Consider the following 57,671-nt stretch of genomic DNA (forward strand, 5'->3'; position numbering starts at 1 on the left):
CGGCCTTTCCCTACGACGGCTATTCGCGGCCCTGGTTCGACGGCGCGCACTTCGTCGCCCGCGGCGCGAGCGTGCACACCGAAATCGATGTACGCCGCCCGGGCTTTCGCAATTTCTATCCGCCCGCGCATCGTCATGTCTTCGCCGGCCTGCGCCTGGCACGCGCCTGAACCGAGACAGCGACCGTGGGAAGTAATGACCTATACTGCGTTGCGTTTCACACAGGCAGGATGAGCGAATGCCGCCAATAGATCTCACGCTCCCCGCGGACATCGGGCCGATGGTCGATCAGGCGCTGGCCGAGGATGTCGGCGACGGCGATCGCAATGCCGCGCTGATTGATCCCGGAGTGCGGGCCTCGGCGAGCGTGGTCGTGCGCGAGAACGCGATTCTCGCCGGTTCGCCCTGGTTCGAGCGCGTGTTTTCGGCGCTGGACAAGGGTGTATCCATCGACTGGGCCTATAGCGACGGCCAGCGTATCCGCTCCAACACGGCCGTGTGCCGAATCGAAGGCCCGGTGCGCGCGCTGCTCACCGGCGAACGCACAGCACTGAATTTTCTGCAGTTGCTGTCCGGCGTGGCCAGCGCGACGTCCGACTTCGTCGAACGTGTGAAGGGCACGAACACGCAGATCATCGATACCCGCAAGACCCTGCCCGGCTTACGCAGTGCCCAGCGCTATGCGGTGCGCTGCGGGGGCGGAATCAATCACCGCTTCGGCCTGTTCGACGCCATTCTGATCAAGGAAAACCACATCACGGCGGCGGGCTCGATCGAAACCGCCGTGCAGCGCGCCCGCGAAACGGCCGAGGGCCTGTTCGTGCAGGTTGAAATAGAAACCCTCGAAGAACTGGAACAGGCCCTGGAGGCCGGTATCGATGGCGTGCTGCTCGACAATCTGCCGAGCCATGTGCTTACTCGCGCGGTGAACATGGCCGATGCGCATCGACGCCGCTTTCGCCGCGATATCGTCATCGAGGCATCCGGCGACATCAATCTGCGCAACGTGCGCGAGATCGCCGACACGGGCGTGGATCGCATCTCCATCGGCGGCCTGACCAAGCACATTAAGGCCACCGATTTCTCGATGCGCATGCAGACGCAGTAGACAAGAGACCCGCCTACTGCGTCTGCCGATGCGAAGGCTCAGAATCGCCAGGTTGCGCCGACCATCACTACCGGATAAAGCGGCAGCGCGTCGACGTCGTCCTCGATGGCGCGTTCTTCTTCGCGTACCGCGTCTTGTGCGATCGGGTTGAGGGTCGACGGCCCGCTCAGATCGACGTTCACGTCCGGGTTGCCCAGATAGAACACGCCGAGATCGGCCGTCAGGGCGAATCCGCCTTCGGCGCCCGGCGCCTTGCCCCAGCCGATCCCGAGATAGGGCGACAGTGGGTCATAGCTGATACGGGCGTCGAGCCGGTCGCCGCGCACGAGAATCCCTTCGCTATCGCCGAGATCGCAGGCGATCTGCGTGCACGTGGCATCGCCGCGCAGTTCGTCGTCGTTGATCATCACGCCCGCGGTGACCCGAAAGGCGCCGGCAAAGGGGTGATAATCCACCAGCAACGCGCCGTGCAGCAGATCGATATTGCCGCTGTATTCGAGATCACTGCCGCCGTCGGCCTCGAAATCGAGGTCAGCGCTCGCGCCGGCCACCATGGCGCGCAGCTGCACGCGTTCGGTCCAGGCATAGGACACCTGCCCGCCCACGCCCAGCGTGCCGGCGACGACGCCCGCGCCAATGCTCGCGGCCTGCGCCACACCCGTTGCACACACGAGGCCCGCTGCGGCCCACCCCTTCCACTTGTTCATCGACAACCCCGCTTGGTGACGGCCACGCGAATCGCGGCCTCGGGGCTATATCGTCAGCCGCGCAATCTTCTTAATCCGGCATCGAGATCCGCGACCAGGTCGTCGACATCCTCCAGGCCGGCGTGGATACGCAGGGTCGGCCCCGCGGCCTGCCACGCGGTGGCACTGCGCATGGTTTCCGGGTTCACGGCCAGCACGAGGCTTTCGTAGCCGCCCCAGGAAAAGCCCATGCCAAACAGTTCGAGATGATCGAGCATGGCCGCGAGCCGCGAGCGATCGACGGGCTCGAGCACGACCGAGAACAGCCCGCTCGATCCGGTGAAATCGCGTGCGAACAGCGCGTGCTGAGGATGATCCGCGCGGGCCGGGTGAAGCACCCGTGCCACACCGGCCTGATCGGCCAGCCAGTCCGCCAGTGCGCGCGCGTTCGCCTCGTGCACGGGCAGCCGCTGACCGAGCGTGCGCAGACCGCGCAGGCCGAGATAGATATCGTCCGGCCCGGCGCAGTAGCCCATGCCGGCAGCCGTCTTGCGCACCCGCAGGTACTGGGCCTCGACGCAATTGATCACGCCGAGCATGGCGTCCGCGTGGCCGACGAGATACTTGGTCGCGGCATGAATGGATATGTCTACGCCGTGGGCGAGCGCGTCGAAATACAGCGGTGTCGCCCAGGTGTTGTCGGCCATGACGACGACATCGTGGCGATGCGCAACTTCGGCCAGCGCAGGCACATCGCTGATTTCGAACGTCAGCGAACCCGGCGCCTCGAGAAACAGCACCCGTGTGTCGGCGGTGATGCGCTGCTCCAGCGCGTCGGCGGAAATCGTCGGGTCGAAATATTCCGTCGTCACCCCGAGCCGGCGCAGCAGACCGTCGCAGAGCTTGCGCGTCGGGCCGTAGACGTTGTCGGTGACCAGAAAATGCGCCCCCTGCTCTGCGCCGCTCATGAGCGCGGCAGTGATCGCGGCCAGCCCCGAACACGTGGTGACCGCGCCGAACGCGCCTTCCATTTCCGCGACCGCCTGTTCGAAGGCGAACTGTACCGGCGTGCCGTTGCGGCCGTAGTACATGCCTTCGAACGGGTTTTTCGAGGCCTGCTCGAGCGCGTCGAGGGATTCGAACAGTACGGTGGACGCGTGATAGACGGGCGGATTGACCATGCCCTGCTGGGCCGCCGAATCGCGGCCGGCGTGCACGAGGCGGGTTGCTCTTTTCATGTCGGGACGATGCGCTCCTAAAAGCTGGCCTGCACGCCGGGCGAGACGTCTATACTGCCCGGGCCAAAACCAGCCGATAAGCCAGTGAATTCTTGCGTCGAAGATCTATTGTCCCACACCGCCGAGCGGCTTCTGTCCTGCCTGCCTCGGCGTACACCCGATGCCGCGCGCCTGGAGCGCGCGCGAATCGTCGCGCATCGCGGTGAGCGCGACGACGTGAGCGTGCAGGAAAACACCTTCGCCGCCTTCGACCCGACGATCGAGGCCGGCGTGGCCGCCATCGAGTTCGACGTGCGCTATACCCGCGACGACGAACCCGTGGTCGTTCACGATGCCGATCTCAAGCGCGTATTCGGCCTGCCGGACGTGGTTGCGCAAACGCCCTGGAAACGCCTTCGCCGGCAGGCGCCGAACCTGCCGCATCTGGATGAATTGATCGAACGCTACAGCGGACGCACCCACTTCATGGCCGAGCTCAAGACGCGCGGCAGCGCGCGCGCCGAGCAGCGATTCACCGATCGCCTCGCCGCGCTCGTGCCGGTACGCGATTTCCACGTGCTGTCGCTGGAGATGCCGCTGTTCGAGGCCGTGGCCGCCCTGCCTGCGGCCTGCCACCTGCCGGTGGCCAAGCTCAATCTCGGCGAGATCCAGCGCTGGACGCTGAGCCACGATTGCGCCGGACTCGCCGGCCCGCATCTGCTCATGCGCCAGCGTCAGATCCGGGCGCTACAGACAGCCCGCCCGTTCGTGGGCGCGGGCTTCGTCAGCCGGCCCGGCGTGCTGATGCGCGAGATTGCCCGCGGTGTGGAATGGATCTTTACCAATCATCCGCTGCGCCTGCAGCGCGCGCTCGATGCCGCGCGCGCCCGAGCGCCTGCCTGAACCGCGCTAGAGACCGACCGCTTCGCGCCCGTGCGGCGCGTAGAGATCGAGCGCCGGGCCGACCGGCACGATACCGGTCGGATTGATCGTGCCGTGGCTGCGGTAGTAATGCTGCTTGATATGGTCGAAGTCGGTGGTCTCGGCGATGCCCGGCGTCTGGTAGAGCTCGCGCAGATAGCCCGACAGATGGGGATAGTCGGCGATACGCCGCAGATTGCACTTGAAGTGGCCCACATAGACGGCATCGAAGCGCACCAGCGTCACGAACAGCCGCCAGTCGGCTTCGGTCACGCGATCGCCAACGAGATAGCGTTGCTCGGCCAGGCGCGAATCGAGCCAGTCGAGCGTCGCGAACAGCGCCTCGAAGGCTTCTTCATAGGCCGCCTGCGTGGTCGCGAACCCAGCCTTGTACACGCCGTTGTTGACGTCGTGATAGACGCGCTCGTTGACGGCATCGATATCCGCACGCAGCGGCTCGGGATAGACATCCAGCTCCGGATGCCGAGCGAAAGCGTCGAACGCGCTGTTGAACATGCGCAGGATGTCCGCGGATTCGTTCGACACGATGGTCTCGTGGCGCCGGTCCCACAGCGTGGGCGTGGTCACGCGCCCGGTATAGCCGCTGGCGGCCTTCTGATAAAGCTCGAACAGATGATCGAGTCCGTACAGCGTATCGGGGATCGCGCCGGGGGCATCGGAAAAACTCCAGCCCCATTCGCCCATGTACGGGTCCACGATCGACACGCCGATGACGTCTTCCAGCCCCTTCAACCGACGCATGATCAGCGTGCGGTGCGCCCAGGGACAGGCCAGCGACACGTACAGATGATAGCGGCCGGGCTCGGCGGCAAAGCGTGCGTCCGGATCCGGACTCACCCAGTCACGGAAGCCGGCCGACTCGCGCACGAACTGGCCGCCGGTCGACTCGGTGTCGTACCATTGGTCTTTCCATTGCCCTTCGACGAGAAGTCCCATCGCTTACTCCACGGGTTGACGGGGCGCCGCGACGCTGCGTGTCGCTGGCGCGCGCGTATCCAGCGCGCAGAAACAGTGCGCATAGAGATGGCGCGGATCGCTGAGACCACTGCGTAGCCAGTCGAACGCGGACAGATCGGTGGCCTGGGAGATCCAGTCCGGCACCAGTGCCGACTCGACGTGCGAGGAAAGAAACTCACGTACCGCGGTACGCCAGTCGGCCGGCGGCTGCATGGCCTGCAGCGCATAGTCGCCCTCGCCCAAACCGGCGAGCGAGGCCGTGGCCTTCTCGGCGTCCACATAGCCGCCCAGTTTGTCGACCAGGCCGATCCGCTCGGCGTCCGAGCCGCTCCACACGCGCCCTTCGGCAATCCGCCGGACAGCGTCTTCCTGCATGTCGCGCGCCTGCGCGACCCGGCCGACGAACTGGTCGTAGCCGTGTTCGACACCCGCCTGCAGCATCATCTTGACCGGCTCCGACAGCGGCTGATCGAGACGCAGCGCGCCCGACAGCGGCGTCGTGCCCACGCCGTCGGTATGGATGCCCAGATCCTCCAGCGGCTTGGCAAAGGTGGGCACGATGCCGAAGATACCGATGGAGCCGGTGATCGTCGCCGGCTCGGCCCAGATCTCGTTGGCGTTCATCGATATCCAGTAGCCGCCCGAGGCCGCGACCCCGGCCATCGACACCACCACCGGCTTGCCGGCCTCGCGGGTCAGCGCGACCTGCTCGCGAATGCGCTCGGAAGCGGTGACCGATCCGCCGGGCGAATTCACCCGCAACAGCAGCGCAGCCACGTGATCGTCGCGACGCGCGTCGGCGATCATGCGCGCAATCGTGTCGCCGCCCGCCTGGCCGGGTACGCTTTCGCCATCCACAATCGCCCCTTCCACGACCACGGTCGCGATACGGCTGTCGGTTCGCGGCGCGGGCTGCTCGGCATCCGTCGCGTTGAGATAGTCCACGTGGTGAATCTGGCGAAAACTGCCGTGCGACTCGTCGGTGCCGACCTGTTCGCGCATGGCATCGCGGACATCGGCCAGCGAGGCGACCTCGTCGACCAGATTCGCGTCGCGCGCCACCTGCGCGGCATCGCCGTCGGCCCGCTCGAGGGCCTGCGCGAAACCGTCGACATAGTCGCTGACGTGTTCGGCCTCAAAGTCGCGCTGCGCACTGACCTTCTCGCGATACGTCTGCCAGAGGGAATTCATCCAGGTCTTGTTCGCCGCCCGCGCCTGGGGCGACATGTCGTTACGGGTGAACGGCTCGACATAGGATTTGTATTCGCCCACGCGAAACACGTTGATCTCTACACCGAGCTTGTCGATCGCGTCCTTGTAGTAATTGCGATAGACGCCGTAACCGGGGATGAAGACATAGCCGAAGGGGTCCATGTAGACCGTATCGGCATGACTGGCCAGCGCGTACTGCGCCTGACCGTAGGACGGCGACCAGGCGAACACGGGCTTGCCGGACTGCTTAAAGCGGTCGATGGCGGCAACCAGATCCTGCACTTGCCCCGGCTGGGCGCTGCCGAGTTCGTCGAGTTTGAGAAAAGCGAGCTTGATGCGGTCGTCCTCCGCGCCGCGATCGAGCGACTCGATCAGGTCGCGCACCACCGACTGACGCTGCGGCTCGGACACCAGCGACCCGACCAGATTGCCCACGCCGCGACTGCGCTGTTCGACCAGATCGCCGGTCGGCGCCCACACCAGTGCACTGTCCTGCTCCACGACCACCCCGGGCCCGTCGAAGAAGGCGAAATAGATGCCCACCGGCACGATCAGCAGCAGCACGATCAGCACGAGGGCATAGATCAGCGCGATCGTGCGCCAGATGCCCCGGAAAAAACGACGAATCAGCGAAGGTTTCTTGGCCACAAAAACTCCGTGGGCGTCGATCAAGACCGCGAGAACGGGCCGGATCGCACAGGAACTGACGATGGATGCAAACGCGTGCGACGCGTGGCAGTGTAGCCGCTCGCGTAACGCCTCGCGACTTGAATTCGGCGGTTGGACACCGCATCAAAGGCCATCTATCCCGCCCATTTTGCGCCAGGATCGATCATGAGCAAAGACGCCGAGCAAAACCCCGTTCATCACCGCCTAATCATTCTCGGGTCGGGCCCGGCCGGCTACACCGCTGCGGTATACGCCGCACGCGCCAATCTGGATCCCGTGTTGATCACGGGCATGGAACAGGGCGGTCAGCTGATGACCACCACCGATGTCGACAACTGGCCGGGCGACGTGGAAGGCCTGCAAGGCCCTGGCCTCATGCAGCGCATGGAAGAACATGCCAAGCGTTTCGACACCGAGATCCTGTTCGACCACATCCACACCACGGATCTGTCCAAGCCGCCCTACCGGCTGGAAGGCGATCGTGGTGTCTATACCTGCGATGCGCTGATCATCGCCACGGGTGCGACCGCACGTTATCTGGGCCTCGAGTCCGAGACCGCCTTCATGGGCAAGGGCATTTCCGCGTGCGCGACCTGCGATGGCTTCTTCTACAAGGGCAAGAACGTGGCCGTGATCGGCGGCGGCAATACCGCGCTCGAAGAAGCGCTGTATCTGTCCAATCTGGCTGCCCATGTGACCGTCGTGCATCGGCGCGACAAGTTCCGTGGCGAGAAGATTCTGGCCGACAAGCTCTTCGACAAGGCCGCGAACGGCAACGTCTCCATCGTCTGGGAACACGAACTCGACGAAGTGCTCGGCGACGAAATGGGCGTGACCGGCGGTCGCATCAAGAATCGCAATACCGGCGAGACGCAGGAACTGGACGTCGACGGCATCTTCATCGCGATCGGCCACAAGCCGAACACCGATATCTTCGAAGGCCAGCTCGACATGGCCGGCGGTTATATCAAGGTGCAGAGCGGCAGCCAGGGCAACGCCACGGCCACCAGCAAGCCCGGCGTGTTCGCTGCCGGCGATGTGATGGACCATGTCTATCGCCAGGCGATCACCTCGGCCGGCACCGGCTGCATGGCCGCGCTCGACGCCGAGAAGTATCTGGACGCGCTCACCGAGGATGACAGCCCCCGCGAAGCGCATGTCGAAAGCCAGGTCGCCCATCGCGAAGTCTGAAAGGTCGCGCCTCGGGCACGGCCGGCGCTGGCCGGCCGTGCCGCGCTTGAGGCATGATGAGGCGATGACAGTTCGAACCCGTATCGCGCGGCACGGCCGCGCTCTTTGTCTGGTGGCCGCGACCGCGTTCGCTGTGGCGGCCTGTAGTAGTGCGCCGGATATGGACCGGCTCATCGCCCCCACGACCGACAGCCGCAGCGCGATCGCCGCCAAGGCCCTGGAACGCCTCGGCGCGCCCTACAAACGCGGCGCTTCGGGCCCCAAAGCATTCGACGACAGTGGCCTGGCCTACTACGCCTACCGCGGCGCCGGCGCATCGTTGCCGCGCGCGACGCAGGCGCAACTGGATTCCGGCAAGCCGATCGAGCTGGCCGCCGCGCAACCGGCCGATCTGCTGTTCTTTCGCGTCGAAGACGGCCGCGGTGACGACACGCTCGTGGTGGGTCTTTACATGCAGGCCGGCGAAATGCTCATGGCCAGCCCCGGCTTTGGCGCCAAGAGCGGCGTGGCCCTGTTCGATACCGACGACGAGTTCTGGCAGCAGCGCATGGTCGGCGCCGTGCGCCAGTTACCGCAATAACCGCGCGAACTTGAAAGCCGAACACAAAAACGGCGCCTCGAGGGCGCCGTTTTCATATACGTGCCGGTCAGGGCGCGCTGTGAAAAAGCGTTTAGAGCTTTTCCTTGATTCGAGCCGACTTGCCGCTGCGCTCACGCAGGAAGTAGAGCTTGGCGCGACGCACGTCACCGCGACGCAGCATCTTGATCTCGGCCACGTTCGGGGAGAAGGTCTGGAACACGCGCTCCACGCCTTCGCCGTGCGAAATCTTGCGAACCGTGAAGGCCGAGTTGAGGCCGCGATTGCGCTTGGCGATCACGATGCCTTCGAAGGCCTGCAGGCGCTCACGCTCGCCTTCCTTCACGCGCACCTGCACGACCACCATATCGCCGGCCGAGAAATCCGGAATGTTCTTGCCGCTCTGCTGCTCGGCTTCCAGTTCGTCGATGATGTTGCTCATGGTCAGTCTCTGTAGCGTTCTTGAAGGCCACGGGGGCGTTGAAAGACGCGGCAGTATACCGGAACTGATCGCGTTTTTCGCCACCCGCCGTCGGGTTTTCTGCATTTTTTACGCTTCGGGCGGCCTATCGGCATCGCCAGAGGCGGCCTGTTCGGCGATATATTCGTCCAGCAGCGCTTTCTGATGCGCCGTCAGTGCCCGACGGTCGAGCAGGTCCGGGCGTCGTTGCCAGGTCACGCCGAGCGCCTGCTTTTCGCGCCAGCGTTCAATGCGCGCGTGGTCGCCGCTGAGCAGCACTTCCGGCACATCGGCACCGGCCAGCGACGGCGGACGCGTGTAGTGCGGGTGATCGAGCAGACCGTCGACAAAAGAATCCTGCTGCGCGGAGCGGCTGTCGCCGAGCACGCCCGACAACAGGCGCGCCACGGCGTCGATGATCATCATCGCCGGCAGCTCCCCGCCCGAGAGCACCACATCACCCATGGACAGTTCGATATCGACATGGGCGTCGACAAACCGTTGATCGATGCCCTCGTACCGCCCGCACACGAGCACAAACCCGTCGCCGGCGGCCAGTCGCTCGGCCCAGCGCTGATCGAAGCGTTCCCCCTGCGGAGACGGCATGATCACCGGTGCACGCGCCTTACGCGCCGCACGCACCCGATCCAGCGTCGCTGCCAATGGCGCGGCCTGCATGACCATGCCGGGGCCGCCGCCGTAGGGGCGATCGTCGATGCGCCCGCTGGCGTTGTCGGCATCATCACGCGGATTCCAGCAGGCCAGTTCCAGCCGCGATTCGCGCAGGCCGCGCCCGACCACGCCAAACTCCTGGAGCTGGCCGATCCATTCCGGAAACAGCGTGACGACATCGATACGCATGGCAGATCGCGCGGCTAGCGCCCTGTCACCTTTGTTGACGACATGAATTTCGCGTGATTATTCGCGCCACATCACGCCCGGGCAACGCATTATGGCGGCGCCCATTGCCAGACGTCGCAACGTCCGTGGCGCAAAGCGTCGAACTGCTACGACGAGTCTGAGTGACGGGGTTCTAGAAGTCCGCATCCCAGTCGGCCACGATGCGGCCCGCATCCAGATCGACTTCGTCGATGACTTCGCCGACCACGAACGGCACCAGCCGCTCGCGCTCGCCCTGGAGCACCAGCACATCGTTGGCACCCGTTTCCATCATCGCCTTGACGCGACCGAGTGCCGCGCCCTCGCGATTGAAAACGTCCAGGCCGATGAGATCGAACCAGTAATACTCGCCGGGTGCAGGCGTCGGCAGCTGATCGCGCGCCACGGCGATCTGTAGATCAACGAGGGCCGCGGCCGCGTCGCGATCGGCCAGCGGCGTGTCGTCATCGCCGGCAATCCGTGCCACCAGCGTCTTGCCCTGCTCGCGCGCGTCCAGAACGCGAAAAGGCCGCCAGGCATCCTGGCGGCCTATCAGCCAATCTTCGTACTCGAGCAGATTGACGGCCGGGCGGGTGTAGGAATAGACCTTGATCCATCCCTTGACACCAAACAGCCCGCTTACATGGCCGAGAACGACAGGTCGATCCGCCATGCGTGCAGGCCGGGCGGCTTATTCCGCGGCGCCGGCCTGGTTTTCGTCGGACTGCGCCTCGGCTTGCGGGGCGGCTTCGGCGGACTGATCGCCCGTCTCGCCGGCCGGAACCGTCTGCTTCGGCGCTTCCTTGGCCTTGCTCACGGGCGGCGCGGCACGGGCCGGCGCCTGGCCTTCGCCGTGACGGTTGAAGCTCTTGACCAGGTTGATCACGCGCTCGGAGAGCTGTGCACCATGGCCCTTCCAGTACTCGATACGCTCGATATCGAGACGCAGCGGCACTTCGCCACCGATCGCGACCGGGTTGAAGAAACCCAGGCGTTCGATATAGCGGCCGTCGCGCGCATTGCGCATGTCGGTCACCACGATGTGATAGAAGGGACGCTTCTTAGCGCCGCCGCGCTGCAGCCGAATTTTGACCATAGCCGTTTATTTATGCCGTTGATATGAATGAACGCCGCGCGCCTTTTACAGGTTCACGCTCGTACAAAGATCGCGCATTGTACGCCAATGGCTGAAAAAGGAAAGCCATCGGCGCCCTGATCGCCGCATTGTCGCAGCGGGACCGAAATTAGCGCTAGCGGCCCATGCCCGGGGGCAGACCGCCACCGCCGCCCATGCCGGGCGGCATGCCGCCGCCGGCACCGCCCATGCCCTGCATGGCGCGCATCATCTTCTTCATGCCGCCCTTGGAGAATTTCTTCATCATCTTGCGCATCTGCATGTGCTGCTTGAGCAGGCGGTTGACGTCCTGCACCTGGGTGCCGGAGCCGCCGGCGATGCGCCGCTTGCGGGATGCCTTGATCACGTCCGGGAACGCGCGTTCCTGCGCCGTCATCGAACTCACGATGGCGAGCATGCGCTTGACCTGCGTGTCGTCCGCGGCGCCCGCCATGCCCTTGGGCATCTGCGCGCCGCCGGGCATTTTCTCCATCAGCGCGCCAAGACCGCCCATCTCCTGCATCTGGCGCAGCTGATCGGCCATGTCGTTGAGGTCGAAACCCTTGCCCTTCTTGAGTTTCTTGGCAAGTTTTTCGGCCTTGTCGCGATCGACCTTCTGCTCGGCCTCCTCGACCAGCGACAGCACGTCGCCCATGCCGAGAATGCGCGAGGCCACGCGATCCGGGTGAAACGGCTCGAGCGCTTCGAGTTTTTCGCCCACGCCCAGGAACTTGATTGGCTTGCCGGTGATCTGTCGCACCGACAGCGCCGCGCCGCCACGGGCGTCGCCGTCGACCTTGGTGAGCACCACGCCGGTCAGCGGCAGCGCATCGCCGAAGGCCTTGGCGGTGTTGGCGGCGTCCTGGCCGGTCATGGCATCGACCACGAACAGCGTCTCGGCCGGGTTCAGCGCGTCGTTGAGACCGCTGATCTCGGCCATCATCTTGTCGTCGATACCCAGCCGGCCGGCGGTGTCGACGATCAGCACGTCGTAGAAGCCCTTGCGTGCGGCATCCATCGCCGACTTGGCGATCGCCAGCGGCTTGTCGCTGGACTGGCTCGGGTGAAAATCCACGCCCACGTCGGAAGCCACCCGCGCGAGCTGGTCGATGGCCGCCGGGCGATAGACGTCGGTAGACACCACCAGCACGGATTTCTTTTCGCGCTGCTTGAGATAGCGCGCGAGCTTGCCGGTGGACGTGGTCTTACCCGCGCCCTGCAGGCCGGCCATGAGCACCACGGCCGGCGGCTTGGCACGCAGATCGAGGCTTTCATTGGCCTCGCCGAGCAGCGCGGTGAGTTCGTCCTTGACGATCTTGATCAGCGCCTGGCCGGGCGTGAGGCTGGTCATCACCTCATTGCCGACCGCCCGTGCGCGGATATCGTCCACGAACTGCTTGACCACGGGCAGCGCCACATCGGCCTCGAGCAGGGCCATGCGCACTTCGCGCAGGGTGGACTTGATGTTGTCTTCAGTCAGCCGGCCGCGGCCGCGGATGGTCTGAAAACTGCGATTGAGCCGATCACTCAGACTGTCGAACATGCGTGGCGCTCGATCGATAAGGGCTTTGAGGCCGCCCAGTATAACGGTGCTGACGCGCCCTGCATGCAAGCCGGCGCAGCTGTCTTATTACCGGCTTCGCAAATACGGCACAATGGCGGTCTATGACATTCGAGCCCCAGCCGTTCTAGATGGCCCTTGTCATCATCGAAGTTCTAATCGCTGCGCTGGCCTACGCCGGGGCCGCCGCGGCCGTGTGGCGGCATCTGGCCAGCGGCACGGCCTATTGGCATGTCACCGCGCTGGCCGCGCTCGGGCTCGTCGCCCAGATCGGCTCACTGGCCCACCTGAGTCTGCAGTCGGGCATGCTCGTGATCGGCCTGGGTACGGCGTTGTCGCTGTTTGCCTGGCAGGCCGCGCTGCTGCTGTGGCTGTTCTCGCTGCGCGAATCGGTCGGCGCGCTGGGGCTGGTAATCTATCCGCTGGCCGGGCTCTGCGCGATCACCGCCCTGCTGGTGCCGGATGCGCATAGCGCCACTGAATCGCTGGCCTGGCCCCTGCAGCTGCATATCCTGTTGTCGGTACTCGCCTACGGCCTGCTGACCCTCGGTGCTGTACAGGCGATCGTGCTGGCCATGCAGCATCGTCAGTTGCGCCGGCGCCCGCCGTCCGGTCTGTTCACGCGGCTGCCTGCGCTGCAGACCATGGAAATGCTGCTGTTCCGTCTTATTGGCAGCGGCTTTTTCCTGCTCAGTCTGGCGATCGCGACCGGCGCCCTGTTCATCGACGACCTGTTCGCACAGCATTTGGTGCACAAGACGGTGCTGTCGCTGTTCGCCTGGCTGTTCTTCGCCGTGCTGCTCTACGGACGCTGGCGCTACGGCTGGCGCGGGCGCGTTGCCGTGCGCGGCGCGGTCGCCGGCTATAGCCTTCTTGTCCTGGCTTATTTCGGCAGCAAGTTGGTGCTTGAGCTGATTCTGGGCGAACATTGGTAGCGCGCCTGCCGAATGCGCCCGCCGCAGCCGGCCTTAACGAACAACAAACGCGCGCCTCCATTTGATTACGGGCTGACTTCTTGGACGCCATTTCACTGCCGATACTGTTCGGCGTACTGATACTGATGCTCGTGTTATCGGCCTTCTTCTCGGGCTCCGAGACCGGGCTGATGACGCTCAACCGCTATCGCATGAAACACCTGGCCAAGACGGGCCATGGCGGCGCGTCGCGGGCAGCAAAACTGCTCGATCGCCCGGACCGGCTGATCGGCCTGATCCTGCTGGGCAACAACCTCGTCAACATCGCGGCCTCGGCGGTCGCCACGGTGATCGGCATCCGTCTGTTCGGCAATGTCGGGGTGCTGGTGGCGACGGTGTCGCTCACGGTGCTGGTACTGATCTTTTCCGAGGTCACGCCGAAGACGCTGGCTGCCCTGCACCCGGAACGGGTCGCGTTTCCGGCGTCTTACGTCTACGCACCGCTACTGCGTATCGCCTGGCCGGTGGTCGTGGTCATCAACCTCGCCGGCAACGGCATCCTGCGCCTGTTCGGCGTATCGGCCGACGATGCCGCCGCGCATTCGCTGTCGTCGGAGGAACTGCGCACCGTGGTCACCGAGGCGGGGGCGATGATTCCGCGCCGACATCAGCAGATGCTGCTGTCGATTCTCGACATGGAGAATGCCACCGTCGAGGACATCATGATCCCGCGCAACGAGATCGTGGGTATCGACATCAGCAAGTCCTGGCCCGAGATTCTCGAACAGCTGGTGCACAACCAGCACACGCGTCTGCCGATCTTCGACGGCTCGATCGACGAGCTGGAAGGCATCGTGCACATGCGCCGCGTGCTCGCGCTGGTGTCCGAGGACAATCTCGACAAGGACGCCCTGCTCGGCCTGGCGCGCGAGCCCTATTTCGTGCCCGAGGGCACGCCGCTCAACCAGCAGCTGCTCAATTTCCAGAACCAGCAGCGCCGGATCGGCTTCGTGGTCGACGAATACGGCGATATCCAGGGCCTGGTCACGCTCGAGGACATCCTGGAGGAGATCGTCGGCGAGTTCACCACCGACCCCGCCACCCGCGTCAAGAACGTCTACATGGACGCCGACGACAGCTACCTGGTCGACGGCACGGTCACGCTGCGCTCGATCAATCGCGCGATGGGCTGGAAGCTGCCGGTGGACGGCCCCAAGACCATGAACGGTCTGATCACCGAACACCTGGAAACGATCCCGCAGCCCGGCACCAAACTGAAGGTGGGCAAATACGTGCTCGAGATCGCGCAGACGCGCGCCAATCTGGTCCAGACCGTGCGCGTGCGCCCGCCCAAGCGCCGGGCGCGTCGGGCTGCCAGCGGCGATTCCGAGGCGTCGGAACACACCCCCGGCACGGACAATCCGAAAAAGAACGACAAGCGCGAGCCCGCCGACCGCTGAGCCCGCGCCACTTCAGGCGACGGCGTCGATCGCCTCGCCCAGGCGCGCCACGCCCACGATCTCCATATCGCCGATGCGTTTGCTGCGCGGCGCATTGGCGCGCGGCACGATCGCGCGGGTGAAACCATGCTTGGCGGCCTCCGCCAGACGCTCCTCGCCGCCCGGCACGGGGCGGATCTCGCCGGCCAGCCCGATCTCGCCGAACACCACCAGCCGCTCGCCCAGCGGCCGGTCGCGGAAGCTCGACAGCGCGGCCAGAATCACGGCCAGGTCGGCGGCCGTCTCCGACACGCGCATGCCGCCCACCACGTTGACGAACACGTCCTGATCGCCCAATGGCACGCCGCCGTGACGATGCAACACCGCCAGCAGCATGGCCAGACGCTGACTGTCCGGACCCAGCGCCACCCGACGCGGATTGTGCAGTTGGGACCCGTCCACCAGCGCCTGTACCTCGACCAGCATCGGCCGCGAGCCTTCCCGCGTGACCATCACCGCGCTGCCCGGCACGGGTTGTTCATGGCGCGACAAAAAGATCGCCGACGGATTGGTGACCTGTTTCAGACCGGCATCCGACATCGCGAACACGCCCAGTTCGTTGACCGCGCCGAAACGGTTCTTCACCGCGCGTATCACCCGGAATCGGCTCGAGGCCTCGGCTTCGAAATACAGCACGGTGTCGACCATATGCTCGAGCACCCGCGGGCCGGCGATCGTGCCCTCCTTGGTCACATGACCGACCAGAATGAGCGCGGTGCCGGTCGCCTTGGCAAAGCGAACGAGCATGGACGCCGATTCGCGCACCTGCGACACGCTGCCCGGCGCCGACGTGACCGCCTGCGAAAACACCGTCTGCACGGAATCGATCACTACCAGACGCGGCGCCTGCGGCTTGGCCAGCGCCAGTACCCGTTCGACACAGGTTTCTGCCAGGACGGCCAGCTCGGCCTGATCCACACTCAGGCGCTGGGCGCGCAGATGCACCTGCTCGAGCGATTCCTCGCCGGTGACATACAGCGCCGGGATCGCCGCGGACAGCTGTGCGAGAACCTGCAGCAGCAGCGTGGACTTGCCGATGCCCGGGTCGCCGCCGATCAGAATCACCGATCCGGGGACCAGCCCGCCGCCGAGCACGCGGTCGAGCTCGGAAAGCCCGGTGGGCGTGCGCGCCGTTTCGGCCGGGCGAATGGCATTGAGGCGCTCGACCTGCGGTGCGGCCGTGCCAAAGCTCGCCGGCGCACTCGCGCCCGGCTTGGCCGGCGCCGCGGCCACGCTTTCTACCAACGTGTTCCAGGCGCCGCAATCGCTGCACTGGCCGGCCCATTTGGCATGGCTCGCGCCGCAGGATTCACACACGAAAACGGTCTTGTTACGGGCCATGCGATTACGTCGGGTCGGAACAAACCGGCATACTAGGGCCTGTATTTCGACGATGCACGCGCCCGTGCGGCCACGCGTACGCCAACGCCAGATGTCTGCGTCTCGGCGTGCGCCGTACCGCCCGCCATACCCGACAGATCTACGAGGATTCGATGCACGAACGCCTGGATATCGATTTCGTCAGTGCCGGCACCACCTGCCGGGCCTGGTTCTATCCCGCGCGTACCGATGCCTTTCGCACGACCGAGGGCGTGCCCTGCGTGGTCATGGCCCACGGGCTCGGCGGCACGCGTGACGCCGGCCTCGAACCCTATGCCGAGCGCTTCGCCAGCGCGGGACTCGCCGTGTTCCTGTTCGACTATCGCCATTTCGGCGCCAGCGACGGCGAGCCGCGTCAGCTGTTGTCGGTACGCCGACAGCTGCACGACTGGCGGGTCGCGATCAGCGTCGCCCGGCGCCAGCTCGACGTCGATGCCGAACGCGTCGCCCTCTGGGGCAGCTCGTTTTCCGGCGGCCACGTGATCGCCGCCGCCGCGCGCGACGGCCAGGTTGCCGCCGTAACCGCCCAAGGGCCGATGATGGACGGCCTCGCCGCGGTCACGAACCTCGCATCCTATGCCGGCATCGTTCATCTTCTGAAGCTCACCTGGGCCGGTATCCGCGATGCCATCAACAATCTCGCCGGCGCCGATCCGTATCTGATCCCGATCGTCGGCCGCCCGGGCACACTCGCCGCGATGAGCAGTGACGATGCCTACGACGGCTATCACGCCATCACGCCGCCCGGCTGGCGCAACGAGATCGCTGCACGCTTTGCCCTTACGCTCGCGCTCTATCGTCCCGGCAAACGCGCCAACCGCCTGCCCTGTCCTGCGTTGATTCAGATCTGCGACGAAGACAGTGTCGCCCCGCCCTGGGCCGCCGAGGCCACTGCGCTTCATGCGGGCGAGCGCGGCCGCGAACGGCATTACAAGATCGGCCATTTCGACATCTATCGCGACGCGGGTTTTCGCCAGTCCAGCGCCGATCAGGTCGCATTCTTCAGCGAACATCTCACACCGGAGGCGATGGAAACGCGCCGCCGTGAACGCAGCCGGGCGAAGCGTGCGGATCGTGGCAAGAGTCCGATCAGCTTGCGCTGACTGAGGGGATTCGAGCGCTTTTATATAGCGAGGCCCGTGGCACGACGACGCTGGGCCCTGCGGCATCGGCCGGTGACGTATAGGTAGTCGATTGTTTGGTGGCTTCTGTTTGGTCAAGCCGATGCAAGTCGGTGGGCCCGCGCCCAGTAAGGCTTACGCTCATTTGAGAGTGCGCTGAGAATCGCCGCCTTACGCTGACGATTCTCGAATCAACTGCGCGAGTAAATTTTGGCTTGAGGTTTCGCACTGCCGTGCGAGCCCCTTTTATTTGCTCGCCCAAATAAAAGTAGCCAAAACAAAAGGCACCCTGTCTTGCGTCGGCGCTTCGCGCCGATGCCCTGCGCGGCTCCGGCCGAAAGAGGACAGCCGGAAACTCGCCGCGCTACGCGCGACTCAGACATCCGGCTGTCTTTTTCTCTTTCGGCCTCCACTGCTCGGCGCTGCGCCCAAGGGGACCCAATACAGGCAAGCTCACTATCGCTCGCTCAAGGTCGTGCGCTTTTATGTCGGCTTAGGCTGATGCCTAACCCGACAAGAACGAAGTCGGGGGCAGGATTTCGGCTAACACGGCAAAGGCGACTCTTGCTGCGGGCTTGGCGTCTGTATTCAGGCCCGTTGCACGGCGACGGAGACGCGCAGCGGCGAAGGGTGTCCGGCGCACTGCGCCGGTGCGGCAAGGTGTTTGAGCATCGCCAAAGCGATGCGAGTTTTTGCCGCATCCCTTCGCCGCGAGCATCGGAGTGCACCGGCGCGAAGCGTCGGCGCTGTGTCCGGGTGTCCTTTTCCTTTGCTTACTTTCTTTTGGACAAGCAAAAGAAAGTGAGTCGCACAGCAGTGCGAAACAAAAGGTGCGACGAACTCGTGAGTGCGGAAAACGTGCGGCTAGAACTCGCCGAGCGTGGACCAGCGACACACTTTCATCGCGCCGGATTTCGCGATGTGGTGCGGTAAAAGCCCGCTCTTACGGACGCCGGGAACACTAACCCCTAGACCACCTCGAACCGCACCCGAGGCGTCAACCGACAAAACAACTCATAAGCGATCGTGCCCGCGTGACGCGCGACCTCATCGACATCCAGACCACCGCCCCAAAGCGTGGCCCGATCACCCACCCGCGCATCGGGCGCGTCCCGCAGATCCACCGTGATCATGTCCATCGATACACGTCCCACGAGCGGCACACGCACCCCGTTGAGCAGGACCGGCGTGCCGGATGGCGCATGGCGGGGATAGCCGTCGCCGTAGCCGATGCCGATTACGCCGAGGTCCATGTCTTGTGGCGTGCGCCAGGTCGCGCCGTAGCCAATGGTCTCGCCGGCGGCAATCCGGTTGCGCGCGATCAGCGGCGCGGTGAGATGCATCGCCGGTTCGAGCCCGCATCGGGCCGCATCCCGGTCGAGCATGGGCGAACTCCCGTAGAGCATGATGCCGGGCCGTACGACATCCGCATGGGCCTCGGGCCAGGCCAGCACGCCCGCGGAATTGGCAATCGAGCGTAAACCGGCGCGACCGGACGTGGCCCCCGCGAAATCGTCGAGCTGGGCCCGGGTGTCGGGCCGACTCGGCTCGTCCGCGCACGCGAGGTGCGTAAGCCAGCCCGCGACTTCAACCCGCTCCAGCGCCGCCACCCGACGCTCGATTTCGCCGGCCCGCTCGCTGGCAAAGCCGAGCCGGTGCATACCGCTATCCAGCGTGATCCAGACCGTGAGCGGCGGCCCGATATAGCTCGCCAGAACCTCGAGCTGACTGTCGTGAAATACCACGATCTCAAGCCGGTTTTCGGCCGCCTGATCGCAAACCGTCACATCGAGCTGCTGCGAGAGCATGGCGACCGGCTTGTCGATGCCGGCCCAGCGCAGCTGCAACGCCTCATCGAGACTGGAAACGGCGAAGCCATCCGCCTCACGCAGCGCCTGGGCGACGGTGACCGCGCCATGACCATAGCCGTCCGCCTTGACGGCGGCATAGACGCGACTGTCGGGCGCCAGATCTCGCACACGGCGCAGGTTGTGGGCGAGCGCGGCGCGGTCGATGACGGCCTGGGCGCGGATCACGGGGCGGGCCGGTTGGCGATCGGCGACATACTCATTCCATGAAATCTTCGTCGTCGTACTGTTCCTGCAGATTCTCGAAGCGCGTGAAGTGCGACAGGAACGCCGTGCGCGCCACGCCCAGCGGGCCGTTACGCTGCTTGCCGATGATGATCTCGGCCACGCCCTTGTCTGGCGTGTCTTCGTTGTACACCTCGTCGCGATAGACGAACATGATCACGTCCGCGTCCTGCTCGATGCCGCCCGACTCACGCAGGTCCGACATGCGCGGGCGCTTGTTGTCGCGCTGCTCGACCTGGCGGTTGAGCTGGGAGAGCGCAATCACCGGTACGTCCAGCTCCTTGGCGAGCGCCTTGAGCGAGCGCGAGATCTCGGAGATTTCGTTGGTGCGGTTCTCCTTGGTGCCCGGCACCTGCATGAGCTGCAGATAGTCGACCATCACCAGGCCGATATCGTGTTCACGCTTGAGCCGGCGTGCGCGCGCACGCAACTCGGAGGGCGACAGCGCGGGCGTATCGTCGATGAACAGCCGCGCGTTCTCGTTCATGATGCCGATCGCCGAGGTGATCTTGGGCCAGTCGTCCTCGGTGAGCTGGCCGGAGCGCAGCCGCGACTGATCGATGCGCCCCCAGGAGGAGATCATGCGCAGGACCAGCTGTTCCGCCGACATCTCCAGCGAAAATACCGCGACCGGAACTTTTTCCTTGATCGCGACGTTTTCGACGATGTTCATGGCAAAACTGGTCTTGCCCATGGACGGGCGCCCGGCAAGAATCAGCAGGTCCGAGGGCTGCAGGCCGTTGGTCATCTTGTCGAAGTTGTAGAGCCCGGTCGGCAAGCCGGAGAACGAACCCTCCTGCTGCACCAGCTTCTCGATGCGGTTGACCGCCTTGGTCAGAATCGAGTTCAGCCCCTGCGGGCCCTCGCCGCCGCGCCGGCCGCGCTCGGCGATCGCGAAGATCTCCTTTTCGGCGGACTCCAGCAGATCCGCCGCGCTCTGGCCCTGGGTGTCGAAGCCCATGGTGGTGATCGAGTCACCCGCGCGAATGAGCTGGCGCATGATCGAGCGCTCGCGCACGATATCCGCGTAGGCCTTGATATTGGCGGCGCCGGGAATATCGGCGGCCAGATTGCCGAGATAAGTCGCCCCGCCCGCCTTGTCGAGCAGATCGCGGCTGCGCAGCCATTCGGTGAGCGTGACCAGGTCGCGCGGCTGGCCCGTATCGGCCAGGTCGGCGAGACCGCGAAACAGCAGGCGATGATCCTCGCGGTAGAAGTCGTCCTCGTTGATGCTGCCGGCGATCTCGTCCCAGGCGCGTTCGGAGAGCAGCAGCCCGCCAATGACGGATTGCTCGGCTTCTATGGAATGCGGCGGCAGCTTGGCTTCGGCCATCGGAATCAGCGTGCGAGGCGGGGTTGGAGCTGAAGTTTACGCAAGGCTTGATACAAAAAAAAACGCCGCCCGGAGGCGGCGTTTTCTTTCACGCGATCTGCGCGTCGATCAGGACTGCTCGTCGTCTTCGGCGCGCTCGTCGATCGGCGCGTCGGCTTCGGTGCCGGTCTCGTCGGCCGGCTCGCCGGCGTCCTCGACACGTTCGCCTTCGACTTCGTCGGCGGTCGCGTCTTCTTCGGCAGCATCGGCGCCACGGCGCGGCGGCATGTTGATGCCCATGTCGGTCTTCTGGGCGACGATCACGGTGACCTCGACCTCGACCTCGGCATGCAGCTGCAGCAGCGTGGTGTACTCGCCCACGACACGAATCGTGCCTTCGGTAAGCGTGACTTCCTTCGGGCTGACCTCCACGCCTTCCTGCGTGATGGCTTCGGAGATCTCCTGCGGACCCACCGAACCGAACAGCTTGCCTTCGTCACTCGCGCGCATGGCGATGACGTATTCCTTGCCACGCAACTGATCGGCACGCGCCTTGGCACGGTCCTCACGCTCCTGCGAAGCGGCCTGCAGTTCGGAGCGACGCTCCTCGAAGACAGCCAGGTTGGCCTTGGTCGCCGGCAGCGCAATGCCGCGCGGCATCAGGAAATTACGGCCGTAACCGGGACGAACGGTGACGGTATCGCCCAGGTCGCCGAGGTTGCGGACTTTCTGTAGCAGAATGACTTCCACGTGGACCTCCTAGGACGAATGCCGGTCGGTGTACGGCAGCAGCGCCAGAAAGCGCGCACGCTTGACGGCGGTGGACAGCTGACGCTGATAACGGGCGGCCGTGCCGGTGATGCGGCTCGGTACGATCTTGCCGGTTTCGGTGACGTACTGCTTGAGGGTCTCGATATCCTTGTAATCGATCTCCTCGACACCTTCAGCAGTGAACTTGCAGAAACGACGGCGGCGGAAAAAACGGGCCATGACGGTGCTCCTTAGCTGGCGTTGGCAGCAGGCTTGCGCTCGCCGCGGTCGTTACCACGATCGTCGGCGTTCTTGGCAAGCGGGGACGGATCGGTGTCGGCCTTGTGGCGGGCAACGACCATGTGACGCAGCACGGCGTCGTTGAAGCGGAACGCGTCCTCAAGCTCCTCGCGCGCGCCCTGCGAGCACTCGACGTTCATGAGAACGTAGTGCGCCTTGTGGATCTTGGTGATCGGATAGGCCAGCTGACGGCGGCCCCAGTCCTCGTGACGATGGATCGTTCCGCCGTCGTTCTCGATGATGCCGCGATACTTCTCGACCATCGCCGGCACCTGCTCGCTCTGGTCCGGATGGACCAGAAACACGATTTCATAGTGTCGCATTGTGTTTCCTTTCGGGTTGCAGCCCCCGGTTCGATCCAGCCCGGATCACCGTGGAGCAAGGACTGCGGCGCATGCGCCGCGAGGCGCGGTATTCTAAGGGCTTGACCCCGGCAGCGCAACGCACCGATCGCAACGTTTCACGCCGTGCTCGCCACCCGCCGTTGCCGCACGGCCTCGAACAGCGCCACGCCGGTGGCCACCGACACATTGAGACTCTCGACATCCCCCGCCATCGGGATGGAAACCAGCGCATCGCACTGGCGCGTGGTGAGCTGGCGCACGCCCTTCTCCTCACCGCCGGCAACGAGTACCAAGCGTTCGGGCAACGCCGTGTCGTAGATCGACGTATCCGACTCGCCATCGAGGCCGACGACCCAGAAACCCTCCGTCTGCAGGCGCGCCAACGCCCGACTCAGGTTGGTCACCGGCACGAACGCCACGCGCTCGGCCGCGCCGGCAGCCACCTTGCGCACCGCCGCCGTCAGCCCGGCCGCGCGTTTGCGTGGCGCGATGACCGCCGTCACGCCGGCCGCCGCGGCACTGCGCAGACAGGCCCCCAGGTTGTGTGGGTCCTGAACCTGATCCAGGGCCAGCACCCACGGTTTCGCGGCATCTGCGAGCAGCGCCGGGAGATCGGACTCGCGCTGCTCACGCGCGAGTGCGCGCTCGGCGATGCAGCCCTGGTGGCGCACCGTGGGCAGCATCGCATCCAGCGCGTCCATGTCGGCGGTCGCGATTTCGATGCGGCGCTCGGCAGCGGCCGCGCGCAGCGCCTCGGCGCGCCCGTCGCGGCGACCACTGGCCAACCAGATCCGCGTAAGCGCGCGGTCTTTTTCGATCGCGCTCATCACGACATGAAAACCGCCGATCAGACCCTGCTCCTGCGCGCTTGTCACCGCCTGCTCTCCTGTTCAATGCCCTGAATCAAAGAAGCCCGGCAATGCCGGGCTTCGTCTAGCCTATCCGAAATGTCGGCGCGCGATCACGAACCGAGATACGGCGGCTCGGAGAAGGCCTGGGATTCCTGGCCTTCGACAATCGGCTTGATCACGATATCGACACGGCGATTCTCGGCGCGACCGGCTTCGGTGTCGTTCGTGGCGATCGGCTCGGACTCGCCGCGGCCCCAGGTCAGCACACGCTGGGAATCCACGCCGCGGCCGGTCAGGAACTGGGCGACGGCCTGGGCACGCTGCTGCGAGAGCTTCTGGTTGTATTCGTCGCTACCGCTGCTGTCGGTATGGCCGACGACGTGAATCGCCGTCTTGTCGTAGTCCTTGAGCGTGGCGGCGATCTTGTTGAACGTGGTCTGCGCCGGGCCGGACAGCGTCGAGCTGTCCACCGCGAAGGAGGCATCGCTGGCCACGCCGATCTTGAGCGCGTCGCCATCGAGGCGGGTGATATTTAGCACATCGCGCGCCTGCTCGGCTTCCAGCTTCTGGTTAAGTTCCTTCTGCTGGTTGTCCATGTAGCGGCCGGTTGCACCGCCCGCCATCGCGCCGATCGCCGCGCCGATGGCAGCATTGGTGCCGGACTTGTCGCCCAGCTGCGAACCGGCGATGCCGCCGAGTACGGCGCCGACGCCCGCGCCGATCTTGGTCTTGCGGTTCGGGTCGCCCGCGCAGGCGGTCACGACGAGCGTGCCGCACAGCAATGCGACAAGTACCAGGGCGGAATTTTTTCGGGTCATGGACCGGTTCATTGACTCTTACCTCGTTTGCTTTGACGGCGCGACTTGCCGGAGGACTTGCCCTTAGCGGACTTGCCCGGGCTGGACTTGCCGGCCCCCGGCTTGCCCTTTTCGGACTTTCCTGGCCCCGGCTTGTTCCCCGGTTTGCCGCGTTTGCTGGCCGCGCTGTCGGGCTCGACCAGCTCGAAATCGATCTTGCGTTCGTCGAGATCGACGCGCGCGACCTTGACCTTCATCTTGTCGGCCAGTCGGTGTACCACACCTGAACGCTCGCCTCGCAGACAGCGCGACTGGGCGTCGAAATGGTAGTAGTCGTTCGACAGGCTGGAAACATGCACCAGCCCGGTGGCGTAGATCCCGTCGAGTTCGACGAACAGTCCGAATGCCGTGACCCCGGTGACCGTGCCCTCGAAGGTCTGGCCGAGCGAATCGCTCATGTATTCGCATTTCAGCCAGTCGTCGACATCGCGCGTGGCGTCGTCGGCGCGTTTTTCGGCTTCCGAACAGACGGTGCCGAGGCTTTCCATCGCGGCCACATCGTAATCGAAGGTCTTGGGCTTGCCGCGGGCTTCCAGATGCTTGATCGCGCGGTGCGCAAGCAGATCCGGATAACGCCGAATCGGCGACGTGAAGTGCGCGTAGTTCTCGAGGGCGAGGCCAAAGTGGCCTTCGTTGTGCGGCGTATAGACCGCGCGCGATAGGCTGCGCAGCATCACCGTCTGGATCAGATGCGCGTCGCTGCGATCGGCCACCGAGGCCAGCAGCGTGGCGTAGTCGGCGGCCTGCGGATCGGAGCCGCCCGGCAGCGAAAGGCCGCGCTCGGCCAGAAACGCGCGCAGATCCTCGAGCGCATCGGCGGCCGGGCCGCTGTGCACGCGATAGAGCAGCGGCATGCGTTTTTTCGACAGATGCGTAGCCGTGGCAACGTTCGCCGCGATCATGCATTCCTCGATGATCTTGTGCGCGACATTGCGCTCGGTCGGCACGATGCGCTGGATCTTGCGATCCTCGTTGAAGATGATGCGCGTGGCGGTGGTTTCGAACTCGATCGCGCCGCGCTCGCGCCGTTCGGCGAGCAGCGCTTCGTAGAGGCCGTGCAGGTTCGCCAGCGGCTTGGCCAGCTCGCGATAGCGTTCCGGCATGTTGTCCGGGTTTTCCAGCCAATCGGCGACCTGTTCGTAGAGCAGGCGCGCGTGCGAGCGGATCACCGCCGAATAGAAGCGACTGGAGCGCATGCGCCCCTGCTTGTCCAGGCGCATCTCGCAAACCAGCGCCAGCCGGTCGACTTCGGGGTTGAGCGAGCACAGCCCATTGGACAACGCCTCGGGCAGCATCGGCACGACATGATCAGGAAAATACACCGACGTCGCGCGGCGCTGGGCTTCTTCGTCGAGCGCCGAACCCGGCTTCACATAGGTCGAGACATCGGCGATAGCCACCCACAGCCGCCAGCCACGCGGCGTCTTGCGGGCATAGACGGCATCGTCGAAATCGCGCGCGTCGGCCCCGTCGATGGTGACCAGCGGCAGGTCGCGCAGGTCGGTGCGATCTTTCTTGTCTTTTTCGGCCACCGCGTCGCCAAAGCTTTCCGCTTCGGACAGCGCCTCGGCCGGCCATTCATAGGGAATGCCGTGCGAGCGCATGGCGATATCGATTTCCATGCCCGGCGCCATGCGATCACCCAGCACTTCGACCACGGCACCGATGGGTTGCACGCGCTTGGACGGCGGCTCGACGATGCGCACGGTAACCATCTGGTTGTGGGCCGCGCCGTTACGATCGGCCTCCGGCACGCGAATATCGTGGGCAATACGCGCGTTGTCCGGCACCACGTGGCAGACACCACGCTCCTCGACGAAGCGGCCGACCACGGTGTCGTTGACCCGCTCGAGCACTTCGGCCACGCGCCCTTCCCGACGCCCGCGGTTGTCGCGGCCGACAATGCGCACCACCGCGCGGTCGCCGTGCATGAGCAGGCGCATCTGGCGCGGGTTGAGGAACACGTCGTCCTGCTCGCCGTCGTCGGGAATGAGAAAGCCGAAGCCGTCCCGATGGCCCTGTACGCGTCCGCGCACCAGATCCATCTTGTCCAGCGGGCCCAGCGCGCCGCGGCGGTTTTCCAGCAGCTGGCCGTCGCGCAGCATGGCGCGCAGGCGGTGCTCGAACGCCTCGGCGGCATCGCCGGTCAGGGCATAAAGCGCGGTGAGTTCAGCCCCGGTCATGGGCCGGCCCGCGTCGGCCAGGTCGTCGAGCACGAGCTGGCGGCTGGGTACGGGTTCGGCGTAGCTGCCTTTTTCGTGTTTGAACTGTGGATCGCGGTCGCGCCAGTCGGCACCACCGCCCGTTTTCTTATTCAAGATGTTGCTCCATATGCGCGCACGATACCGTAATCGCATCGTGGCACAAGCAATGATTGACAACCGCCGGGGCAATCGATAAATTGCGCGCTCTTCGAGCCCAGGTGGCGGAATTGGTAGACGCGCTAGCTTCAGGTGCTAGTGAGCTAACGCTCGTGGAGGTTCAAGTCCTCTCCTGGGCACCAAGCTCGAACACACGGCAAGCAATCGCTTGAGCGAACTGCTTGCCGATGAAAGGCCGCGTCATCCGACGCGGCCTTTTTTATGCGCAGAAGATCGCGCAAGCGAAAGTCCAGCGGATCGAAGACCGCCGTGGTGGCCGGCACAGAGCCAAGGCACGCGGCGCAATAAACTGTTGAGAATGACGCCCGTGCCGGGCCGCTCAACGACCGGCGCGATCCGTTACACGGATGCTGCCCACGAATCCCTGCGGGATTGCTGCACAATAGCCCGGCGTGGCTCGGCCTTGCGGCCGCAGCCATAAGGAACGCGCAACGCGTCAGACAGACGCGCTACCGCAGGGGTGGCGCAGCACGATAGTGTCGGCGCGGTCCGGCCCGGTGGACACGATATCGATCGGCGTGCCGGTAATCTCGGCCAGGCGATCGAGATAGTTGCGGGCCGCTTGCGGCAGCTTGTCGTACTCCCGCACGCCGGAGGTGGATTCGGCCCACCCCGGCATCTCTTCGTAGACCGGCTCGCAGCGCGACAGCGCTTCAGCGCCTAGCGGCGGCACGGTGATCACCTGATCGTCGCAGCGATAACCCGTGCACAGCTGGATGGCGTCGAGGCCGTCGAGCACATCGAGCTTGGTGATGCACAGCCCCGAGAGACTGTTGTTGAACGCCGCCCGACGCAGCCCGACCGCATCGAACCAGCCGCAGCGGCGCGCCCGGCCGGTGGTCGCGCCGAACTCGGCCCCCTTGGAGGCCAGATGGCGGCCGTTGTCGTCGTCGAGTTCGGTCGGGAACGGCCCGGAGCCGACGCGGGTGGTGTAGGCCTTCACCACACCGAGCACGTAATCGAAGTACATCGGCCCGACGCCGGTGCCGGTGGCGGCACCGCCGGCGGTGGTGTTCGACGAGGTCACGTACGGATAGGTGCCGTGGTCCACGTCGAGAAGCGCGCCCTGGGCGCCTTCGAAAAGGATCGAGTCGTCGGCAACATAGGCCTGACGCAGCAATTCGGCCACGTCCGCGACCATCGGCGCGATCTCGTCGGCATAGCGCAGGCAGTCGTCGAGGGTGGCCTGGAAATCGACCGGCGCGACGTTGAAGTAGTTCTTGAGCACGAAATTGTGGAAATCCAGCGCCTCGCCCAGTTTGCTGGCCAACATCTCGCGCCGGAACAGATCGCCCACACGAATCGCACGCCGTGCGACCTTGTCTTCATACGCCGGGCCGATCCCCCGCCCCGTGGTGCCGATCGCGGTCTTGCCGCGGGCCGCTTCGCGCGCCTTGTCGAGCGCGATATGGCTCGGCAGGATCAGTGGGCAGGCCGGGCTGATGCGCAGACGGCTGCGTACCGGTACCCCGCGCGCCTCGAGCGTGGCCATCTCCTCGATCAGCGCGTCAGGCGAGAGCACCACGCCGTTGCCGATATGGCAGGTCACGCCGTCGTGAAGAATACCGGACGGAATCAGGTGCAGGACCGTCTTCTCGCCGTTGATCACCAGCGTATGGCCGGCGTTATGGCCGCCCTGGAACCGAACCACGTGACGGGTGCGGTCGGTGAGTAGGTCGACGATCTTGCCCTTGCCCTCGTCGCCCCACTGGCTGCCGATCACGATGACGCGTTTGCCCATGACTAGACCTTTGTTTCCAGCGGCCGCACATCCCAGCGGCCATCGATGAATTCGAGAACCCGATCACAATCGTCGCCGAGCGGATCGTTCGCGCCCGGCGTCGCCACGATCACCCGCTCACCCGCCGAACGCAGACGGCGCACGCTGGCCAGCAGCTCGGGATCGCTGCCCGGCGGCGCGTGAATACCGCCGCGCCGCGTTTCGGGGGCGAAACGGCCGAGCGCCGCCAGCAGGTTGAGATCGGCCGAGAAACCGGTCGCCGGCCGCGGCCGCCCGAAGGTGGCGCCCACGTCATCGTAGCGTCCGCCGCGCGCGAGTTCGCGCCCGAGGCCCGGCGCGAATGCGGCATACAGCAGGCCCGTCTTGTAGCGATAACCGCGCAGTTCGGCCAGATCGAGAAAAAGCGGTACCTGCGGATAATGCGTCGCGAGCAGGTCGATCATCTCGCCGAGGCGCTCCAGCGCGGCATCGATTTCAGCGTCGATACCGGCCAGCGCGTCGCGCGCCTGCGCGAGCACGCCCGGCTCGCCGTTAAGTTCGATGAGCTGCTGAAAACGCGTGTGGCTTTGCGCGTCGATGCGCCCGGCGGCGGCCATGCTGTCCAGATCCGGGCGCGACTTGCGCTGAATCACGTCGAACAGTTGCGGCTCGAGATCAGCCGGCATGTCGGCGTGCGCGACCAGCCGGCGATAGATCGCCACATGGCCGAGATCCAGGCACGCATTGTCGATGCCCATCAGCGTCAGCGTCTCGAGCATCAGCGATACGATTTCCAGATCGCTGTCGATATGGGCATCGCCGAATTTCTCGGCGCCCACCTGCAACGGCGAGCGTGAACCGCCCGGCTCTTCCGGACGGGTGCGCAGAATACTGCCGATATAGCAGTAGCGCGCCGGCCCCACGGCCTGCAGCCGATGCGCATCGATACGCGTGGCCTGGGTGGTCATGTCGGACCGCACGCCCATCATCCGGCCATTGAGCTGATCGGTGAGCTTGAATGTCTGCAGATCGAGCTCGTGACCCGCCCCGGTGAGCAGCGAGTCGAGATATTCAATCAGCGGCGGGCGGATCAGGTCATAGCCCCAGCGCCAGTAAAGATCGAGCAACTGCCGTCGTGCAGCCTCGAGGCGCCACGACTCGGGCGGCACCATTTCCTGAACGCCCTCGGGCAGAAGCCAGCGGTTCGATTGCATCGCGTTACGACGTGTTCCGTCAGTGAATGAATTGCAGCAGCAGAACGCCCACGCCAATGAGCACCCCGCCGAACACACGCAGGCTGCGGCCGTCCACATCGGACAGCCGCAGCATCATTTCGCGCCAGCGCTCGGGCGCCAGGAAGGGCATCAGCCCTTCGATGACCAGCACCAGCGCCAGAGCCCTCAGCAAATCAGGCCACATGGGCGCGGTCAGCGCCCGGCGCTGTCAGCCGAAGGCTTCGGGTTGAAGTACTTGAACAACTCGCCGTCCGGCCGCAACAGCAGAAGGTCGTCGCTGCCCAGCGAATCCCGATACAGCTGCAGACTGCGATAGAAGCTGTAGAACGTCGGGTTCTTTTGGTAGGCGTCGGCATAGAGTTTCGCCGCCTGCGCATCGCCCTGGCCGCGGATCACCTGACCCTGGCTGTAGGCATCCGCCAGGATGATCGTACGTTCGCGTTCCGCGTCCGAACGAATTTCCTGGGCCGCGGCGTCACCCTGGGCACGCAGCGTGCGAATGACCTCCTGACGCTCGGAGCGCATGCGCTCGTAGACCGACTCGCTCACCTCGTCGGGCAGGTCGAGACGCATGATGCGCACGTCGGCGATCTCGACGCCGAGCTCCTCGGCATCCTGGTTCGCCTGCACCTGCACCGCCGCGACGATCTCGTTGCGGTCATCGCCCACGGCCTGGCGAATCGTGCGCTTGGAGAACTCGGCCAGCAGATCGTTTTCCACGATTTCGGTGAGCAGGTCACGCGTACGCTGCTCGCTGCCCTGGGTCGACAGGTAGTAGTCGACCGTGTCCTTGATACGCCACTTCACATAGAAGTCGACCGCAAGGTTCTTGTTCTCCGAGGTGAGCACGCGCTCGATCTCCTCGGTGAACGTCATGATGCGGCGGTCGAACGAGTTGACCGTCTGGATGAACGGGACCTTGAAATGCAGGCCCGGCTCGTAGTTCTGGCCGACGATCTCGCCGAGCTCGACGACGACCACGCGCTCGCGTTCGTCGACGATGAACGCCGAGTCGAGCGCCGCGTAGCCAATGATCAGAACGATGATGATCGCGAAGATATGCTTGGGACTCATGAGTTGCGATCCCGGCTGCGGAGATTGTCGGACGCGCTGTTCGACGAGGACGACGAACCACTGCTCGACCCGTCGTAGGTGGACGAGCCACTCGAGGCGCCATCACCACTGCTGCCGTTATTCATGCCGTTGTTGGCCGCGGCCTCCGCCTGCTTGTTGCGACGCGCGTCGTTGAGCATCTTTTCCAGCGGCAGATACATCAGCGGCCCGCCTTCGCTCTGCTCCGCGAGAATCAGGTTCGAGCTCGACAGCACTTCGCCCATGCTCTCGAGATACAGACGCTCACGCGTGACCTCGGGGGCATTTTCGTACTGCGCGAGCAGCTCGGAAAAGCGCGAGGCCTCACCTTTGGCGCGTGCGGTCTTCTGTTCGCGATAACCGCGCGCGTCCAGCAGGATGCGCGCCTTCTCACCCTGGGCACGGGCGACGATGTCGCGTGCATAGGCCCGGGCGATGTTCTTCTTGCGCTCTTCTTCCTCGCGCGCCTTGATCGCTTCCTCGAAGGCGCCCTGCACCTGCTCGGGCGGCTGCGAGTACTGCACGTTGATGGCCACCACGTTGATGCCGGCGTTATAGCTCGACAGCGTAGCCTGCACGATCTTGCTCACGTTCTCGGGCAGCTTGGCACGGGACCGGTCGGTGATTTCCGGGTAGGCGTTCTGCTGGGCCTTGATCTCGTTGACGAGCTTGTCGTCCACGCCCTGCAGCGCGTCCTTTTCCGCCGGCTGCCCGGAGCCTTCTTTCAAATCGACGTTGTCGAGCGCCCGATCTTCGAGCTCCTCGACCTGCACGCCTTCCTGAATGACCTGGTTCATGCGGCTTGTACCGACGATCTCGCGGACCGCCGAGCGCAGCACCTGCTCGACCGTGGCGTCGGGCTCACGCAGCTGGAAGAGATAGTTCATCGCGTCGGAGATGCGGTACTGAACGGCCACCTCGACCTCGACGATGTTCTCGTCCTTGGTCAGCATCACCGCACGGTTCTTCGCTCGCCGGACCTGCTGCGTATCGACCTTGTAGACACGATCGATCGGATACGGGAAATGCCAGTGCCAGCCGGGCTCCTGGGTGCTGGTGTAGTTGCCGAAGCGCAACACCACGCCCTTCTCGCCAGGCTGCACCACGTACAGGCCGGTGGCCAGCCAGATGACCAGCGCCACGGGCACGATGAACAGCAGAATGGCCGGACTCGGCCCGCCGGCGCCGCCACCCGCGTTGCCGCTGCCATTGCCACCCTTGTTACCGGAAAAGCGCGCACGAAGATTGCGCCAGATCTGGTCCAGATCCGGGGGGCCGCCACCGTTATTCTTGTTGCCGCCACCCCACGGGTCCTGACCTTTGCCAGGCTCGTTCCAAGCCATGCTTATATTCATCCTTTAGGCGAAACCGCGATTCTATCGGGCGCCCCCACCCCTGTCGAACACCGCTGATGCCCTCATCGACGGGTTGACCGGCGGGTGCGTTTTATCGAGCGTTATATATTGAGCTTCTACGTCACCGGCAGGCTCGAGGATGCCTCGGCCCGCGGCGTCATGCGCGACGCGCGGCGCTCGACTAGCACCTCGTCGAAGCGCAGCCCGGCGCGCGCGACGATACGCTCGAGATCGGCCTGCGAGGCCGTCACTGCCAGTCGACTGGCGCCGTCGTCGTCGTGGCTTTCGGCATCCACCACCCCAAGTTCGAACAGCTCGGAGCGCAATCGCCCGGCTGAAGCCGGCACACGCAGCACCCCCGCGATGATGTCGGGGTTGCAGAAATCCGCGAGCACGGCGCGCAGCGTTTCGACCCCTTCGCCACTCATCGCCGACAGCCACACCCGCGTCGGAACGCCGTGGGCATCGGTCTCGACGTGCGCGCTCTCGTTGTCGAGCAGATCGACCTTGTTGAAGATCTCGATCTGCGGCACGTCGCGCGCGCCGATTTCGTCGAGCACGTCGTTGACTTCCCGCGCATGCGCGCGGCGCTCGGGATCGGCCGCGTCGATGACGTGCAGCAGCACGTCGGCCTCGCGGGTCTCCTCGAGCGTGGCCTTGAAGGCCGCGACCAGTTCGTGCGGCAGATCACGGATGAAGCCTACGGTATCCGCCACGATCAACGGCTCGCCCACCGGCACGTCCATGCGGCGCAGGGTCGGATCCAGGGTCGCGAACAGTTGATCGGCCGCGTAGATGCTTTCGCCCGTCAGCCGATTGAACAGCGTGGACTTTCCCGCGTTGGTGTAACCCACTAGAGAAACGATCGGCGTACGCGCACGCCGCCGCGCCGCTCGGCCCTGTTCGCGCCGTGCACTGACTTTTTCGAGGCGCTGACGCAGCATCTTGATGCGTTCGTTGAGCAGTCGACGGTCGGTCTCGAGCTGGGTCTCACCCGGGCCGCGCAGCCCGATACCGCCCTTCTGGCGCTCCAGATGCGACCAGCCCCGCACCAGTCGCGTGGCCAGATGCTGCAGCTGGGCGAGTTCGACCTGCAGCTTGCCCTCGTGCGAGCGCGCCCGGCTGGCGAAGATATCCAGAATCAGACCGGCACGATCGAGCACGCGCGCGTTCAGGCGCTTTTCGAGATTGCGCTCCTGGCTGGGCGACAGATCGTGGTTGAAAACCACCAGCTCCGCGCCGCGCTCCTTGGCGGATTCGGCAATCTCGTCGACCTTGCCGCCACCCACGAAATAGCGTGGGTCCGGCGTACGACGGCTGCCGCCGATGTGGTCCAGCACATCGGCGCCTGCCGACTCCACGAGTTCGCGAAACTCGCGATCGGCCTCGTCGTATTCGTCGATGCCGAAGGCGAGATGCACGATGACGGCCGCCTGACCTGTCGGCGGCCGTTCAAACATGAAGAATTCCGGTCGGTTGCTGGTGGTCGATCGCTGCTCTAATCGCTGTCGGCCCCGTCACTGCTCTGGTTCATTTCCTCGTGCATCTCCGAGCGTACATTACGGGCCGGCACGATGGTGGAAATGGCGTGCTTGTACACCATCTGGTTGACCGCGTTGCGCAGCAGCACGACGAACTGGTCGAAGGATTCGATCTGCCCCTGGAGCTTGATACCGTTGACCAGATATATCGACACCGGCACGCGCTCCTTGCGCAAGGCGTTCAGGAATGGTTCTTGTAGTGTTTGGCCTTTTGCCATGGGTACAGACTCCGCAGAAGCTAAAGTATAAAGATTTCGTTAAAGCGATTGTAGCACGCGTCAACCGAAATGATTCGATTGCCGCAGATGTGTTAGTGCCTGTTTTATATCGGGTTTTTCGTCGCTCGTCAGCCAGTGTGCGTCTTCGATGGATCGCAGCCAGGTCAGCTGACGCTTTGCGAGCTGGCGCGATGCGAATATCGCGCGCTCGACGCCCTGCTCCAGCGTCAGTTCTCCGCTCATGACCTGCCACAGCTGGCGATACCCGACGGCGCGGATCGCCGGCAATTCGAGGTCTAGATCGGGCCTGGCGTGGAGTTTTTCAACCTCTTCGTAAAATCCCTGTGACATCATTATTTTGAATCGCGATGCGATGCGCTCGTGCAGCACGCGCCGCGTCGAGGGCGCCACCACGAGCTTGGTAATAGACCACGGCAGCTGCGTGGCGTTCCGGGCCGCGCGTTCGCGGGCGTGCAGCGCGCTCGGCGTCTGGCCGCTCAAGGCGTGAATCTCCAGGGCGCGCTGGATGCGCTGTGCGTCGTTGGGGTGAATACGCCGCGCGGTCGGCGGGTCGATCCCGGCAAGGCGCTGGTGCATCACGTGCCAGCCGTGCCGATCGGCTTCTTCCGTCAATCGGGCCCGCAATCGCTCGTCGCGACCCGGCATGTCGCTCAGCCCGTGCTCGAGTGCCCGAAAGTAGAGCGAGGTGCCGCCGGTGAGCAGCGGAATGCGACCCGCGGCGTGAATACGCTCGATCTCGGCGATCGCGTCGCGGCGAAAATCCGCGGCCGAATACGGTTCGGCCGGATCCCGAATATCCACGAGTGCATGCGGCGCGCGCGCCAGCGTTTCGGCATCGGGCTTGGCGGTGCCGATATCCATCCCCCGATAGACCATGGCGGAGTCCACCGACACGATCTCGGCATTGAGGGTTTCCACCAGCTCGACCGCCAGTCCGGTCTTGCCGGAGGCGGTCGGCCCGAGCAGAAAAACGACACCGGGGCGTTCAGACACGCCGGCAGCGCTCATTTGCCGCGCATGAACAGGCGATCCAGCCCGCTCATGTCGACCTGAACCCAGCTCGGGCGGCCGTGGTTACAGTGCCCGGCCCGGTCGGTGTGCTCCATGTCCCGCAACAGCGCGTTCATCTCCGCGAGCGTCAGTCGCCGGCCGGCCTTGACCGCCGCCTTGCAGCCCATATCCGCCAGCACGTCGTCGATACGATCGCGCACCGCCTGCGGGCCGCGCAGCCCGTCGCCCAAATCGGCGACCATGTCATAAGCGAGTGCGACATAGTCCTCGTTGGCCAACAGCGCCGGCACACCGCGCAGCAGAGCGGTCGTGGGCCCGGCGCGGGTGATTTCCAGACCCACCGCCTCGAGCGCGTCGGCATGGCGCTCGACGGCTGCCGCTTCGGCTTCGGCGAGCGACAGCGTCTCGGGCACGAGCAGGCGCTTGCTCTGAATCCGGCCCTGCGAATACTCCTGTTTGAGTTGTTCGTAGAGCACGCGTTCGTGCGCGGCGTGCATATCCACGAGAATCAGGCCCTGACGGTTCTGCGCGAGAATATAGATGTCGTGCAGCTGCGCGAGCGCATAGCCAAGGGTCGGCGTGTCGTCAGCGTCGGCCTGCGGCGTCGCGGACTGTGTTATCGCGTCGTCGGCCGGTGCGTCCGCGGGCGCGGCAGTGAAATCCGACGGCATCTGAAACGCGTAAGCCGCACGGGTCTGGGCGATACTGGGGATATCGGTCGCGCTGCCCGGGCTGTCGAACAGTCGCGACACCGGCCGCGGCGTGATCTCGTCCGCTCCGTGGGGTGGCGCCGCCGGCTCACGCACCGGCAGATCGACCTCGCGGGCCGCGTGGGGCCTGGCCTCCACCGCCGCGAGCGCGCGCTGCACGCTGCGAAAGACGAAATCGTGCACGAGCCGGGACTCGCGAAAACGCACCTCGGCCTTGGCCGGGTGGGCGTTGACATCGACCTGGCGCGGATCCACGTCGAGATACAGCACATAGGCCGGGTGGCGCTGGTTATGCAACAGATCGCGATAGGCCAGCCGCACCCCGTGGTTGAACACCTTGTCGCGAATCGGCCGGTTGTTCACATAGCTGTACTGCCGGTCCGCCTGCCCGCGCGAAAAACCGGGCGTGGCGATCCAGCCGGACAGACGCATCCCGGCGGCCTGCTCGTCGACTGCGACGGCATGCTCGCCAAAGGGACCGCCTATGAGCTTGTCGACGCGCGCCTGCATGTTGTCGAGATCGTCTGCCGGGGCGAGACGTGCGATCTCGGTGCCGTCATGGCGCAATACGAAACCGATATCGAAACGCGACAGGGCAAGCTGATTGAACGCCTTGCGGATGTGCGCGAACTCGGTGGCCGGCGCGCGCAGGAACTTGCGACGGGCCGGAATGCGCGCGAACAGCTCGCGCACTTCGACACGCGTGCCGCGATCGAGCGCGGCCGGGCGCACGGTATCGCCCTGGCCAGGCTGTGCACCGGGCGTCACGGCATGGGCACGATCGGCATCGCCAGCCCGCGAAGTCAGCGTCAGTTGCGCCACCGAGGCGATGCTGGCCAGTGCCTCACCGCGAAACCCCAGGCTCGCGACCGCCTCGAGGCCGTCAAGGCTGTCGATCTTGCTGGTCGCATGCCGGGCCACGGCCAGCGGCAGCTCGTCGCGACCGATGCCGCTGCCGTCATCGGCCACGAGAATACGACGCAACCCGCCGTGCTCCACATCGACCGTGATCCAGCCCGCGCCTGCATCGAGGCTGTTTTCCATCAGCTCCTTGACGATCGATGCCGGGCGCTCGACCACCTCGCCGGCGGCGATCTGGCTGATCAGCTGGTCGTCGAGGAGACGGATCGTCATGGCAGTAGCACGATGGTCGGGTACGAACGGCGGCGAACGCGGTAGTTTCCGGCAACTCGCGTTCATTGGCAAAGCCGGCCGGGCACGCCCGAGTCACGCCGACCGATCGTTACCCTCCGGAATACGGCACTCAGGCCTTTCGCGACACCGTCACGAGACGGACGCGTATTTTTAACCGAGTCGTAATCTTGACTAATTCAAGTTTATCGCCAATTATGTCCGCGCCATGAGTCGACAGACCACACCCATCGTCCAGCAGTTGCGTGACCGCGGGCTCCGCGTGACCGCTTCTCGCCATGCTGTGCTTGCGTGGCTGGTGGAGCACCCGCATGCCACCGTTGAACAGGTGCATGCTGGCGTGAGCCAGCAGATCGGGTCGATATCCAAGCAGGCCGTCTACGACGTGCTTGCGGCATGTATCGACGCCGATCTCGTGCAGCAGATCAAGCCGTCCGGCCACCCGGCACGTTTCGAGCGGCGCACGGGCGACAACCATCATCATCTTGTCTGCCGCAGCTGCGGCTGTATCGAGGACGTGGATTGCGTACTCGGCGAAAAGCCCTGTCTTACGCCGGGCCACGATCACGGCTTCGAAGTCGATGAGGCCGAGGTGATGTTCTGGGGGCTCTGCAAGTCCTGCCGGACGCACAGCCTCGAAACACCGGACGAGGGTGTTTGAAACTCGACGCATAAAATGCGGCGACCACGTCGCGTGAACCACCACTGGAGGGTAGAACCTTGACAGACGATATCCGCACAACGCATACGACGACGGGCGGCGAGCCGTATCCGAGCGACGAGCATTCGCTCTCGGTCGGCAGCGACGGCCCGATTGTTCTTCACGACCATTTCCTCATGGAGCAGATGGCGGCGTTCAACCGGGAAATGATTCCGGATCGCCAGCCGCACGCCAAGGGCGGCGGTGCCTTCGGCCACTTCGAGGTGACCGAGGACGTGAGCAAGTACACCAAGGCCAAGTTCCTGCAGAAGGGCGTCAAGACCGACATGGTCGCGCGCTTCTCCACGGTGGCCGGCGAGTCCGGCAGCCCGGACACCTGGCGTGATCCGCGCGGTTTCGCGCTCAAGTTCTACACCGAAGAAGGCAACTTCGACATGGTGGGCAACAACACGCCGGTCTTCTTCGTGCGCGACCCGATGAAGTTCCAGCACTTCATTCACTCGCAGAAGCGCCGCGCCGACAACGGCCTGCGCGACCACGACATGCAGTGGGACTTCTGGACGCAGTCGCCGGAATCCGCGCATCAGGTCACGTGGCTGATGGGCGACCGCGGCGTGCCCGCCACCTGGCGTCACATGAACGGCTACTCCAGCCACACCTACATGTGGGTCAACGCCGAAGGCGAGCGCTTCTGGGTGAAGTACCACTTCAAGACCAACCAGGGCATCAAGTGCCTGACCCAGGAACAGGCCGATCAGATGGCCGGCTCCGACGCCGACTATCACCGTCGCGATCTGTTCAACGCCATCGAACGCGGCGATTTCCCGACCTGGACGCTTTATGTGCAGGTCATGCCGTACGAGGATGCCAAGACCTATCGCATCAATCCGTTCGATCTGACCAAGGTCTGGCCGCACGAGGACTATCCGCTGATCAAGGTCGGCAAGATGACCCTCGACGAGAATCCGGTCGACTTCCACACGCAGATCGAACAGGCCGCGTTCGAGCCCAACAACATGGTGCCGGGCACCGGCGTGAGCCCGGACAAGATGCTGCTTGCCCGTACCATTTCCTATGCGGACGCCCATCGCGCCCGTCTGGGTGTAAACTACAAGCAGATCCCGGTCAACGTGCCGAAATCGCCGGTCAACAGTTACACCAAGGGCGGCGCGATGCGTATGCATAACGTCTCCGACCCGGTGTACGCGCCCAACACCAAGGGCGGCCCCCACGCCAACCCCTCGGCCTACCCGGCGAACAACGTTTGGGAAGCCGACGGCGAAATGGTCCGCGAGGCCTACAAGCTGCGCAAGGACGACGGCGACTTCAACCAGGCCAATGACCTGGTGAACAAGGTCATGAACGATGAAGAGCGTGATCGCCTCGTCAACAACGTGGCCGGCCATCTGTCCGATGGCGTCGGCGAAGACGTGCTCCAGCGCGCCTTCGAATACTGGCGCAATGTCGATGCCACCATCGGCGAGCGCATCGAAAAGGCCGTCCGGGAGAACCTGAAGGCAGCCTGATCGATCGGTTATTCAATTAACCGCGGCAAGGCGGCGCGTCACTGACGCGTCGCCTTTTTTGCGTGTGGGGCCCGGCAAATTCGGTCACCGCCGGGCCGGCAATGCGACAGCCCCGGTTAGGACTGCCTGCCGGTGAGGCGAAAGCCCTGCGGGTCAATCGTGTCCGTTGAAACGCGCGATGAGCGCGAGCCATTCGGCATCGCGCCGCAGGCGACGGCGCGCCAGGCCCGCACCCTGCCACCACAGCCGTCCGCGCCAGCCGATCGCCGTGCCATCGCCCATATCGACCACATGACCCGCCCTGCCTGGTCGATAACTCTTGAACGGTCGTCGACGCGCACCAGCCACGATATTGCGGGCCAGCACCTGCGCCTGTTCACACGCCTCGGAAAAACGCATCATGTCACGGCCGATCATGGCCGCGCAGCCGCCGGCCGCATAGATCCGCGTATCCGTGGGTGAATGCAACCGACGTGAAACAGACAAACCATCGCTTTCGGCGGGCAACTCGGCCGCGTGAGCAAACCGCGCGGCGCCGGCACCGGCCGCGATGACGACATGATCCGCCCCGAACCGGCGGCCATCGCTGCTGCAGACCGCCCCCTCCTCGACGCCACTAAGCCTGGTGTTCACGATCAGTTCGAGCGCGTGCCGCGCCTGCAGCGCCATGACACGTCGGTTAACGCGCCAGGGCGCCCCCGGCAACGGGCGCGTACCCGGCAAGAACCAGCTGATACGCAAATGATCGCGCCACGGACCATTGACCAGACCGGCGACGATCTCGGTCGCGCGCGGCCCGTCACCATAGACCGCGATGCGCTGCACGCGGCCGCCGCCCTGCCGTTCTGACAACGCCTGGACGAACTGGACGAGCTCGTAGGTCGCCGATGCGCGCCATAGCTGCAGGCCGCTGCCCGCGACGTTGGTGTCGTCGAACGGCGTTTCCTGGCCGACGTTCAGCGAGATGGTGTCGAACGTCTGCATCTGGCCGCTGGCGAGCCAGAGCCGGCGATGGCGCGCGTCGAGGCCAAGCGCGCGATCGCACCGGTAGCGCACATCGTTGGCCTTGCAGAAAGCTCGCAGTGGCAACCGCAGGGCGTCGCGACCGAGCTCGCCGCGCATCAGCCGTGCGGGCGCACCGCCGTACCAGAAGCTGCCCGGGTCGACGAGCTGGATATCGAAGCCGGCGTCACGCAGCGCCGCTGCATGCGCCACCAGCGCCACATGGGCATGCCCGGCACCGACAAGCAGAAGCGGTCTCATGCCGCGGGCGTGGCTCCGTTCACAACCGATATCCAGAGCGCAAGCGCAGCGACCACCACCGCCGCGCCGAGCACGGTATTGCTCGCGCGCAGTTGCGGCAGATGATGAATCCGCCGCGCCAATCCCATGCCGGATACCGCGCCGAGCACGAACAGGCCGGCCGTGTAACCGGGGATTTCCGGCGCAAAAAGGAACCCGACGCCCGCCCCCACGATGGCGACCACGGATGTGGAAAACGCGAGCGTTCCCACCACCAGATACCCCTCACCCGGCCGCTGACGATCCAGAATGCGCCAGCCCATCCACGAGCCGGGGGCGGCGCAGAATGAGGCGATCAACCCGCAGCCAGCGCCCGCAAACAATGCCGCGGCACGCTGACCGCCGTTGAGTTCAGCCGGCGTACTCGCCTCGCCGACGGCGCGCCGGGGCGCATGAAGCAGCGTCGCCGGCGCTGACGCGCGGCGATGCCGATACTGACGAACAGTTAAGAGCAGAAGCGGGCCGAACACGATCGCGGCGACCATGAACAGCGTCGCCAACACTGTTTCGGTCGTGTGTTGAGCCAGCCAGGCGCCGACGATCACAATCGGCAACCCGCCCATGATGAGAAGCGTCGCATGGCGGGTGCTGCACTGCCGCGCCCTAACAGCATCTCCTGCTGCGATTGCGGCACAGATGCCAAGCGCGAACAGCGCGATCGGCAGGCTTTGATGGAGCCCCACACCGCCGGCCAGCACAAGCAGCGGCAGCGCAACGAAGGCGCCCGCAAATGCCGAAAGCCCGTAGGCCACGCCCACCAACACGCCCAGCAGAAGACTCATATGCCGTGCCCCTCGTGACGCCGCGACCCCGGCCCTGCCGGGCCGCGAAACACCCGCGCTAGACAGACCTGCAGTCTAGCGCAGACCGGCGACCTGCTGGTTGCCCGGCGACGGAATCTGCAGCTCGGCGCCGACCCGAATGGTGTTGCTGTCGAGGCCGTTCGCGCTGCGCAGACTGCTCAGACTCACACCATACTGCTGCGCGATCTCGGAAAGCGTCTCGCCGCGACGCACGGTATGCACCTGTGCCTTGGCGATGAACGTGGCCGGCCGATAGCTGGCGAAATAGCCCTTGATCCCGCGCAGCATCGCCGCCGCGAGCTTGTTCTGGTGGCTGGCCGTGTTGAGTTTGCGCTCTTCGTCGGGCGTGGAGATGAACGCGGTCTCGACCAGGAACGACGGAATATCCGGCGACTTCAGCACCATGAAACCGGCCTGCTGCACCTTGGCCTTGTGCAACGGGCCGAGCCCGTCGAGCTCCTGCAGCACGCGGCCGCCGGCATCGAGACTGGCTTCAATGCTCGCGCTCTGCGACAGATCCAGCATGAACGAGGCGAGGCTGTCGTCCTTGTCCTTGAGGCTGACGCCGCCCACCAGATCGGACGCGTTCTCGCGGCGTGCCAGCCAGCGCGCGTGCTCACTCGTCGCCCCGTGGTGCGACAGCGCATAGACCGACGAACCCTTGGCATAGACGCCGCGCGGCGCGGCATCCGCGTGGATCGAAATGAACAGATCCGCCTTGGCCTTGCGCGCTTCGACCATGCGCTGTCGCAGGCCGATGTAGGTGTCCGAATCGCGGGTCAGTACACCGCGCATGTTCGGCTGATCGTCGACCATGTTCTTCAGTCGCCGCGCGATCTGCAGCACGACGTCCTTCTCGCGCGTGCCGTTCTTGCCCAACGCGCCCGGATCCTTGCCGCCGTGTCCGGCATCGATCACGATCACGATCTCGCGCGATGAAGGCCGCTGCGGCGTCCGAGCCACGGGCTCGGCGCGCGCCGGCTGGCGGCTCGGCGCTTCCGAGGCCTGCGCCATCGCGTTGGCATTGGCGTTGGCCGTGTTGGCCCCGTCATGACCCTCGGTGCTGTCGTTGCGCTGACTTTTCGCCATGCGCTGCACCGGCGTCTTGTCGCTCGGCTTGAGATCGACCACGAGCCGGTAGCCGTGCTCCGCGTCGGGCTCGAGCATGAAGCTCTTGGGGTCAACATGGCCGGCCAGATCCAGCACCACGCGCAGATCGGTGCGATCCCGAACGCCGGTGCGTACCCGCTTGACCAGTCCACTGCCGTCGATGTTGCCGCTCAGCGCAGATACGGAGCGCGCATCCGGCAAATCGACGACCAGCCGCAGCGGGTTGTCGATCATGAACAGATCCGGCTCGGTCGGCCCGCCCAGGTCGAACACGACTCGCGTCTTGTCGGACGACGCCCACAGGCGCACGTCCTTGAGCGTGGCCTGTTTCGCCACGGCCACGCTACTCAGGCACAGAAGCAGCCCGATAACCAGCCATTGCAAGCTCGCGCGCATAGATTCGCCGCCTTGACCTTCGAGAGACTAGAAATTCCCCAGTTCGGAGACTAGCGGCGGTTTTTTCGCGTGGCAACTATTTTTTATCAATCAAAACAGAGTATAGGCGCTGCCTCTTTCATATCTACTTGAAAGAATAGGCCTATGTGGTTTCAAAAAGCGTCTCCAGAAAGCGCTTTCCCGCATCCGAATAGGCGCTTGCATGCGCTTTTCGGCCCCTCCCCGCGTAAGCGATCTCGATTTCCAGGTCCAGGCCGGGCAGAAAGCCCGTGCCGCGCTCGGCCCACTCCACGAACACCCAGTCGCGACGGGTATCGATCTCGCGCACGCCGAGAAATTCAAGCTCTTCGGGATCACCCAGCCGGTACAGATCCAGGTGATACAGCGTTCTGGATTCGAACGCATAGGGCTCGACGAGCGTATAGCTGGGGGACACCACGTGTCCGCGGTGGCCGAGCGCCTGGATCACGGCACGCGCAAGCGCGGTCTTGCCGGCACCGAGTTCGCCGGCCAGCGATACGACGAGGCCGGCGTCGAACACGCCGAGTGCAGCGGCGATTCGCCGCCCGAAGTCGTCGGTCGCGGCGGCATCGGCCAGCGTGGTCATGGCCGTCCCGGATTGACGAAGTGGCGGATCGAGTCCAGCAGATCGGTCGGCAACAGCCCGCGTTCGCCGGCCTGCGCCGCAGCCCGGTCGCCGGCCCGGGCGTGAACATACACGCCAAGACTTGCGGCCTGGCCGAGACTCAGCCCCTGCCCGGCCAGCGCACCGATTACGCCCGTCAACAGATCGCCCATGCCACCGACCGCCATGCCGGGATTGCCGTCCGTACACAGCCAGAGTTCATCCGGGGTGGCGATCAGACTGCCCGCCCCCTTGAGCACGACCACCGCGTCGTAGCGTTCGGCCATCGCACGCGCTGACGCAACCCGGTCGTCGACGATCTCGACCGTAGCCTGGCCCAGCAGCCGGCCGGCCTCGCCCGGATGCGGCGTAAGCACCCAGTTGCCGCGCCGGCTGTTCTCGCGGGCCAGACGGTTGAGCGCGTCTGCATCCACGATCACCGGCTTGTCGCTGTCGATTACCTGACGCCAGAGATTGTCTGCCCAGCTGTCGCTGCCCAGACCCGGACCGATCGCGATCACATCGGCGGCCGCGATCATGTCGCCGATATCCGCATCCGCGGTCGCCGCGCGGCACATCAGCTCGGGGCGCGCCTGGCTCATGGCCCCGGCATGATCGCCGTGACAGACCACGCTGACCAGGCCGGCGCCACTGCGCAGCGCGGCTTCCGCGCTCATGCGAATGGCACCGCCCATGCCGCGATTGCCGCCCACACACAGCAGGTGCCCGTTCTGGCCCTTGTGCTGATTACGCGACCGCGGACGCAACGCCTTGCGCAGCGTGCGGTGCGTCAGCCGCCGGGCGACATAGGGCTGATCCGCATACAACGCATCGGGCGCATCCAGCGTGCTGAAGGCGATATCGCCACAGTGCGCCGGCCCCTGGCCGGTCAGCATGCCGAGCTTGAGGCCGATGAACGTGGCCGTGGCATCCGCCTGAACCGCGTGTGCCCACACGTGGCCAGTGCCGGAATCAATCCCGGATGCGATATCCACGGAAAGCACCCCGGCGCCGTGATCGCGTGCGTCGTTGATACGGGCGATGGCTTGCGCGAAGCGCCCCTCGACATCCCGATTGAGGCCGGTACCCAGCAGCGCATCGACGACCACGTCCGCATCGATCGGGGCGTCTTCAAAAGGCGCGATGCTGCCGCCGGTATCGAGAAAATGATCGCGCGCCCTGGCCGCGTCGCCGCTGTAGCTGTCGGCATCGACGAGGCCGACCACGCGCACGCGCCAGCCCCCTTCCTGCGCCAAACGCGCGACGAGCAGACCGTCGGCGCCGTTGTTGCCCGGCCCGCAGAACACGCAGAGCGTGCCGGGCATCGCCCAGACGTGGGCGAGCTCGGCGTATGCGGCACGCGCGGCGCGCTGCATGAGTTCGAAGCCGTCGACCTCGAACGTGTCGATGAAGCGCCGGTCCAGGGCGGCGACCTGTGCGCCGTCGTAGACCTTCTCGGGCAGGTATTCGCTGGATTCACTCATGGCGCCATTCTAGGGGCGCAGCGCTGATCCTGCGACGCCCGACGACCGCGTCGGCAGCTATTCGTCGGGCTGCGCCCAGGCGCGGCGCACGCGCGCCAGCAATGCGGCGGTCGAGGCATCGTGTTCGACCGATTCGACGCGCCCTTCGAGCTCGCCGAGCAGCTGGCCGGCCATGGTCTTGCCCAGCTCCACGCCCCACTGGTCGAAGCTGTTGATGTTCCAGACCACGCCCTGCACGAACACCTTGTGCTCGTATGCCGCCAACAGTGCGCCGAGGTGATGGGCATCGAGCCGATCCATGAGGATCATCGAACTCGGGCGATTGCCGTCGAAACGGCGCGCCGCCAGGCGCTGCTCGAGCGCCCATCCGCTGAGTCCCTCGGCGGTGAGTTCGTCGACCAGCGCGTTGGTGTCGCGCCCGGTCATCAACGCCTCGGCCTGGGCGATGCAGTTGGCAATGCGCTGGCGCTCGCGCTCGTCATTCGACGCCTCGGCGTCGGACAGCGGCAGGACAAAATCCACGTCCGCTGCCAGCACGCCCTGATGGAGCATCTGGAAGAAGGCGTGCTGGGCGTTGGTGCCTACGCTGCCCCAGACCGTGGGCACGGTTTCGACGCGGCTCGCCTCCCCGTCGCGGGTGACCGACTTGCCGTTGCTCTCCATCTCCAGCTGCTGAAGAAAAGCGGGCAAGGCCACCAGCCGTTGTGCGTACGGCACGACGACATGGCTGGGCAGGCCGAGGAAGTTGTTGTTCCACACGCCGATCAGCGCCAGCGCCGCCGGCAGGTTCTCGCCGAGGGGCGCATTCTGGAAGTGCTCGTCCATGGCATGCGCGCCGGCAAGCATGTCCTCGAACACGTCCATGCCGAGCCCGAGCGCGATGGAGATACCCACGGCAGACCAGAGCGAGAAACGCCCGCCGACCCAGTCCCAGAAACCGAACATGCGCTCGATGCCGAACGCGCGCACGGCCTCGCGATTCGTCGAGACGGCAACGAAATGCTTGGAGATGTCCGCCTCGTCGGCGCCATTGTCCAGCAGCCACTGGCGTGCGACCGAGGCGTTCGCCAGCGTTTCCGCAGTGCCGAACGACTTCGAAGTCACGATGAACAGGGTGCGCTCGGGATCCATCCGGATGAGCGTGTCGTCGAGATCCGCGGGGTCGACGTTGGCAACGAAATGACAGTGGATTCGCTGACGAAGCTGCGCCAGCGCATCGCAGATCAGGCGCGGCCCCAGATCGGAGCCGCCGATACCGATATTCACCACATCGCTGATCGGCGCGCCGGTGTACCCCACCCAGCGGCCGCGGCGCACATCGTCCACGAAGGCTGCCATCTCGGCGCGCACTTCGTGCACTTCGTCGTGCAGCGGCGCGTCGGCCGGCCGGCGCAGCGCCATGTGCCAGGCTGCGCGCCCTTCGCTGTTGTTGATCGGCGCCCCGGCGAACAGCGCCTCGCGTGCGGCATCGAACTGCTGCGCGTCGGCGAGCCGGCCGAGCGCGTCCATTACCGCCTGGTCGACCCGCTGCTTGGAATAGTCGAGCGTGATGCCCGCCGCCGAGAGCGTGAAACGCTCGGCGCGCTGCGGATCATGCGCGAACATCGAATCCACACGCGCACGGTTCATCTGCGCGGCGAGCCGGCCTAGATCGCGCCAGGCGGGCTTCTGGCGAATATCGGTCACGAGTTGCGGTTCACCCGGGGGTGTGCGTCGACGTCAGGCCGCCTGCACCGGGATGGCGTTGCGCGTATGCGTGACGTGGTTGTTCTCGTCGAGATACACGAGCCGCGGCTTGTGGGCCTGCGCCTCGCCCTCGGGCATGCGCGCATAGGCACAGATGATCAGCCGGTCGCCGGGGCTGGCCTTGTGGGCCGCCGCGCCGTTGACCGAAATCACCCGCGAGCCGCTTTCAGCGCTGATCGCATAGGTCGAGAAGCGTTCGCCGTTGGTGACGTTGTAGATCTCGATCTGTTCATAGGCAAAGATGCCGGCCGCGTCGAGCAGATCGGAGTCGATCGCGCAGGAACCTTCGTAGTCGAGTTCGGCGTGCGTCGTGCAGGCACGATGCAATTTTGCTTTGAGAAGCGTCACTTGCATGACTGGACCCTGTTAAGCCAAAGCGGAAAATTCCGGGCAAGCGTAACCAAAAATGCACTTTGAGACCACTGTCCGCCGATGAATTCGGCGTCGATCAGGTGCGCGGCTCGGGCACCGGCACGTTGTCGAGCAGCCGTGCCTTGCCGAGAAATGCGGCCGCCAGCACGCGGAATTCCGTCATCTCGGCGCTGGGCACCTGGAGCGCCGGCCCACGAATCTCGAAGTAGTCCGGCTCGAAGCCGGCATCGGCCAGACGCGCCCAGCCGCGGGCTTCGAGTCCGGCGAAATCCCGCTCGCCGGCCTCGAGGCGCTCACGGCAGTCGGCCAGTGCGGCCGCCAGCGTGGGCGCACGTCGCCGCGCGTCCTCGTCTAGGTACTGATTGCGCGACGAGCGCGCCAAGCCGTCCGCTTCACGCACGGTCGGCACGCCGACGATGCGGACCCCCATGCACAGATCCTCGACCATGCGCCGAATCACCGCCAGTTGCTGGAAGTCCTTCTCGCCGAAGAACGCACGATCCGGACACACGAGGTTGAGCAGTTTGGTCACGATCGTCGCCACGCCCTCGAAATGGCCGGGGCGGCGACTGCCGCAAAGCATGTCGGTGATGCCCCGCACCCGCACCGTCGTGGCGGTTTCACCGCCATGCGGATACATCTGCGCGACGCTGGGGGCGAAAACCGCATCCACGCCCGCGTTCTCGAGCGCGGCGATGTCGGCGTCGAGCGTGCGGGGGTAGCTGTCCAGATCCTCGCCGGGGCCGAACTGCAGCGGGTTGACGAATATGCTGACCACGACACGATCACAGGCGTCGCGCGCCGCGTTGACCAGCGCCATGTGGCCAGCGTGGAGATTGCCCATCGTCGGCACCAGCCCGATCGTACCGGCACCTTGTGCGCGCCAGGCTTTCAGATCGTCGGCAGTGTGGAGCGTTCGCATGGCGCGCCGACTCAGGAAAAGGCGTGTTCGGCGCCCGGATAGGCGCGGCTTTTCACCTCGGCGACATAGTCCGCCACGGCGGCATCCAGCGTGGCCGCGCCGTCCATGTAGTTCTTGACGAACCGCGGCTTGCGCCCGGGCGACAGGCCAAGGATGTCGTAAATGACCAGAATCTGGCCGTCCGTGTCCGGCCCGGCGCCAATGCCGATCACCGGCACTTTGGCGTTCGCCGTGATTTCGGCGCCCAGCTCGGAGGGCACACACTCCAGCAGGATCATATCCGCGCCGGATTCCTCCAGCAGCTTGGCGTCGCGGATCATGGTCTCGGCGGCATCGCCGCGGCCCTGGACCTTGAACCCGCCCATCTTGTGCACCAGCTGCGGCTGCAGACCGATATGCGCACACACCGGCACGCCGCGCATGCTCAGATGCTCGATGGTGTTGGCCTGAATCTCGCCGCCTTCAAACTTGACCATTTGGGCCGCGCCCTCGCCCATCAGCCGGCGCGAGGTTTCGAGCGCGTCGTGCTTGGTCGCATAGGACAGAAACGGCAGATCGGTCATCAGAAACGCCCGATCCAGGCCTGCCGCGGTGATACGGCTGTGGTAGACCATGTCGTTGACCGTCACCGGCACGGTCGTCGAGGCACCCTGCACCACCATGCCCAGCGAATCCCCCACCAGCACCACGTCCACGCCGGCGCGGTCCTCGAGCGCGGCGAAGCTGGCGTCATAGGCGGTCAGGCAGGCGATCTTCTCGCCTTCGGCCTTCATGCGGGCCAGATCGGAGATTGTGACGGGCTTGGCGTCACGCTGCTGCAGGTGCGGATAGGGACTGGTGTTCATGGCGCGCGACTATACCATTTAGTCTAATACCGGATCGCCACCGCCGAGCGTCACCCGTCGCCGATCGCTTTCCAGCGCGGTAAGAAGCGCCTCGTAGTCGCGATCTTCGGCGACGAGATCCAGCGCCGCGGCGTCCACTGTGATCAGTCGGCTGCTGTCGAACGCGGCGAAAAAGTCGCGGTACGCGGCGACCACCGAGGCCAGGTACTCGGGCGTGAGCGGGCGCTCCGCCACCCGGTCGCGCTGGGCGATCCGGCGCATGAGCACGTCCACGGGCGCATCGAGATAGATCACGCAGTCGGGCATGGGCGCCTGCCACGACAGACGCGCGTAGATCTCCTCGTAGAGCGCCAGTTCCGGGCCCGAGAGCGTGAGCCGGGCGAACAGCGGGTCCTTGTCGAACATGAAATCGGCCACGCAGCCGCCATCGAATAGATCGGCCTGGCGCAGCGCGTCGATCTGGCGCGCCCGCTGCAGCAGAAACGACAGCTGGGCCGCCAGCGCATTCGCGGCCGGATTGTCGTAGAAGGCCGCGAGAAACGGATTTTCCTCCGGCGCTTCGGGCAGCTGCTGTGCACCGAGCGTCGCGGCGAGACGCTGGCACAACGTGCTCTTGCCAACACCAATCGGCCCTTCGATCGCGATATAGGCACCCGCTTTCATGCCTGCGCCCATACCTGCGTCCAGGGTTCGACGCCAACCTGGCCGACGCGGTCGAGCAGATCGGCCACCCGGCCGTGGCGGCCCAGCGTCAGCGCGGGCGCGATTTCGGCCAGCGGCACGAGCACGAAGCCGCGCTCGGCGGCACGCGGATGCGGCAGCGTCAGGTCCGGGTCGTCCCGCATGAGGTCGTCGAAAGCCAGCATGTCGATATCCAGCGTACGCGGGCCCCAGCGCACATCGCGTACACGCCCATGCGCCTGCTCGATTCGCTGTGTCGCGACCAGCAGCGCGCGCGCACCAAAAGACACCCGCACGGCAACGCAGGCATTGCAGAACGCGGGCTGATCGGCCGGACCGCCCACCGGCGCCGTGCGATAGAAAGAAGACACCGCCAGCATTTCCGCCCCCGGCGTCGCGGCGAGCGCCTCGACGGCGCCGGAGATGTGTGCCGCCGGCCCGTCCAGATTGCTGCCGAGGCCGAGCCAGGCGACGTGCGCACGCGCGGTCATGCCGGCACCGCTAGATGCGGCGCGTACCTTAATTCGGGCCGGCCCCGGATCAAGCCGATTCGGTACGCCGGCGGCGGCCGCCCCGGCGACGCTTGCGCGCCTTGCCGGGCGCAGACGCGCCGGAACCGGGCGCCGGCGTCGACGGGTCGTTCTGGGCCGTCGTCCACCAGTCGGCCAGTTCCTGCTCCACTTCGCCCACACCGGCCCGCAGCAGCAGAAAATCGTAGGCGGCACGAAAACGCGGATGCGCGATCAGGCGCGACGGCTGCTTGCCGCGGCGGCGATGAAAACGCGGCTGCAAATGCCAGATCTCGCGCATCGGTATCGAAAACCGCTTGGGAATCGCCACCCGCTGGATCTGGCGGCCGACCACATCGCTCTGCGCGCTGGCCAGCGCCGGCGCGGGCGGCATGCCGCCGCGCTCGAGTTCGGCGGCGCGCTCGCGTACCGCCGGCCACAGCAACGCCGCGAACAGAAAGGCCGGCGTGACCGGTTTATCGGCCTCGATGCGGGCTGCGGTATTGGTGATCGCCTGCTCGATCAGCGCTTCGCTGGCGGCCCCGGCGGCCGAGTCGAGCACGGCCGCGGTCTGGTCGAACAGCGGTGTGAACAGCCCGTAATCGCGCAGCATCCGATACACGCGCGGGCCGGCCGGATTCATGAGCAGCTTGAGGACTTCCTCGAACATGCGCGCCGCCGGCACGTCGGCAAGCAGGCCGACCAGTTCGCTTGGCGGCCGCGCGGGCTCGTCGATGGTGAGCCCCAGCTTGGCGGCGATACGCACCGCGCGAATCATGCGCACCGGGTCTTCGCGATAGCGTACCCCCGCATCGCCGATCAGACGCAGGCGACAGGCGGAGACATCATCCATGCCGCCGACATAGTCGTGCACGCAGGCGTCGGCGATGTCGTAATACAGGCCGTTGATGGCGAAATCGCGCCGGCGCGCATCCTCGGCGATCGAGCCGAAGACGTTGTCGCGCAGCACGCGGCCGGCGTCGTCGAGCTCGCGGGTATCGGCCTCAGGCTCGGACGTGCCCGGGTCGGCCCGAAAAGTCGACACCTCGACGATCTCGCGGCCGAAGCGCACATGCGCGATACGAAAACGCCGGCCGATCAGCCGCGCCTTGCGCCCGAAGACCTCGACGACCTGCTCGGGTTCGGCATCCGTGGCGACATCGAAATCCTTGGGCGGCACGCCCAGCAGCAGGTCGCGCACGGCGCCGCCGACCAGGCAGGCGCGATAGCCGGCCGCGTGCAGGCCTTCGAGTGTTTCCAGCGCTCCACGGCTGATCTGCTCGCGCAGGATGCCGTGCTCGTGCGGTTCGATGACGCGTAACTCGTTGATGGTATCGCCCCGATTGAAAAAGGTGGTCTGTTTTGCGCGGTAGTTTACAACGGATGAGCCCGGGACTGGGCCGCGGCTGCTAAGCTCGCCGGCTGGTTCACCTGGCTGCATGAACGCATGGAATACCGCGAATACGTCCGACACGATGCCCTGGGCCTGGCCCGACTGGTGGCCGAACGCCAGGTCACCGCTGCCGAACTCCTAGACACCGCCCGCCAGCGGATGGCGCAGGTCAACCCGTCGCTGAATGCGGTGATCCGCCGCATGGACAGTCAGGCCGACGCGTTCGCCCAAGCGCATGCGAAAAACACCGACGAAAACGGCGGCGCCTTCGCCGGCGTGCCGTTTCTGCTCAAGGATCTGTTCCAGGACTATGCCGGCGTGGAGAGCAGCTACGGCAACGCCGCGCTCAAGCAGGCCGGTTTCAAGCCCGAAGCCCACGCCGAGATCACGCGTCGTTTCATCGCCAGCGGGGTCAACATCTTCGGCAAGACCAACACGCCCGAGTTCGGTGCCAAGGGCGTGACCGAGCCGGAAGCCTTCGGCGTGACCCGCAACCCCTGGAATACCGAACACACCCCGGGCGGCTCGTCGGGCGGCTCGGCGGCGGCGATCGCCGCGGGCATCGTGCCGATGGCCGGCGCCAACGACGGCGGCGGATCGATCCGCATTCCGGCCGCCTGTTGCGGCCTGTTCGGACTCAAGCCGGGACGCGCCCGTGTGCCGGGCGGCCCGGAACGCAGCGACATGATGCACGGCGCATCGGTGGATCATGTGATCACGCGCTCGGTGCGCGACAGTGCCGCCATGCTCGATGCCGTGGCCGGCTACGAACACGGCGCAATCGCCCGCCTGGCCACGCCCGATACGTCCTATCTCGAGGGGATGAGCACGCCGCCGAAAGGGCTGCGTATCGGCGTGCTCGACGAATCGCCGCTGGGTATTGCCTTGCACGCCGAAGCCCACGCAGCGATCAAGACGACAACGAAACTGCTGGAATCGCTCGGCCACCGGGTCGAACGCGCCGCCCCGGCCATCGACGGGCTGCAGCTGGGCCGGGACTTCCTGTCCATGTGGTTCGTCCAGATGACGCTTGCCGTGGACGATATCCGCGCGCGTACCGGTGCCAAGGCCGACGCGTTCGAGATGGATACCCGCGCGATGGCCCACGTCGGCCGTGCGTTCTCGGCGCAGGAGTACATGCAGGCCTTCGGCCGCTGGCAGGGCTATCGCCATGCGCTGGCGGAGTTTCATGCCGAATACGACCTGCTGCTCACGCCCACGCTCGCCAATCCACCGTCGCGAATTGGCGAATCGGCCACGCCGAAATGGCAGCTGATGGCGCTGCGCCCGCTGTTGCACCTGCCCAGCGGACGGGCCCTGATTCGTTCCGGCATCGTCGAACAGATCGCCCGCGAGAACCTGCGACATGTCCCCTTCACCCAGCTGGCCAACCTCACCGGCGTGCCCGCGATGTCGGTTCCGCTGCACATGACCGACAACGGCCTGCCACTGGGCAGCCAGTTCGTCGGCGGCCCGGGCAGCGAGCTGCTGCTGCTCCAGCTCGGCGCGCAGCTCGAACAGGCCGCGCCGTGGTTCGACCGGCTGCCGGAGCTGGGCTGACATGTCGCTGTCGCCCTACCCGGCCGGCCTCGTTCGCCGGCTCGCAGCCGCGGTCTACGACCTGTTTCTGCTCGTCGGTCTCTGGTTGCTCTCGGGCCTGCTGCTGTTGCCGTTTCACGGCGGCCATGCCGTGGACGGCCAGAACCTGTGGGTACGGCTCTATTTCCTGTTCATTCCCTATCTTTTCTTCTCGTGGTTCTGGATGCATGGCGGCCAGACCCTGGGCATGAAGGCGTGGCGGATGCAGCTGCGCAATCACGACGGCGGCCCGGTGCAGTGGCACCAGGCGGTGATCCGCTATATCGCCGCATGGTTCTCCTGGCTGTCGATCGCGGGCATGCTCTGGTGCCTGATCGACAGCCAGCGACGCACCCTGCAGGACATCGCCAGCCGCACGGAACTGGTCGTGCTCCCGCGCGGCGATTGACGCCGTACGCGAACCGCGCTGCTGCTCAGTTCAGGCGCCGCATCCAGACGAAGGTGGCAATCGCCAGCAGCGCTGTCGGCAGGCTCGCAGCCAGCCACGGCGCCACCCCGTAAACCGGGCCGGTCGCCGCCACGATCTCGTTGACGAGAAAGAACACGAGACCGATCAACCCGCCCATGAACAGACGTTGACCGGCGCTGGCGCTGCGCAGCGAACCGAAGGCAAACGGCAGCGCGAACACCACCAGCACCCAGACGGTGATGGGGTTGACGATGTTGCGCCACAGCGCGAGCCGGTAATCCTCGGCGTTGATCTCGTTGCGATCGAGATAACCGATATAACGCCACAGACCGGGCGTCGACAGTTCGCTGGGTTCGGTGACCGCGAGTTCGAGCACGTCCGGGTCGATCTCGACATCCAGCGTGAGCGTCTCCGGTGCGCCGGTTTCTGTGCGGTCGGTCTGGATACGCGTGAACTTCGGGTTGTCGAGCTGGAGCCCGTTGTCGCGCAGCGCGCCGCTCTCGGCCGCCAGCGCCTGTTCCATCTGGCCGGCATCGTTCATGCGGAACACGTCGATACCGGCAATGCGGCCACCCGGCAACGTGCCGTCGATACGCACCACGGTGTTGTCCTGGCGCAACCAGAGCCCGTCTTCGATCGAATCCGCCACCTGGCCGTGGCGGGCCTTGTCGCGAATCGCGTCGGCCGAGCGAACCCCGGCCGGACCCAGATACTCGCCCACGCCGACCGCGAGCAGCGACAGAAGCACCCCGGCTATCGACACCGAGACCGCGAGCCGGCGCATGGATACGCCCGATGCGCGCACCACGATCAGCTCACTACCCGCCGCCAGCGCCCCGAGCGCGAGCAGCGAACCCAGCAAGGCGACCACCGGCAGCACGAGATAGAGATTGCTCGGCAGCTTGAGCAGCACGTACAGGATGACCTGCAGGAAGCCGAAATTGCCGTCGCCGATGTTGTCCGCCTCGCCGATGAATACCGACAACGCCACCAGAGCGCCCACAACGAGGGTGACCACGCCCGTGGCGATCAGAATCGTACGACTGATATAGCGATCGATGATGTTCATGCCGCGGCTCCCCTACGGCGACGCGCGAATACGCCCTGCTCGCGCATGACCATGCCGACCGCCACGGCCAGCACGATCAGGTGCACCCACCACACGCCGAGCACGGCCGGCAGGGTCTCGTCCTCCACGGCCACGGCCGCGAGATGCACGGCGTTGATGTAGATCACATAGACGAGGATGCCCGCGATGACCCGCGCATAGCGGCCCGCGCGTGGCGGCACACGCCCCAGCGGCAGCGCCAGCAAGGTGAGAATCAATATGGATATGGGCACGGAAACGCGCGTCTGCCACTCCGCCGCCGCTTCGGGATCGTCACTCGCCAATAGCGCCGACAGGCTTTGCGTGCCTACATCGCTGCTCGCCTGCCCCCGAGGCGCGGCCAACTGCACGCCATGCTCGGCGAACTGGATCACCCGGTAGTCCGCGCGGCCGGGGTTGCCCTCGTAGCGCCAGCCATCGTCGAGCACGAGCGTCACCTGGCCGGTCTCGTCGTCGGTCTGCTGGCGGGCGCGATCGGCGGTCACGATAGTCTGGCTGGGCTGCCCTTTCTCGTTGTCGCGCTTCACGCGGATGAAGACATTGCGCAGGTTTTCATCGCGATCGCGACTTTCTGCGTAGAACACCGCATCGCCATCGAGAAAGGTTCGAAAACGCCCGGGCGCAAGGGTCTCGAGCACCGTGGTCGCGCCTTCGGCGCCGATGCGCTCCATGGCCTGTTCGGCCTTGGGGGCGGCAAAAATCGACATCGCACCCGCGGCGACAGCGACGATCACCGCGAGGCAGATGAACGGCGCATAGACCGTACGCAGACCCGCACCACCCGCAAAGAGAGCGGCCATCTCGTTATCGCGACACAGCCGACCGAGCGTGAGCAGCACGCCGAGCAATATGGACACCGGAAGCACGATTTCCAGATTTTCGACGAGTTTGAAGACCGCCAGTTCCAGAACCGTGTTGACCGGCAACTCGCCGGCGGCGGCGTCGGCGATGAAACGCGCAAAACCCAGGCCGAGGGTCAGAAACAGCAAAACGCCCGCCACGACGAGCCAGGTGCGGCTGACCTCGGCGAACAGATAGCGAAAGATGACTCTAGTCATGTTTCCGGCCGACCCGTGTTCGAATGGAATACTTCATTATTGGCGGTTGTCGCTGCGGCGGGGATGATTTTTTCGCGCTTTTCTGTAAACTGCGCGGCCTTCGGTCGATACAGCGTAGAGGCACGTACGGCGCGCAACCCTTTCAAGGGCTGAAACTGCCGACGCTTTACGCGGTCTGAAATATTCAGTCTTGCAGGAGCACTCCATGGAATATCTCGTCAAAAGTGGCAGTCCGGAAAAGCAGCGGGTGGGCTGCGTGGTCGTGGGTATCTTCGATCGCCGCAAGCCATCAACGCAAGCTGAAGCCTTGGACAGCGTCAGCGGCGGGCTAATCGCTTCGGTCATGCGCCGCGGCGACATGGACGGCAAACTCGGTCAGACGACCGTGCTGCACGGCCTGGATGATCTGTTCTGCGATCGTATCCTGCTGGTCGGCTGCGGCAAGGAACGGGATTTCAACCCCCGCGCCTATCGCCGCGCCTGCCAGGCCGCCGCCAAGCAACTGGACGGCATGGGCGGCGTCGATGCCGCAATCTACCTCACCGAGCTCAACGTCAAGGGCCGCGACGATTTCGGCTGGCAGGTCAAGCAGGCGCTGCTGACCATCGAGGACACCTTCTATCGCTTCGAAGCCTGCCGCGGGCCGGCCTACGAGAAGCATAGCCGCAAGCTCTCGCGCATTGTCTTCCAGGTACCGCGGCGCTCCGACCTGCCGGCCGCCGAGCGCGGTGTCGACGAAGGCGTCGCCACCGCCAACGGCGTGAAGTTCGCCAAGGACCTCGGCAACATGCCGGGCAACATCTGCACGCCCACCTACCTCGCCGAGCAGGCGCAGTCGCTGTCCGAGCGCCAGAACACCGTCAAGACCAGCGTGCTCGAGGAAGCCGACATGGAAGCGCTGGGCATGGGCGCGCTGCTGGGCGTATCCCGCGGCTCCAGCCAGCCGGCCAAGCTCATCACCATGGAGTACATGAACGGCCCGAAGAACGCCAAGCCGGTCGTGCTCGTCGGCAAGGGCGTGACGTTTGATGCCGGCGGCATCAGCCTCAAGCCGGGTGCGGCCATGGACGAGATGAAGTACGACATGGGCGGTGCCGCCAGCGTGTTCGGCGCGGTCCAGGCCGCGGCCGAACTGGGCCTGCCGATCAATGTCGTGGGCGTAGTCGCGGCCACCGAGAATCTGCCGGACGGCAACGCCTACAAGCCGGGCGACATCCTTACCAGCATGTCCGGCCAGACCATCGAGATCCTGAACACCGACGCCGAGGGCCGTCTGGCCCTGGCCGATGCGCTGACCTACGTCGAGCGCAACTACCAGCCGGATGCCGTGGTCGACATGGCCACCCTCACCGGCGCCTGTGTGGTCGCACTCGGCGCGCATGCCGCCGGTCTGTTCTCCAACAACAGCCCGTTGCGCCGCGGCCTGCGCGATGCCGGCGAGAACGTGGGCGATCGCGCCTGGCCCATGCCGCTGTGGGAGGAATACCAGTCCCAGCTGGATTCCAACTTCGCCGACATGGCGAACGTTGGCGGCAAGCAGGCCGGCGCGGTCACCGCGGCGAGCTTTCTGCACCGCTTCGCACGCAAGCTGCGCTGGGCGCATCTGGACATCGCCGGCGTGGCCTGGAAGTCCGGCGCCGAGAAAGGCGCGACCGGGCGTCCGGTCGGGCTGCTGGTGCAGTATCTGATCGATCGCGCACAGCAGGACTGAAGCGCCGTTCCGTCGCGATGACCGAAGTCTTCTTCTACATCCTGGAAGACACGGCCGCCGATGCGAACATGCGCTTTGCCTGCCGCCTGACCGAGAAGGCGCACGACGGCGGGCACCGCGTCTATCTGCATGCGGCCGACGCGCACCAGGCCGAAGCGCTCGACAACCTGCTCTGGCAGTTCCGCCAGGGCAGTTTCGTGCCGCATGTCACCGCGGCCGGCCTGGCTGCGGACGACGACCTCACCCCGGTCGTGATCGGCACGGGTGAGCCGCCGGCCGGCTTCGACGACGTACTGATCAACGTCGGTGGCGATGTGGGCGGTTTTTTCTCCCGTTTCGCGCGCCACAATGAAGTCGTGCCGCCGGCCGATGTGGATACCGCCCGTTCGCGGTATCGTTTCTACAAGGATCGCGGCTACGCGCTGACCACCCACAAGATCCCGGCCGGCTGAACACGGCGGTTTTCAGCCGGCCTCCTCTTTCAAAACGACAGGCAGGCCCGCAGTGTCGGGCCGAAAGGCAACGCTTGATGGCCGACATGGACAAGACCTTCGACCCCCATACCATCGAGGCCCGCTGGTATCCCGTATGGGAGGAGCGCGGCTATTTCGCGCCCGATTACGATGCCCCGGGCGACCCCTACTGCATCATGCTGCCGCCGCCGAACGTCACTGGCAGCCTGCATATGGGCCACGCCTTTCAGCACACGCTGATGGACGCGCTCACGCGCTACCACCGGATGCTCGGCCAGCCCACGCTCTGGCAGCCCGGCACCGACCACGCGGGCATCGCGACCCAGATGCTGGTCGAGCGCAAGGTCGAAGCCGAAGGCCAGTCGCGTCACTCACTCGGCCGTGATGCCTTCACCGATCGCATCTGGGACTGGAAGGCCGAATCCGGTGGGCACATCACGCGCCAGATGCGACGCATGGGCACCTCGGTGGACTGGTCGCGCGAGCGTTTCACCATGGACGACGGCCT

Annotated in this window: 54 protein-coding genes, 1 tRNA gene and 2 pseudogenes (2 of these 57 only partly in view); 16 read left to right on the forward strand and 41 right to left on the reverse strand. The window is 65.4% G+C overall.

The window, feature by feature from the left end; translation table 11 throughout:
• Positions 1-170, forward strand: partial view of an SUMF1/EgtB/PvdO family nonheme iron enzyme gene (locus tag J7355_RS09270; protein ID WP_209061927.1) — the final stretch only. It extends 967 nt beyond the left edge of the window; the window shows 170 of its 1,137 coding nt (coding positions 968-1,137); its start codon lies beyond the left edge, outside the window; the stop codon is at positions 168-170.
• A 68-nt stretch (positions 171-238) separates the two neighbouring features.
• The gene (nadC, locus tag J7355_RS09275; RefSeq protein WP_209061929.1) at positions 239-1,108 is read left to right on the forward strand and encodes a carboxylating nicotinate-nucleotide diphosphorylase; all 870 of its coding nucleotides are present in this window, start codon (positions 239-241) and stop codon (positions 1,106-1,108) included.
• 38 nt (positions 1,109-1,146) lie between these two features.
• Here the strand turns inward: nadC and J7355_RS09280 are convergent, their stop codons facing one another.
• On the reverse strand, positions 1,147-1,815 hold the full coding sequence (locus J7355_RS09280; RefSeq protein ID WP_209061931.1) for a hypothetical protein: 669 nt from the start codon (positions 1,813-1,815) through the stop codon (positions 1,147-1,149).
• 53 nt (positions 1,816-1,868) lie between these two features.
• The gene (metC, locus tag J7355_RS09285; protein ID WP_209061933.1) at positions 1,869-3,032 is read right to left on the reverse strand and encodes a cystathionine beta-lyase; all 1,164 of its coding nucleotides are present in this window, start codon (positions 3,030-3,032) and stop codon (positions 1,869-1,871) included.
• 108 nt (positions 3,033-3,140) lie between these two features.
• Between metC and J7355_RS09290 the strand changes: the two genes are divergently transcribed.
• Positions 3,141-3,914 carry a glycerophosphodiester phosphodiesterase gene (locus J7355_RS09290; protein ID WP_209061935.1) on the forward strand — a complete coding sequence of 258 codons (774 nt, stop codon included), beginning with the start codon at positions 3,141-3,143 and terminating at the stop codon, positions 3,912-3,914.
• Positions 3,915-3,920: 6 nt separating this feature from the next.
• On the opposite strand, the gene J7355_RS09295 is transcribed toward J7355_RS09290, so the two are convergent.
• Both J7355_RS09295 and sppA read right to left on the reverse strand, forming a co-directional pair.
• A complete protein-coding gene (locus J7355_RS09295) occupies positions 3,921-4,889 on the reverse strand; it encodes a glutathione S-transferase family protein (RefSeq protein ID WP_209061937.1) in 969 nt (322 codons plus the stop codon).
• 3 nt (positions 4,890-4,892) lie between these two features.
• Positions 4,893-6,770 carry a signal peptide peptidase SppA gene (gene sppA / locus J7355_RS09300; RefSeq protein WP_209061939.1) on the reverse strand — a complete coding sequence of 626 codons (1,878 nt, stop codon included), beginning with the start codon at positions 6,768-6,770 and terminating at the stop codon, positions 4,893-4,895.
• A 186-nt stretch (positions 6,771-6,956) separates the two neighbouring features.
• Here sppA and trxB point away from each other — a divergent pair, with 186 nt between their 5' ends.
• Both trxB and J7355_RS09310 read left to right on the forward strand, forming a co-directional pair.
• Complete coding sequence (gene trxB / locus J7355_RS09305; RefSeq protein ID WP_209061941.1) at positions 6,957-7,982, forward strand: thioredoxin-disulfide reductase; 1,026 nt, start codon at positions 6,957-6,959, stop codon at positions 7,980-7,982.
• A 64-nt stretch (positions 7,983-8,046) separates the two neighbouring features.
• The gene (locus J7355_RS09310) at positions 8,047-8,562 is read left to right on the forward strand and encodes a C40 family peptidase (protein ID WP_209061943.1); all 516 of its coding nucleotides are present in this window, start codon (positions 8,047-8,049) and stop codon (positions 8,560-8,562) included.
• Between the two features lie 91 nt (positions 8,563-8,653).
• Here J7355_RS09310 and rplS read toward each other — a convergent pair whose 3' ends face one another.
• From rplS to ffh, 5 genes and pseudogenes are all read right to left on the reverse strand, one after another.
• Positions 8,654-9,001, reverse strand: a complete 348-nt coding sequence (rplS, locus tag J7355_RS09315) for a 50S ribosomal protein L19 (RefSeq protein ID WP_209061945.1) — start codon at positions 8,999-9,001, stop codon at positions 8,654-8,656.
• Positions 9,002-9,109: 108 nt separating this feature from the next.
• A complete protein-coding gene (gene trmD, locus J7355_RS09320; RefSeq protein WP_209061947.1) occupies positions 9,110-9,880 on the reverse strand; it encodes a tRNA (guanosine(37)-N1)-methyltransferase TrmD in 771 nt (256 codons plus the stop codon).
• A 172-nt stretch (positions 9,881-10,052) separates the two neighbouring features.
• Entirely contained in the window at positions 10,053-10,571 is a 519-nt protein-coding gene (gene rimM, locus J7355_RS09325) for a ribosome maturation factor RimM (RefSeq protein WP_209061949.1), read from the reverse strand.
• 195 nt (positions 10,572-10,766) lie between these two features.
• A pseudogene (gene rpsP, locus J7355_RS17715) lies at positions 10,767-10,994 on the reverse strand (30S ribosomal protein S16); the annotation flags it as partial.
• A gap of 154 nt (positions 10,995-11,148) precedes the next feature.
• Entirely contained in the window at positions 11,149-12,555 is a 1,407-nt protein-coding gene (gene ffh / locus J7355_RS09335; protein WP_209061953.1) for a signal recognition particle protein, read from the reverse strand.
• A gap of 149 nt (positions 12,556-12,704) precedes the next feature.
• Between ffh and ccsA the strand changes: the two genes are divergently transcribed.
• On the forward strand, positions 12,705-13,508 hold the full coding sequence (gene ccsA / locus J7355_RS09340; RefSeq protein WP_209061955.1) for a cytochrome c biogenesis protein CcsA: 804 nt from the start codon (positions 12,705-12,707) through the stop codon (positions 13,506-13,508).
• Between the two features lie 80 nt (positions 13,509-13,588).
• The gene (locus J7355_RS09345) at positions 13,589-14,947 is read left to right on the forward strand and encodes an HlyC/CorC family transporter (protein ID WP_209061957.1); all 1,359 of its coding nucleotides are present in this window, start codon (positions 13,589-13,591) and stop codon (positions 14,945-14,947) included.
• Between the two features lie 12 nt (positions 14,948-14,959).
• Here the strand turns inward: J7355_RS09345 and radA are convergent, their stop codons facing one another.
• Positions 14,960-16,327, reverse strand: a complete 1,368-nt coding sequence (radA, locus tag J7355_RS09350; RefSeq protein WP_209061959.1) for a DNA repair protein RadA — start codon at positions 16,325-16,327, stop codon at positions 14,960-14,962.
• A gap of 107 nt (positions 16,328-16,434) precedes the next feature.
• Between radA and J7355_RS09355 the strand changes: the two genes are divergently transcribed.
• Complete coding sequence (locus J7355_RS09355; protein WP_348523018.1) at positions 16,435-17,469, forward strand: alpha/beta hydrolase; 1,035 nt, start codon at positions 16,435-16,437, stop codon at positions 17,467-17,469.
• A gap of 986 nt (positions 17,470-18,455) precedes the next feature.
• Here J7355_RS09355 and alr read toward each other — a convergent pair.
• From alr to rnr, 8 genes and pseudogenes are all read right to left on the reverse strand, one after another.
• Positions 18,456-19,523: an alanine racemase gene (alr, locus tag J7355_RS09360; RefSeq protein ID WP_209061961.1), complete on the reverse strand. Its 1,068-nt coding sequence runs from the start codon at positions 19,521-19,523 to the stop codon at positions 18,456-18,458.
• A 31-nt stretch (positions 19,524-19,554) separates the two neighbouring features.
• The gene (gene dnaB, locus J7355_RS09365) at positions 19,555-20,913 is read right to left on the reverse strand and encodes a replicative DNA helicase (protein ID WP_209061963.1); all 1,359 of its coding nucleotides are present in this window, start codon (positions 20,911-20,913) and stop codon (positions 19,555-19,557) included.
• Positions 20,914-21,207: 294 nt separating this feature from the next.
• Positions 21,208-21,642, reverse strand: a pseudogene (gene rplI / locus J7355_RS09370) (50S ribosomal protein L9); the annotation flags it as partial.
• Positions 21,643-21,651: 9 nt separating this feature from the next.
• Positions 21,652-21,882, reverse strand: coding sequence for a 30S ribosomal protein S18 (gene rpsR, locus J7355_RS09375; RefSeq protein ID WP_006914321.1), 231 nt, complete (start codon positions 21,880-21,882; stop codon positions 21,652-21,654).
• 11 nt (positions 21,883-21,893) lie between these two features.
• Positions 21,894-22,265, reverse strand: a complete 372-nt coding sequence (rpsF, locus tag J7355_RS09380; RefSeq protein WP_209061968.1) for a 30S ribosomal protein S6 — start codon at positions 22,263-22,265, stop codon at positions 21,894-21,896.
• Positions 22,266-22,402: 137 nt separating this feature from the next.
• Positions 22,403-23,161, reverse strand: a complete 759-nt coding sequence (gene rlmB / locus J7355_RS09385; protein ID WP_348523019.1) for a 23S rRNA (guanosine(2251)-2'-O)-methyltransferase RlmB — start codon at positions 23,159-23,161, stop codon at positions 22,403-22,405.
• A gap of 86 nt (positions 23,162-23,247) precedes the next feature.
• Positions 23,248-23,955, reverse strand: a complete 708-nt coding sequence (locus J7355_RS09390; protein WP_209061969.1) for an OmpA family protein — start codon at positions 23,953-23,955, stop codon at positions 23,248-23,250.
• A gap of 8 nt (positions 23,956-23,963) precedes the next feature.
• Positions 23,964-26,312: a ribonuclease R gene (gene rnr, locus J7355_RS09395; RefSeq protein WP_247739888.1), complete on the reverse strand. Its 2,349-nt coding sequence runs from the start codon at positions 26,310-26,312 to the stop codon at positions 23,964-23,966.
• A gap of 98 nt (positions 26,313-26,410) precedes the next feature.
• Between rnr and J7355_RS09400 the strand changes: the two genes are divergently transcribed.
• Positions 26,411-26,497, forward strand: a tRNA-Leu gene (locus tag J7355_RS09400).
• Between the two features lie 314 nt (positions 26,498-26,811).
• On the opposite strand, the gene J7355_RS09405 is transcribed toward J7355_RS09400, so the two are convergent.
• The 9 genes from J7355_RS09405 to mutL all read right to left on the reverse strand — a co-directional run bounded on the left by J7355_RS09405 (position 26,812) and on the right by mutL (position 36,412).
• A complete protein-coding gene (locus J7355_RS09405) occupies positions 26,812-28,116 on the reverse strand; it encodes an adenylosuccinate synthase (protein ID WP_209061974.1) in 1,305 nt (434 codons plus the stop codon).
• A gap of 2 nt (positions 28,117-28,118) precedes the next feature.
• Positions 28,119-29,309, reverse strand: a complete 1,191-nt coding sequence (locus tag J7355_RS09410) for an ATP phosphoribosyltransferase regulatory subunit (RefSeq protein ID WP_209061975.1) — start codon at positions 29,307-29,309, stop codon at positions 28,119-28,121.
• A 19-nt stretch (positions 29,310-29,328) separates the two neighbouring features.
• On the reverse strand, positions 29,329-29,514 hold the full coding sequence (locus J7355_RS09415; RefSeq protein WP_209061977.1) for a DUF2065 domain-containing protein: 186 nt from the start codon (positions 29,512-29,514) through the stop codon (positions 29,329-29,331).
• An 8-nt stretch (positions 29,515-29,522) separates the two neighbouring features.
• On the reverse strand, positions 29,523-30,404 hold the full coding sequence (gene hflC / locus J7355_RS09420; protein ID WP_209061979.1) for a protease modulator HflC: 882 nt from the start codon (positions 30,402-30,404) through the stop codon (positions 29,523-29,525).
• Positions 30,401-31,765, reverse strand: a complete 1,365-nt coding sequence (locus tag J7355_RS09425) for a protease modulator HflK (protein ID WP_209061981.1) — start codon at positions 31,763-31,765, stop codon at positions 30,401-30,403. The genes hflC and J7355_RS09425 overlap by 4 nt, the downstream gene beginning before the upstream one ends.
• A gap of 128 nt (positions 31,766-31,893) precedes the next feature.
• Positions 31,894-33,237 (reverse strand): ribosome rescue GTPase HflX, encoded by a 1,344-nt coding sequence (gene hflX / locus J7355_RS09430; RefSeq protein WP_209061983.1) that lies wholly within the window; start codon positions 33,235-33,237, stop codon positions 31,894-31,896.
• 38 nt (positions 33,238-33,275) lie between these two features.
• Positions 33,276-33,536 (reverse strand): RNA chaperone Hfq, encoded by a 261-nt coding sequence (gene hfq, locus J7355_RS09435; RefSeq protein ID WP_209061985.1) that lies wholly within the window; start codon positions 33,534-33,536, stop codon positions 33,276-33,278.
• A 60-nt stretch (positions 33,537-33,596) separates the two neighbouring features.
• Positions 33,597-34,550, reverse strand: a complete 954-nt coding sequence (gene miaA, locus J7355_RS09440; RefSeq protein WP_348523020.1) for a tRNA (adenosine(37)-N6)-dimethylallyltransferase MiaA — start codon at positions 34,548-34,550, stop codon at positions 33,597-33,599.
• An 11-nt stretch (positions 34,551-34,561) separates the two neighbouring features.
• Complete coding sequence (gene mutL / locus J7355_RS09445) at positions 34,562-36,412, reverse strand: DNA mismatch repair endonuclease MutL (RefSeq protein WP_209061989.1); 1,851 nt, start codon at positions 36,410-36,412, stop codon at positions 34,562-34,564.
• 226 nt (positions 36,413-36,638) lie between these two features.
• Between mutL and J7355_RS09450 the strand changes: the two genes are divergently transcribed.
• Entirely contained in the window at positions 36,639-37,091 is a 453-nt protein-coding gene (locus J7355_RS09450; protein WP_209061991.1) for a Fur family transcriptional regulator, read from the forward strand.
• A 59-nt stretch (positions 37,092-37,150) separates the two neighbouring features.
• On the forward strand, positions 37,151-38,617 hold the full coding sequence (locus J7355_RS09455) for a catalase (RefSeq protein ID WP_209061993.1): 1,467 nt from the start codon (positions 37,151-37,153) through the stop codon (positions 38,615-38,617).
• A gap of 153 nt (positions 38,618-38,770) precedes the next feature.
• Here the strand turns inward: J7355_RS09455 and J7355_RS09460 are convergent, their stop codons facing one another.
• From J7355_RS09460 to pcnB, 12 genes are all read right to left on the reverse strand, one after another.
• Positions 38,771-39,880 (reverse strand): FAD-dependent oxidoreductase, encoded by a 1,110-nt coding sequence (locus J7355_RS09460; protein ID WP_209061995.1) that lies wholly within the window; start codon positions 39,878-39,880, stop codon positions 38,771-38,773.
• Positions 39,877-40,701, reverse strand: coding sequence for a sulfite exporter TauE/SafE family protein (locus tag J7355_RS09465; protein WP_209061997.1), 825 nt, complete (start codon positions 40,699-40,701; stop codon positions 39,877-39,879). The genes J7355_RS09460 and J7355_RS09465 overlap by 4 nt, the downstream gene beginning before the upstream one ends.
• 75 nt (positions 40,702-40,776) lie before the next feature.
• Entirely contained in the window at positions 40,777-42,228 is a 1,452-nt protein-coding gene (locus tag J7355_RS09470; protein ID WP_209061999.1) for an N-acetylmuramoyl-L-alanine amidase, read from the reverse strand.
• 142 nt (positions 42,229-42,370) lie between these two features.
• The gene (gene tsaE / locus J7355_RS09475; protein WP_209062001.1) at positions 42,371-42,835 is read right to left on the reverse strand and encodes a tRNA (adenosine(37)-N6)-threonylcarbamoyltransferase complex ATPase subunit type 1 TsaE; all 465 of its coding nucleotides are present in this window, start codon (positions 42,833-42,835) and stop codon (positions 42,371-42,373) included.
• Positions 42,832-44,337, reverse strand: a complete 1,506-nt coding sequence (locus J7355_RS09480) for an NAD(P)H-hydrate dehydratase (RefSeq protein ID WP_209062002.1) — start codon at positions 44,335-44,337, stop codon at positions 42,832-42,834. The genes tsaE and J7355_RS09480 overlap by 4 nt, the downstream gene beginning before the upstream one ends.
• 57 nt (positions 44,338-44,394) lie before the next feature.
• Positions 44,395-46,023 (reverse strand): glucose-6-phosphate isomerase, encoded by a 1,629-nt coding sequence (gene pgi, locus J7355_RS09485; RefSeq protein WP_209062004.1) that lies wholly within the window; start codon positions 46,021-46,023, stop codon positions 44,395-44,397.
• A gap of 33 nt (positions 46,024-46,056) precedes the next feature.
• Positions 46,057-46,437: an aspartate 1-decarboxylase gene (panD, locus tag J7355_RS09490; protein WP_209062006.1), complete on the reverse strand. Its 381-nt coding sequence runs from the start codon at positions 46,435-46,437 to the stop codon at positions 46,057-46,059.
• A gap of 94 nt (positions 46,438-46,531) precedes the next feature.
• A complete protein-coding gene (gene panC, locus J7355_RS09495; RefSeq protein WP_209062008.1) occupies positions 46,532-47,377 on the reverse strand; it encodes a pantoate--beta-alanine ligase in 846 nt (281 codons plus the stop codon).
• 11 nt (positions 47,378-47,388) lie between these two features.
• Complete coding sequence (panB, locus tag J7355_RS09500; protein ID WP_209062010.1) at positions 47,389-48,222, reverse strand: 3-methyl-2-oxobutanoate hydroxymethyltransferase; 834 nt, start codon at positions 48,220-48,222, stop codon at positions 47,389-47,391.
• An 18-nt stretch (positions 48,223-48,240) separates the two neighbouring features.
• Positions 48,241-48,885: a deoxynucleoside kinase gene (locus J7355_RS09505; RefSeq protein ID WP_209062012.1), complete on the reverse strand. Its 645-nt coding sequence runs from the start codon at positions 48,883-48,885 to the stop codon at positions 48,241-48,243.
• On the reverse strand, positions 48,882-49,394 hold the full coding sequence (gene folK / locus J7355_RS09510) for a 2-amino-4-hydroxy-6-hydroxymethyldihydropteridine diphosphokinase (protein WP_209062014.1): 513 nt from the start codon (positions 49,392-49,394) through the stop codon (positions 48,882-48,884). Before folK ends, J7355_RS09505 begins: the two co-directional genes overlap by 4 nt.
• A gap of 49 nt (positions 49,395-49,443) precedes the next feature.
• Positions 49,444-50,886 carry a polynucleotide adenylyltransferase PcnB gene (pcnB, locus tag J7355_RS09515; RefSeq protein WP_348523021.1) on the reverse strand — a complete coding sequence of 481 codons (1,443 nt, stop codon included), beginning with the start codon at positions 50,884-50,886 and terminating at the stop codon, positions 49,444-49,446.
• Here pcnB and J7355_RS09520 point away from each other — a divergent pair.
• Both J7355_RS09520 and J7355_RS09525 read left to right on the forward strand, forming a co-directional pair.
• On the forward strand, positions 50,860-52,365 hold the full coding sequence (locus J7355_RS09520) for an amidase (protein ID WP_209062016.1): 1,506 nt from the start codon (positions 50,860-50,862) through the stop codon (positions 52,363-52,365). The genes pcnB and J7355_RS09520 overlap by 27 nt on opposite strands.
• A 1-nt stretch (position 52,366) precedes the next feature.
• Entirely contained in the window at positions 52,367-52,792 is a 426-nt protein-coding gene (locus J7355_RS09525) for an RDD family protein (RefSeq protein ID WP_209062018.1), read from the forward strand.
• Between the two features lie 25 nt (positions 52,793-52,817).
• Here J7355_RS09525 and lptG read toward each other — a convergent pair whose 3' ends face one another.
• Positions 52,818-53,882: an LPS export ABC transporter permease LptG gene (gene lptG / locus J7355_RS09530; protein ID WP_209062020.1), complete on the reverse strand. Its 1,065-nt coding sequence runs from the start codon at positions 53,880-53,882 to the stop codon at positions 52,818-52,820.
• Entirely contained in the window at positions 53,879-54,979 is a 1,101-nt protein-coding gene (gene lptF, locus J7355_RS09535; protein ID WP_209062022.1) for an LPS export ABC transporter permease LptF, read from the reverse strand. The genes lptG and lptF overlap by 4 nt, the downstream gene beginning before the upstream one ends.
• Positions 54,980-55,184: 205 nt before the next feature.
• On the opposite strand from lptF, the gene J7355_RS09540 reads away from it, so the two are divergent.
• From J7355_RS09540 to J7355_RS09550, 3 genes are all read left to right on the forward strand, one after another.
• Positions 55,185-56,690: a leucyl aminopeptidase gene (locus J7355_RS09540; protein WP_209062024.1), complete on the forward strand. Its 1,506-nt coding sequence runs from the start codon at positions 55,185-55,187 to the stop codon at positions 56,688-56,690.
• A 17-nt stretch (positions 56,691-56,707) separates the two neighbouring features.
• Entirely contained in the window at positions 56,708-57,142 is a 435-nt protein-coding gene (locus tag J7355_RS09545) for a DNA polymerase III subunit chi (protein ID WP_209062026.1), read from the forward strand.
• 86 nt (positions 57,143-57,228) lie between these two features.
• On the forward strand, positions 57,229-57,671 hold the start of the coding sequence (locus tag J7355_RS09550) for a valine--tRNA ligase (protein WP_209062084.1). The gene runs 2,500 nt beyond the window's last position; the window shows 443 of its 2,943 coding nt (coding positions 1-443); its start codon is at positions 57,229-57,231; its stop codon lies beyond the right edge, outside the window.

The sequence above is a fragment of the Endozoicomonas sp. G2_2 genome, assembly GCF_017744135.1.
Taxonomy (GTDB): Bacteria; Pseudomonadota; Gammaproteobacteria; order Nevskiales; family Salinisphaeraceae; genus Salinisphaera.

Coding starts and splice junctions, on each gene's coding strand:
- nadC (WP_209061929.1), top strand. CDS start 239: ATGCCGCCAATAGATCTCACGCTCCCCGCGGACATCGGGCCGATGGTC.
- J7355_RS09280 (WP_209061931.1), bottom strand. CDS start 1,815: ATGAACAAGTGGAAGGGGTGGGCCGCAGCGGGCCTCGTGTGTGCAACG.
- metC (WP_209061933.1), bottom strand. CDS start 3,032: ATGAAAAGAGCAACCCGCCTCGTGCACGCCGGCCGCGATTCGGCGGCC.
- J7355_RS09295 (WP_209061937.1), bottom strand. CDS start 4,889: ATGGGACTTCTCGTCGAAGGGCAATGGAAAGACCAATGGTACGACACC.
- trxB (WP_209061941.1), top strand. CDS start 6,957: ATGAGCAAAGACGCCGAGCAAAACCCCGTTCATCACCGCCTAATCATT.
- J7355_RS09310 (WP_209061943.1), top strand. CDS start 8,047: ATGACAGTTCGAACCCGTATCGCGCGGCACGGCCGCGCTCTTTGTCTG.
- rplS (WP_209061945.1), bottom strand. CDS start 9,001: ATGAGCAACATCATCGACGAACTGGAAGCCGAGCAGCAGAGCGGCAAG.
- trmD (WP_209061947.1), bottom strand. CDS start 9,880: ATGCGTATCGATGTCGTCACGCTGTTTCCGGAATGGATCGGCCAGCTC.
- rimM (WP_209061949.1), bottom strand. CDS start 10,571: ATGGCGGATCGACCTGTCGTTCTCGGCCATGTAAGCGGGCTGTTTGGT.
- ffh (WP_209061953.1), bottom strand. CDS start 12,555: ATGTTCGACAGTCTGAGTGATCGGCTCAATCGCAGTTTTCAGACCATC.
- ccsA (WP_209061955.1), top strand. CDS start 12,705: ATGGCCCTTGTCATCATCGAAGTTCTAATCGCTGCGCTGGCCTACGCC.
- radA (WP_209061959.1), bottom strand. CDS start 16,327: ATGGCCCGTAACAAGACCGTTTTCGTGTGTGAATCCTGCGGCGCGAGC.
- dnaB (WP_209061963.1), bottom strand. CDS start 20,913: ATGGCCGAAGCCAAGCTGCCGCCGCATTCCATAGAAGCCGAGCAATCC.
- rpsR (WP_006914321.1), bottom strand. CDS start 21,882: ATGGCCCGTTTTTTCCGCCGCCGTCGTTTCTGCAAGTTCACTGCTGAA.
- rpsF (WP_209061968.1), bottom strand. CDS start 22,265: ATGCGACACTATGAAATCGTGTTTCTGGTCCATCCGGACCAGAGCGAG.
- J7355_RS09390 (WP_209061969.1), bottom strand. CDS start 23,955: ATGACCCGAAAAAATTCCGCCCTGGTACTTGTCGCATTGCTGTGCGGC.
- J7355_RS09405 (WP_209061974.1), bottom strand. CDS start 28,116: ATGGGCAAACGCGTCATCGTGATCGGCAGCCAGTGGGGCGACGAGGGC.
- J7355_RS09410 (WP_209061975.1), bottom strand. CDS start 29,309: ATGCAATCGAACCGCTGGCTTCTGCCCGAGGGCGTTCAGGAAATGGTG.
- J7355_RS09415 (WP_209061977.1), bottom strand. CDS start 29,514: ATGTGGCCTGATTTGCTGAGGGCTCTGGCGCTGGTGCTGGTCATCGAA.
- hflC (WP_209061979.1), bottom strand. CDS start 30,404: ATGAGTCCCAAGCATATCTTCGCGATCATCATCGTTCTGATCATTGGC.
- J7355_RS09425 (WP_209061981.1), bottom strand. CDS start 31,765: ATGGCTTGGAACGAGCCTGGCAAAGGTCAGGACCCGTGGGGTGGCGGC.
- hflX (WP_209061983.1), bottom strand. CDS start 33,237: ATGTTTGAACGGCCGCCGACAGGTCAGGCGGCCGTCATCGTGCATCTC.
- hfq (WP_209061985.1), bottom strand. CDS start 33,536: ATGGCAAAAGGCCAAACACTACAAGAACCATTCCTGAACGCCTTGCGC.
- mutL (WP_209061989.1), bottom strand. CDS start 36,412: ATGACGATCCGTCTCCTCGACGACCAGCTGATCAGCCAGATCGCCGCC.
- J7355_RS09450 (WP_209061991.1), top strand. CDS start 36,639: ATGAGTCGACAGACCACACCCATCGTCCAGCAGTTGCGTGACCGCGGG.
- J7355_RS09460 (WP_209061995.1), bottom strand. CDS start 39,880: ATGAGACCGCTTCTGCTTGTCGGTGCCGGGCATGCCCATGTGGCGCTG.
- J7355_RS09465 (WP_209061997.1), bottom strand. CDS start 40,701: ATGAGTCTTCTGCTGGGCGTGTTGGTGGGCGTGGCCTACGGGCTTTCG.
- J7355_RS09470 (WP_209061999.1), bottom strand. CDS start 42,228: ATGCGCGCGAGCTTGCAATGGCTGGTTATCGGGCTGCTTCTGTGCCTG.
- tsaE (WP_209062001.1), bottom strand. CDS start 42,835: ATGACCACGCTGGCCGATGCCGCCGCGACCGACGACTTCGGGCGGCGA.
- J7355_RS09480 (WP_209062002.1), bottom strand. CDS start 44,337: ATGAGTGAATCCAGCGAATACCTGCCCGAGAAGGTCTACGACGGCGCA.
- panD (WP_209062006.1), bottom strand. CDS start 46,437: ATGCAAGTGACGCTTCTCAAAGCAAAATTGCATCGTGCCTGCACGACG.
- panC (WP_209062008.1), bottom strand. CDS start 47,377: ATGCGAACGCTCCACACTGCCGACGATCTGAAAGCCTGGCGCGCACAA.
- panB (WP_209062010.1), bottom strand. CDS start 48,222: ATGAACACCAGTCCCTATCCGCACCTGCAGCAGCGTGACGCCAAGCCC.
- J7355_RS09505 (WP_209062012.1), bottom strand. CDS start 48,885: ATGAAAGCGGGTGCCTATATCGCGATCGAAGGGCCGATTGGTGTTGGC.
- folK (WP_209062014.1), bottom strand. CDS start 49,394: ATGACCGCGCGTGCGCACGTCGCCTGGCTCGGCCTCGGCAGCAATCTG.
- J7355_RS09520 (WP_209062016.1), top strand. CDS start 50,860: ATGGAATACCGCGAATACGTCCGACACGATGCCCTGGGCCTGGCCCGA.
- J7355_RS09525 (WP_209062018.1), top strand. CDS start 52,367: ATGTCGCTGTCGCCCTACCCGGCCGGCCTCGTTCGCCGGCTCGCAGCC.
- lptG (WP_209062020.1), bottom strand. CDS start 53,882: ATGAACATCATCGATCGCTATATCAGTCGTACGATTCTGATCGCCACG.
- lptF (WP_209062022.1), bottom strand. CDS start 54,979: ATGACTAGAGTCATCTTTCGCTATCTGTTCGCCGAGGTCAGCCGCACC.
- J7355_RS09540 (WP_209062024.1), top strand. CDS start 55,185: ATGGAATATCTCGTCAAAAGTGGCAGTCCGGAAAAGCAGCGGGTGGGC.
- J7355_RS09545 (WP_209062026.1), top strand. CDS start 56,708: ATGACCGAAGTCTTCTTCTACATCCTGGAAGACACGGCCGCCGATGCG.